This window comes from Chryseobacterium sp. 2987 (genome assembly GCF_031456375.1).
In the GTDB taxonomy this organism is placed as follows: domain Bacteria; phylum Bacteroidota; class Bacteroidia; order Flavobacteriales; family Weeksellaceae; genus Chryseobacterium; species Chryseobacterium vaccae.
Genome location: NZ_JAVDUN010000001.1, coordinates 865074 through 922744 on the forward strand (window position 1 = coordinate 865074; position 57671 = coordinate 922744).

Consider the following 57671-nt stretch of genomic DNA (forward strand, 5'->3'; position numbering starts at 1 on the left):
GGTTTCCAACTTTTTGCCCTTGGGTGTCAATGAGTATTCCACGGTGGGCGGAACCGTTGCAAAGGCTTGGCGGATGACAATACCATTTTCTTCCATATTCTTCAGTTCCTTTACCAGCATCCTGGTACTTATTCCGGGTATCATCCTCTCCAATTCCTTAAAACGCCTTTTATCAAAAATCAGTGCATAAATGATCGACATCGACCATTTTCCTCCAATAATATCCAAGATCTTTTGAAGTTCACATTTATTTTCAGGTTTTTTAATTTTTTCTTTTTCCATAAATATCTGGTTTGCAATAAAAGTTACATTCAGGTTATTAATATACATTAGTGTAACTACTTGCAAAAGTAAAGTAATGGAAATAGATTTGCAACTTAATTTTAAAATATAATACACTATGTATGATTCATTAAAAGGAAAAGTCGCCTTAGTAACAGGCGGTACAAAAGGAATAGGTAAATCTATTGCTGATAAATTGAGTGCAAGCGGAGCGATCGTTGTTACAACAGCACGTGCTGAGGGAAAAGAAAATTCCAACAACCATCATTTTATTGCTGCTGATCTTACACATGCAGATAGTGCAGAAATCATCGCAAAAGAGATTCTGGAAAAGTATGGTAAAATAGATATTATCGTTAATAATGCCGGTGCTAATTTAAGCCCGGGAGGAGGCTTTAATACATTGGAAGATGAACATTGGCTTAAGGACTGGGAACTTAATTTTATGTCAGTGGTTCGTATTAATAAAGCCTTATTGCCTGCTATGCTTGAACAAAAAGAAGGTACCATTATCAATATTTCTACAGGAGCTGCTAAACAGCCGATCTGGGAAATGACCATGTCCTATTCATCAGCTAAGGCCGCTTTAAATGCTTACAGTAAAGCATTGGCAAATGAAGTTGGATCCAAAGGGATCAGGGTTAATATTGTTTCTCCGGGTATTGTAAAAACACCATTAATGAATGAATTCGTTGAAAACATTGCCCAGCAATCAGACATAAGCTTTGACGAGGCCTTTCAAAATATTATCAATGCTGTAGGTGTACCAATAGGAAAAATGGCAGAACCCGAAGAAATAGCTAATACGGTAGCTTTTCTTGTATCATCAGAAGCTCGATATATCACAGGAGCCAACATTTCTGTAGATGGCGGAGCATCACCAACGGTTTAATTGGTTGATGTAAATTATCAGTAATAAAATATAAGATTTATTATCTTAAACTGCGAAAGCATTGATTTGACAATTGAGTTGGATCAATGCTTTTTTCATGAATGAACCTTGCCGTTTTTTCCAAAATTTAAAAATCTTTTCGGTACTACGAAAAAGTAGTGATTTTATCCCATTCTGAATACTCAACTTTACCCCAATAAAGCTGATCAGCTGTTCACTTCATTTTAACATCAAAAATCACGGTTATGAATATCGAGAGAACAGAATTTATGGCATGGATGGAAAGAATTATGGAACGATTCGACATCCTCAAGGAACACATCGTAACAAAACAGTCCAGATTTATAGAAATCGACGGCGAGCAGCTGCTCGACAACCAAGATGTATTGCAGCTCCTGAAAATCAGTTCAAGATCATTGCAGCGCTACCGCACTGATAAAAAGCTTCCGTATTATACCATAAGCGGCAAGCTTTACTACAAGCTGTCCGATGTCCATCAGATAATAAGGAACAGCCTGAATTCAAAGAACGCATAAAGACAATCACGGCCAAATCGTTCGGAAAGATTTCCAATTTAATATTCCAGGTAGGTTCCTCCTATTTTTCCTCCATAAAATTTTAAAATGTGAAACGATGGAAGATAACCAACACAATAATACCAATGAAATCAAACCAGCAGCAGATACCCTTTTGGTTTTAAACATCCATAACAATAGGATTGAGATGGTGAAGGGAATTGATAAAGAAGGCAACCTGCAAAAAGTACCTCCGGAAAACAAGAAAGAAAATGAACAGCTTATCAGGGTCGATAAGCACGGGGATGTCTTCTCCAACTTCTTCTCCAACTTTTACCGGCAGCTTAAAAACCCGACGCTTTTCAATTTTTTTAAAGTTTCGGAATATGATGCAGTAGATACCGCTAAGGATCTTCAGCAGTATGTCAACCAGGCATCGCCTGAAGAAAAAGAACAACTCAAGGAATATGAAATTTTACCTAAAAATACCAACCCATTAAAAAATCAGAAAACAATGGAAAACAACACAGATCATCAGGAATACCGTTTCCAACCGGAGCAGATCGACTGGAAAACAATGGAAAAATTCGGGCTAACGCAGGAAAAGCTTGAAAAGATGAATGCTATGGATCCTCTGCTCAGAGGCTACAAGACCAATACTTTGATCCCTATCACCATTAACCTCGGTGCTGCCGTCAGCAAGATGGAGGTCAGATTATCCTTACAAGAAGGCGATACAGGCGATATCGGTATCAAGCTTCACGGCATCCGCAGGGAACCCAATCTTAATCTCAAGTTCTTAGGCCACGAGTTCAGCGAAGAAGACAAAAAGAACCTGCTGGAAAACGGCAATATGGGAAGAGTAGTGGATCTGGTCAACCCCAAGACCGATGAGATCATTCCTTCCATCATCAGCCGTGACCGCCTGACCAATGAACTGGTGGCTTATAGAGCTGAGTATATGAAAATCCCTGACGAAATCAAAGGAATCAGATTAGACGAGCATCAGAAACAAACCCTTTTGGAAGGCAAGCCTCTTTATTTGGAAGGGATGACTTCTACCAAAGGAACTTCCTTCGATGCTACCGTCCAATTCAATGCGGATAAGCGCTATGTTGAATTCATATTTGACAACAGTCAAAAGAATCAGCAAAGCCAGTCTCAAAAAGATAGCGATCAGCAAAACCAAAACCATAATCAAAACCAAAATAAAAATACTGAGGCTCCGAGAGTTTTCAGGGACAAAGAACTGGATGACAAGCAGTATGAGAAATTCAAGGCAGGGGAGACCGTCTATGTCAGCGGTCTTGTTGACAGCAAAGGAAAAGAATATCAGGGCTATATTACCTTCAACAAGGAAACATCCAAGACCGACTTCTCATTTACCAATCCTAATAAGCTCAGGGAAAAAGCCCAGCCCTCAGAATCCCATAAAACCCAAACGGCGGTGAACACGGATGGTAAAACCAACGAAGCAACAAAGAACATCAAAGAACCGCTTCAATCCAAACAGCAGGAACCTGCCAATAAGCAGCAACAGGAACAGCAGAAAAAAACTGCCAGATCAAGAGGAAGAAAAATGTAACAGAAAACCCATTCAATTCAGAATCTTCAATCTATCAAGCATAAATCTTCAATAACAAGAACCATAAAATACAAAATCTATGAAAACCATCATTGCAGAAAAACCGAGTGTTGCCAGAGAAATTGCCCAAATACTCAATGCCAACAACAGAAAAGACGGCTACTTTGAAGGAAACGGCTACTGCGTGACCTGGGCATTAGGTCATTTAGTATCATTGGGAATGCCGGAAGATTATGGCATAAGAGGCTTTGACAAAGCCTCTCTGCCTATCTTTCCCAATCCTTTCATCCTCACTCCAAGAAAGACAAAAACAGCCAAATCAAAAAACTATCAGGCAGACCCATCCGTCTTAAAGCAGCTTAAGATCATTAGAAATGTTTTCAGTCAATGCACAAGTATTATCGCTGCGACCGATGCAGGAAGAGAAGGCGAGCTGATCTTCCGCTATATCTATGACTACCTCCAATGTAATAAACCATTTGAAAGACTCTGGATAAGCTCACTGACTGAAAAGGCCATACAGGAAGGCTTTAAAAACCTTAAACACGGCTCAGATTTCGATGGACTTTATGAAGCTGCAAAAGCCCGAAGCGAAGCTGACTGGCTGGTCGGCATCAATGCTACTCAGGCATTAAGCATAGCAGCAAACAACGATGTCTATAGCCTGGGAAGAGTTCAGACTCCAACTTTATCCCTGATCTGCAAAAGATTCCAGGAAAACAAGAATTTCCAGCAGAAGAAATATTGGCAGATCCAGTTACAGCACCGTAAGGATTACTTAAATTTCACCAGTCTTTCCAGCCAGCAATGGGAAGACAAAAAACAGGCAGCGCAGGTTTTAAAAGCCTTAGAACGAGAGGGGAGAGCCACTGTAGAAGATGTCTCCATCAATACTGTAAAAGAACAGTCTCCATTACTGTTTGATTTGACAGAACTTCAAAAAGAAGCCAACCGAAAGCTGGGATTATCAGCAGATGAAGTCTTACAGACCGCACAAAGCCTTTATGAAAAAAAGTTCATTACCTATCCAAGAACCGGAAGTAAATACATTCCCCAAGACCTTTGGCCAGAAATCCCCGAACTCGTTAGAATACTGAACCAAACCGATTCTTTCAAACCAGCCATATCAACTCTAAAATTCGGCAATTTTAATAAACGCATTGTGAATGACCTGAAGGTAACAGACCATCACGGTCTTTTACCGACGACTAAAATTCCATCTGCTTTAACCGCTAGTGAAAAAGCAATCTATGAGATGATTGCCTACCGCCTTCTCGAATCATTATCAGAACATTGTACCAAGGAAGTCAGTCACATCACCATCAAAGTCCATCATTATGAATTCATTATCAAAGGTTTTAAAATACTTCACAAAGGATGGCGAGCCATCAAAGGTCTATTGTCTGATGAAACGACCCAAAACCAAGATAATAACAGCAAGAACAACAGCAATAATAATGAGACACAAGAACCAAATCTTATTGAACTTCCAGAATTCAAAAAAGGCGATGAGCTTAAGATTTCAACAGCCGAACTCCAGGAAAAACTGACCAGTCCTCCCAAACTCTACACAGAAGCAGACCTTCTTTCTGCTATGGAAAATGCAGGAAGACAAATCGAAGATAAAGACCAGCAGAAAGCTTTAGCCAGCATCGGTATCGGTACACCAGCTACCAGAGCCTCTATTATTGAAACCTTACTCACGAGAAACTACATCACAAGAAAAAGCAAAACATTAATTCCAACCGATAAAGGCGAAAAGGTCTATGATCTCATCAAAGACCAAAAGATTGCCAATGTCCAGATGACCGCAGAGTGGGAGATGGTACTCCATCAGATTGAAACAAGAGAACTCAATTCACATCAGTTTCTCAGCAACATCAAAAACTACACTAAGGAAATAACCCAAGAACTATTATCACTCAACATTCCTCAAGAAAACATCCCTGAACTCAAATGCCCCAAATGTCGGAAGCATAACCTTATCATTAAAGAAAAGATTGTTAAATGCCCAGATGAACATTGCCAATGGATTTTATTCCGAATAATATGCGGCGTACAGCTCAGCATCAATCATATCACTTCTCTCATAACAACAGAAAAAACGCCACTCATCAAAAATATGAAGAGTAAAAACGGGAAAAAGTTTGATGCCTTTTTAGTTCTCACAGATCAGTGCGAAACAATCTTTGAATTTCCGCAAAATAAGTAAAATTAAATACTATAAAATCTATGATAAGCTCTATCATAAAAAAGTCCGAAGAATAAATGATTCTTCGGACTTTTTTAATCAGTTTTTAACAAGCCCTCGGTTGGCGCTTTCCCAAATTTTTTCTTAAAAGAATAAGAAAAATGAGACAGGCTTTCAAATCCAAGGTCAAGGTAGAAAGAAGAAGGTTTTCTATTTTTACTTTCAATAAGATGCTTTGCCTCAATCAGTCTTTTATCTTGCAGCCATTTTCGTGGCGGCATTCCGAATGTCTTCTGAAAATCTCTTTTAAATCCTGATAAGCTTCTTCCGGTCAATTGAGCAAGCTTCTCAACCGGTACATTAAAATGAAAGTTACTTAACATAAATTTTTCAAGATCTATCTTATGATGCTCTGAAAAATCGAACAGAAAATTTCGAAGCTCAGGAACGGCAAGCAACATTAACTTGATGCCTTCCTTAACTTTTAACAGTCCCAATTCGTCGGTCATTTCAGCACCGGAGCTTCTGGCATACGGAACAATCGACTGAAAATAACCTTGAAGAAAATCATTATTCGGAAGGGTAAGATTCGGCATTCCGGTATATTTACCATCAGCTTCAAGTTTTCCTTCCAATGCGATCTGGCGCATCAGATCCTCTTGCAGGGAGATGACAATGGTCTCATAATGACCATTTGGTCCCGGTGTTTTAGTTAATGTTCCCAGCTGGTTCTTATGAATCAATAATACATTGCCCGCAGAGATACTAATATTCTGCTCCGAAGTCTCCAGAATCATCTGACCTGAGACCTGCAATACCAGCGTATGGTGATTCCAGACACAGGCCTTTTCCTTCCGTTCCGAAGAAAGGTAGGAATAAAATATAACACCCGGAAGAATTTCTGCTGGACTTTCCATTTATCTTTGTAGGTAAGTACCGCCTTTCATGGCACCTATTGCAAATGTACTGTTTAATAAGTTCATTTCTTCAGGCGAAAATACAATTTCCATTGCAGCAATGTTTTCAGGCAGTCTTGATCTACGACTCATACTTACCAACGGCATAATATGGTCGCCTTGCTCTTTGACCCAGGCAATGGCAAGCTGTGTCGGGGTAACATTTTTAACTCGCGCCATTTCTTTTAACACTTCAACTTTTTCAAGATTGTGGACCAGATTTTCACCTTGAAAACGGGAAAAGTGATTTCGGTGGTCATCCGCAGCGATAGGCGCTTTTAGATTACCCGTCAAAAGACCTTCCGCTGTATTGGCAAATGCTACGACACCAATCCCCAATTCTTTGGCAGTAGGCAACAGCTCATTTTCGATCTGACGGTCTGCAAGAGAGTAACCGATCTCCAATGCGCTGATTGGATAAACGCTATTGGCTTTCCGAAGCTGACCAGCAGTAATTTCCGATACACCAATATGGCGTACTTTTCCTTCCTCTACCAAGCCTGCGATGGTTCCGATAATGTCTTCTATAGGAACACTGCCGTCCATCCTGCTGGGCTGGTACAGGTCGATGGTCTCGATGCCCAGGCGGGTCAATGAGTAATTAATAAAATTCTTGATTGCTACAGGACGTAGATCAAGACCAATCCATTGACCATTGTGGAAGATTGCTCCGAACTTCACACTGATAAAGGCATCATCCCGTCTTCCTTTGATCGCTTTTCCAATTAGCATTTCGTTATGACCGGCACCATAAAAATCGCCTGTATTAAGGAAGTTGACGCCGCTATCCAAAGCCTGATGAATGGTTGCAATGCTTTCTGTTTCATCTGGTGTCGGTCCGCCCCAGATCGAAGACATCCGCATACATCCAAGACCCAGCTTAGATACCAAAGGCCCATTTTGACCCAATTGAATTTTTGTAATTTCTGACATGTGATTGATTTAATGTAATAAGACAAAGATCACCATTTATCAACCAATTAACTTTCCTGTACGGTTCAATTTATTTACCTGTACGGTTCAAAGTAAGAATAAAGAAAAAGACGTTTTATGATAATTCTTCTGAAACCTTCTATTAAGTCGTAAGTTTCACTTCTTAGCAAGAATATATTATTGTGGGCTATCTTGGTTTAATATATATTTCCTTTCAAGTTAAGTATATATTTTTGAACTGTCATAAAAAAAAGCAGCCCTAAAGCTGCTAGTTCCATCCATCCTATTTAATCACCTTTCTCATGTTCATGAGGTTTCAGTTTTGGATGTTTAGGTTGATTAGGAGGAGTGACTCTCCTTCTTTTGTCGGGCTCACCATCTGGTTTTTTAGGTTTAGGTCCCGGCTTGATTGCTTCAATTGTGCTCATAGCAAAAAGAATTGGTTAATACTTATTTCTGATATCAAAACAGATTAATATCAAGTTCAAAAGTAAATTACCATTTTATAAATTCATTACGGAAAACCGTACTATCATTTCTTATATAATATAGTAAGAAACTTTCTGGGATATGAGCATTTATATAACATTACCTTCTTCTCGGAGCACTTCTTGTATGTGGACGAACATACGTACCATCCTTTCGGGTATAACCTTTAACACTTACCGAGCCTCCCGAACTTGATCCTGAATTATAGCTGGAACCTGAACTAAATGCTGGAGAAGTATATGATGATGTCTTAGTATAATTACTGTATGTTGAATGCTGAGGATTATTTGCCCATCCATAATAATTTCCCCATTTGATCTTTCTGTAATTTTTCCTGTTGGGTTTTGATGATAAATAAACCTCTGTACCTTTAGGAATAACTGTGGTAGAAGTTTCGTTATTGCTACTTGAGTAGAGTGGTGTATCTTCCTGTAGCAGGACAGTATAATAATTTGTACACGAAATTACTGAGAGTAGTAATACAAGATAGAGTAATGATTTTTTCATTGTAGTTAATTTTATTTATTTACAAATCTAAAACTACTTTACACCGAGTCATTACGGTTTTCCGTAGTCTCAAAAATTTCATGTTATTATTGTTTAAAACCTTAATAATTGCTACCTTACATTATCTCTTAAAAACTAAACTAATGGCAATTGAAAAATCTACAGGTTATACTGAGACAGAAAGGATATTAGCAAAACTATGTGATGCTACTTTCTTAAAACTATGGTCTTATCCTAATCCTTACAAAGAAGATACAAAGGAATTGTGCGATTTAATGGCAGTTTTTGACAATAAGATTTTTTTATTTTTTGATCGTGAAAGTAGGAAATTCGATAATTTAGAAGGTGATATTGATGTACAATGGAAGCGCTGGCACAAAAATGTAATTGAGAATCAAATAAGAACAGCGGAAGGGGCAAGACGATATGTGCTTGAAAATCCCGATAAAATATATTTGGACAGCAAAAAAACAACACCTTTTCCTATTCTTATACCTCAAGAAAATATAATTATATATAGTATTATTATTGCTCATGGAGCGGCGGAAGCTTGTTTGCGACATTCACCGGAAAATATTAACGGAAGTCTTGCAGTAACTTACAGTAAAAGAGAAAAATTAGGGCTTGATATGCCTTTTCTTGTAGAGCTAGATAGTAATAAACCTATTCATATTTTTGATACCTTTAATTTAGAAATCATTCTCAAAGAATTAGATACTGTATACGATTTTTCTGAATATCTTTCAGAGAAAGAGAAGGCTTTAAAACATTATGACAGTATTACTTATTGCGGAGAAGAAGACCTGTTAACTAATTATTTTCAAAACTTTGATTCGGCAAAGCAAAAATATTTTGTTGGAATAAAAGATGAAAAAGCAACCAGTATTATGATTTCCGAAGGTGCATGGAACACCTTTGAAAATTCAGCTTTGTATAAAAGAAGAAAAGAAGCAAATAAAACATCTGAGCTGTGGGATAATTTACTTCAATACACTACTCAAAATGCCCTAGACCAAACTCTTAAAGGAAATAGTAACATCTTTAAAGGTGAAAGCGCTATTTGTGAAATGGCCAAAGAACCTAGGTTTTTTAGACGAACGTTGTCTGATTTTATGATACGAGCTATAGAAGGATTTCCTGGAGATGGGACAACGCTTATGCGTAATTTATCTATTATGCCGTCCTTTTATAAAAGCACAGTTTATGTCTTTTTACAATTACATGATCCCAGAAGTAAGGATTATGATAATGAGTATAGACCTAAAAGACAAGCACTGCTTGAAATTGCTTGTGGTGTTACCAAAAACAAATTTCCTGAATACGAGAAAATAATAGGTATTGGTATTGATGCTCCAAAATTTACCCAAACCAATTCTGAAGATTTTTTACTACTTAATGCAAAGGACTGGTCGGAAGACGATATTTTGTATTATTCAGACTTAAATAAAAATATTAATTTCTTAGAAACTAAAAAAATGGTTAAGAAAATAGTCAATATTCGAGATTTTCCGATTAAAACTAGTTTGAATAGCCGTAAAAGAATTGGTAGAAATGAGCAATGTCCTTGTGGCTCTGGAAAAAAATATAAGAAATGTTGTATTGGTCTCAAGAATTAATATCGTTGGCTTATAATCATTGATAAAGAAATGGCTATGAATATTAAGAAATCAAAAATCTACAGTATAATTGGAACAATCATAAACAGTACATTTATCAATATTTCTTTACAAAACACCACAAAAGTTACCATTTCTGTAAATGAGGTAAAATAGAAGAAAACGGAATTGCAACAATAAGCGGAAGAATTAATAGCGTAATTTCACCCCTGCACATCACAAATATGAAAAGTAAAAATGGTAAAAATTTGATGCGTATATATTACTAAATGATAATTTGAAAAATTCTTTTGAATTTCTGTGCTGATTAATTTGGTAGGAAAATTCTAAATTGAAAAGTAATTTCTAATAAAAATAATTCAAATTATAAGTATTTACTTTCATCATAAAATAAATTTACACAGCTTAAATCATCTTTATAGATAAAACATTCGCTCCTGAAGTCTGCGCCATAAGGGCATTTTTCTACTTTTAAAGATTTAACAGTATAAAATTCGATGTTATTTACAATTTCATCATTCTCTAAATCATAATTTTCTATGTCTTTAATAAAATCAAAATTTAAAATATTTACATTTAATTTTGAACTACCCGTGTAGAATAGGGATATAACATAAATTTTTTTTGCATTTTTAAAAAAATCATTCTGACGTTTTCCGATGAGCTTTCTAATTGTTCTACCATCATTTACAACGTCTGTAACTATAAGAATATTTTCGTAACTTTTATCATTGTTTTCAAAGTTCAAAAATGTCTCAAATTCGTGATGCTCATGATGTCTATATGAATAGGGTAGAAAAGAGTAGGGCTTATTATATTTAATAGCAGCCTTAGTAGATAAAATGTTTCCCTCATACCCCAATCCAATTATCAGGTCTAAATTTTCTGATCCAATGCTTTTCTCAACAACATCTACAATAGCATTTTTTAAGAAATTTAAGTTCTCTTTATTTTCAATCAGCCTTGAAACATCAATCCAGTTATGTGCTCTAGAGGTTTCACTCCAATGAAAATGTCCAGAATAAAATATTTTTAATTCTTTCACTTTATCATATAAAGCATCTGTAAATTTTGAATTGTAATAGTTTTCTTTTTGATGATCAATAATTCTTTCTTCAGGTTTATCAACCATTTCAGGTTGACTTTCTGTGGAAGGAACAAGTTCTATTATTTCTGTATCTAGTATTTGATGATCATTTGAAGAAATTTTTAATTCTCTATCTTGTTTGGCTCTAACATTATCTCTAACATCCCAATGATATGGATTTTCAAAATCTCCAGACTTTTGTAGAGCATAAATTTTATTTATTAGTAAAATATTTGTATTAATTTGAACTTCATAAATTTTAAAGGCACTATCATATTTTTTTGATGATAATGCGCCAGAATCTGAAACCAATATTTCGTCATTTTGTGCCTTTTTTAAACTACTAGTATGTTCATTTCCTGACAAAATAAAGTTTATGTTATTTTCTTCCAACTTGGATATAAATCTACTACGATTTGAAGGCTCCCATTGTCCAGTTTTTTTGTTTTCATGTGACGAAGTAATATTATGGTGACAGGTAAGAATCTTTTTTAAATGTTTTGGTGTTGCTAATGACAAAATTTCTTTTTGAAACTGTTCAATATGTATTGCTCCTAAAGTTTGTTCCAAATCAATTTTGTGAGATGAATTAATTCCAATAATTTGAATTACATCATCAATTATTAGATTGTCGACAATGACATTATTAGGATTAAATGTACGACCAAGAAAGTCATAATAAAAATCTGCGAAATTTTGAAATTTTGCATCGTTTTTTTCTTCAAAAGTGCTGTCAACCTTCGAAGCTATTTGGGTTTCTAAACTTCTCCTATTTAGGTCATGATCTCCAGGAATTAATAGAATATTATCTTTAATAATATTTAATTCTGAAATGATCTTTTCTAAATATAATTTTGCATAAGAAAATTCTGTTTTTTCTCCCCAATCAGTTATATCACCAGTAATTAATAAATATATAATTGAATTTCCAATTATATCCTTTGCAAATTTTGTAAAACGTTCTATGTATAATAGATTATTTTCATCATCGGTTGCAGACAAATAAGAATCGTGATCTTTTATAGTGCCATCATACTTTGTATCTAATGATACATGTAAGTCAGAAATATGTAAAATTATGCTACTCATTTAATGGTGTTAGGTTTGTATAAATGTAATAGTTTAAAGATTTGTTATTTTCATTAGTTACAGAAAAGATAGAAATTGTCATATCTATATTATCTGGATTTAAATCTTCTCGAGCTAAAGTCTCTATTTTGATCAATGACACATTTCCCAAATAACGACCTCCAGAAAATTCTATTAAACTTTTTGTAATTTTGACTTCAGTGCCGAGGCACACTAAGTCTGAAACAACAATATATTTTCTTTTGTCAAAATTATGCTTCTCTAATTTATTATATAATTTAGTTATTGGGCCAACTTTATCGAAGACTAAAATATCTAAATCTAAAAACTTTGCGAGGATAGATACTATGAAAGTGCTGGTAAGACTTTGACAAACTAAAATGGGATTACTTTCAATTTCCTTCTTCCACTTAAAATAGATTTTCATCGCTAATTTATATAAAGCGAAATATATAAATGGACTTTCCGCACTTATAAATTTTTTTATATCAATAAATGAACTTAAGTAAATAAAAGATGACGAATGTTTTTGTTTGTAAGGTGTTATATAATTTTTGATTAAATGTTCAAATTCATTATTGAAAATTTTCTTTGCATCTAATTCTACATTATAAATTGATTCACTACTGCTTGTAAAAAAGTAAAATTTTTCATATCCTTCATTACTATTTATAATGTTGAATTGGTTTTGTATTAAATCTAATGATAAAGGAGCAGTTAGATTTTTTATTACATTAGTGAAAACTATTTTAAAACCTAAATCTCTGATTGCAATTATCTTCTGCAATAAATTGGGCTGTATATGTTTTATATATTTAAGATCAAATATTATTTAGTTATAATTTGAAAAGTCATTACTTGAAACAAATTCGAAAATCCTCTGGACAGTTTCATACTGAAGACTAGAAACTTTAATCCCTTCAGTACCATCCTTCTCATAATTGGATGTGAAAACTTCTTCAGCGTGCAAACTAAAATATAAATAGTCCGCTTTTTTTATTAAAGATACTATCATATTTTATTACTAGGAATTTCAACTTCTATATGTACACCTCTAAATTTAACATTGAAGAATCGCAAAGAAGAATATCTATAATCATCATTATATCTATTGCTAATATTTTCATAAAGTAAGATGAAATTCTCTCTTAATTTTTCACTTAATGACGACATTATTTTAATTTCTTCATCGGTTACTTCATTTTTTATTAGCTTCTTCCGGTGATATTTAAACAACTCATCTCTGATATCTTTTAATTTCAATAGTTCTTTTGACATTCTATTTGAAATTATAATTTGAGTGTTTTCAGAATGCAGCCTAAAATATCCATTTGAATTTATAACAACAGAAATCATTAAATCGAATAAACCTTTTCGATCTTTAAGAGAAGAAAAATATAATGTTTCAATTATATAGCTGAGATTTTCTAAAACTTTAAAATTTACGTTGAGTAATTTTTTACTATTTAAAATCTCTTTTAGTCTAAAAGGTTTATAAAGAAAATCTTCTTTCTTCGATTTCAACGATTCAGAAAATCCTATTCCATTATCTGATATAGAAAATTTTGTTGCAAATCTATTTACAAACATTAGTGCGAAAGTATTTGATTTAGAGTGTAATACTCCGTTGGTAATCAATTCAGATAATATTTCAATATATAGATCAAGTTGTTCATTAGTGTTAATGTTATCGATTAACAAGTCCTTGAAGTGATCTCTTACGGTATAGATATATTGTGAAATCAAAAAGTCTCTTTTCTGATCCTCATTATCAAACTTGCAAAGTTTCTGATCTAAGTCATTATCAATAATTGAGTAGCAACGTACTTTATGTTCGCTTCTTGGATTTCTACTGATGAAGTCTCCTAAATATTCCTCTTTGAATTTTAAAATATTTCTTCCAATTGGAAAATATGGATTTCTGTTATTTCCAGCAACATAAAAGAAATCACTTTTGTACAAAAAATTTAAAACATTTTTTGTTGCTAAATTGTTGTATAGTGCCAGATTTATAGGTTGCTTGTAAAATTTACTTAATTGCTCTACAAGACTAAGTAATAACGGAATTGTTATAGGGTCAATATTATAGTTAGATTCATATATGAAACTATCACCATTTTCAGCCAACTTAAATTCAACTTGACCAGATTCTTGTATATATTTTGCAACATCATAGAGGAATCTGGAGTAAAATACATAAGGTGTTAATTTTTCATTATTGTTGAGTATATTTACCATTGATTAAAGGCTGTATTTTAAATTTTAATTAAATATATAATAATAAAATATTTTAGTCGGTGATAATTTTTATAATTAAAAAAACCTTTGAGAGTTACCATTTTTGTAAGTTTTAAAAACATCTTAAAATTATATTCTTACATATTTTTCTCTTATAACTTTTCCTAATCTTAGTCTTTCAAAGTCATCATCCGTTCTAAAACTCATTGAAATGAAATGCTCCCGGACTAAAGTTGTATTTGGAAGTTCCTTAGCATATCTGTCTTGAATCTCTTTAATTTTATCTAGTAATTCAAAACCTCTTTTAGTTAAAGGTGCAATGAATGTCGGAACTAATTCTCTTTCATTCCAATCAATCAAATAATCTGAATAATCTATAAATGCTAAATTTTGGGTAATTAGAAATTTACAGTAACTATTTAAAAATTCGTATTCATTATATCCTAAAGATAAACCGTATTCACTTTCATTATTAAATTCAGCAATTTCAGTTGCTAAATCCATACTAAAATAAAGGTGTCTGCATATATTTGTTAAACCTTGGCAAAATAAGTCTAAATAACTAATATTGAAAGTTATATTTTTACAAACGGTGCTGATCATCGTATCAAAAATCTGTTCCATTTCAAAATATTCTCCATCAAAACCACCAGCGGTCTCAAAAATCTTTGAATGGTTTGAAATATTCAAATAATTTTCTTTTTTCAGGATTACGTAATCTTGTTTTCTATTTGGAATGTTAAGTTGATATCGCACATCAGTAAAGTAAATTTTATCATTATTCGGACTATAGACAAATAGTATAACAGGAAGTGGAAATAAACTCCAATAATTTTTGTGGTTAACAGTTGGATAAAAAGCAAAATGGTCTCCCTTATCAGTTAGATAAGAGTCTCCAGATTTGATTTGAGCTGCGACAATTTTTCCGATTACTCTTCCAGTGGAATTTGCCATTTCAATTTGCCCGTCTATTCCAATATCACCATTGGAAGTTTCTCTGAAAATATATCCATAATTATTAAGCTCTAATGCTACCTTTAAAACTCCAGCCCTTTCTTTGTAGTAATTTTCACTAACAATAGGTGTATTCATGAGAAATTTTTTAATTATTAAGTAAACTGTTGAACTTCAAATTCAATATTGTAAAATGTTGATAATATTATTTTTATTTTATCTCTTTCCAAAGAACAAATTTTGGTTGCTCTCAAAAGTTATTTTTCTAATTCTTTCAACCTCTTGTTTGTTGTCCTCATTTGAACCAAAATAAATGAACTCTTTAAAATCTTGATCTAAATATTCTACGATTTCAGCTTTAATAGATGGAGACAAAAATATTTTTGTCAGATAGTGGTTAATATACTGAATTTCCTCTATTGGTTTATTTATTTCATCAGAAGTAGAAATAATGAAACTTCCATTTTGTCTAAATCTCCTAATTTCTCCGGCATAATTTTCAAAATCATCAGGAAATTGAGAATGGTGTTTAACCATGTAAGCTTTACCTAGTTCAAAAGGATTTTTGTCAAAATATGAGAAGTCTTCAGGTCTTTGAAAATTAATCAACTGATCCCCATAATAAGGGCATTGATATAGATATATTACCCCATCATTGTCAATAAATTTTTTTTGTTCATCGTCAGTTGCAAAAAACATTGCATTGTTAAAGTCCTGACTCCAGTCGGTTAGCCTTGTATAAAAACCCAAGTGCTGGGCTTGAAATAAATTGTGCCAATCTTGAGCATACTTAGTAGTATCTTTATCAAAATGATCTAATACCTTAACTCCTAATGTTTCTTCATTATATTTTTTGAAAAATTTTTTTTCTTTTTCAAGAATTTCAATATTAGTAAGGTGAGCATTTCGGGTAATATTCGGTTTTATTGGCCAATCATTAATTTGACCTCTGAAAAATGCTAGATAAGGTGAGAGACCATCTCTTCTAACTGATTGGTTAAAAGATAATAACTCTTGTAAATTATTGGGACGATATATTTTCATGGTAAAAGTTTGGACATAAAAATACAAAACCATTAATTATCATTTGCTATTTAAATTCGATTTCTTTTTAATATTGAAAAATCATAATGCTAAAAAATTTTTAAATACTTAATTTTTTATCCAAAATAGTAATTTAGATTAATCAATCCTTTAGCATACTCTTTTGTTTCAAGTGAAAAATTTTTAAGATCTAAAATGCAAGAAGTAGAACAATCGAAATTAATAATTCGCTAATAAAGAAATATCAATTTAAATATATAACATCATTTCAAATCTGTTTTATAGCTATTTTTTGCCAATCTAAATATTTAGAATAGAGGCAACTTCTCCAAAAGTATAATATTGACACAATAGTAAACAGGTATGATACCCACTCTAAAATTATTTCGAAAAATTTTATAAGTACAGATTTCTCATAACTTGAAAAGCCTTCAAGGCCAGAGCTATTTCTCCTATAAAATTTTCTTCGGTAAATCCAGTACTGAATAAAAAGTGCAGTTACTAAACTGATGCTTGCGATAGTAATAATCTATTCATATGTATTGTAATTTTTTGGTATTATAAATGTAAGTATATATAAACATTAATTTTACATATATAACATACTTGCTTAGAAATGTACTGGATAATTCCACAATTATAGTAATTTATTACTCCTTTTTGTTATGATAAAAGGAAAGAATCTGAGAAATAAAAGAATTAAAATAAACAGAAGAAGTTCTTGATTAATGTTCAGATCGCTACTATAAAGAAATTAACAAATGAAAATCCTAACTAATTAGTTAGGATTTCTTTTATTCGTCAATCTTATATTTATTAATATCGAAATCAAAGTCAAAAAGTTCTTTGGGGGTAATACCAAAAGCTGATGACATTTTCAACATCGTTTCTATAGTTGGATTGCCCTTTCCATTTTCAAATTTATTGTAATTGCTTGAATCGAAATTTGAATTCTGTGCAACCTCATCCATTGAGTTATATTTTGTAGCTCGAATCTTCTTCAAATTTTCTGAAAACTCAAGCATAAATAATCTTAAGACTTCTTTGCTATCCATAAATAATGTATTTACGGGCAATTTTGGATTTTTGATTTAAAAATTCGTGGTAATATATTACCATATAATAAATAAAATTACTATATTTGTAAAATAAGTTACAGAATATGTAACTTTGCGATACTTCAAAGAATAATAGAAGCTATTGCTTAGAATCTCAATTCGAAAACTGGTAATTTTAGTATACGAGACGATAAGCAGAAAGCTCACGACCTAGGCGTGGGCTCTCTTATCTGTATACAAGGTATACCAGTACCCCGAATTGGATAATGTAGAGTCCCACGCCGTCTTTTTCCAATGCAGTTCGCTTTTTCTACTTTCTAAGCCCGCTTCCTAAAAATAGTATCAGACACGATACAATAGGAGGGTACAACCTATTGCGGCTTTAAAAAGCTTACACGGGACACAGATTCATTCATATTAAATTCTTTCCGGTGCCTTGCGGTCACTGTTTACAGAACCTCACCAGTCCTTTTTCATACCAAAGGGCATCAGGAAAGTTTTACTAAAAAAGAATCAAAAAACTACTTAACTTAAATTCAGAAGAAAGAAAAAAGCCCCTTCCTGTAAGTCGCCTAAAACATCAGGAAAGAGCGTAGTTCAGTAATTAATCTTTAGAAAATTAAAAACCTTTACAAATCTATGAAAAATTCCTATTACCATATAGGAGGTATTTTCTTTGGCCTTATGCTGACCTCTGTCAGCACTCAATCAAAAGCCCAAACACGCACAATTTCCGGTACCATAACCTCATCTAACAAACCACTTTCGGGAGTCATCATCTCCCAAGAGGGCAGTGATCAGGTAACGATGACCACTAATAACGGAACCTACACCATAAAGGTTTCAGCAGAAAATCCCATCCTATTGTTCAGACATCCTGATTATGCAGAAGAAAAAGTCACACTCGCTAATCAGACCGTCGTCAATATCAGCTTAGAACAGAAAGTAAAGGGAATCGAAGAAGTTATTCTCAACGCCGGCTACTACAAGGTTAAAGACAAAGAAAGAACCGGTAGTATCGCCAAAGTTTCAGCAAAAGACATAGAAAACCAGCCTGTAACAAATGTCCTTTCCGCAGCACAGGGTAGAATGGCGGGTGTAAACATTATTCAGAGTACAGGTGTTGCAGGTGGAGGTTATGATGTTCAGATCAGAGGTCGGAACAGTCTTAGAACATTGACAAACAGTGCTGTCGATGGAAATCAGCCTCTGTATGTATTAGATGGTGTGCCTATGGCATCCGGCGTGACATCCACCCATTCAGCGCAGATCTTACCATTCCGAAATATCAACCCTTTAAACAGCATTAACCCCAATGATATTGAGAGTTTTGAAATTTTGAAGGATGCAGATGCCACGGCTATTTATGGAAGCAGGGGAGCGAACGGTGTTATTCTGATTACCACAAAGAAAGGAAGCAGCAATAAATCCAATATCACCATCAACTCAAGCCTTGCCTTCAGCAATGTAGCATCAAGATTGAAAATGATGAAAACAGAACAATACATTGCTATGCGTAAATCAGCATTTGTCAATGATAATATCTCAGCATATCCTTCAACAGCCTACGATGTCAACGGAGCTTGGGAAGATTCCCGCTACACCGACTGGCAGAAAGCACTGACTGGTAAAACTGCGACAGCTTCCAATACGAGTCTGGGTTTATCTGGAGGTTCAGATGGATGGACGTACCGTATCAATCTGACTCACAGCGAGCAGACAACAGTGTATCCTGCGGATTATCAATATAAGAGTAATAACCTGTCAATGGGCTTTACGCACCGTTCTAAGGATAAAAAGCTAAACATTGCCATGGTGAACATTTTTTCGCAGCAATTCAATAATGTTATTAATGAGGATCTGACAAATATCGGTCTGTTTTTAAGTCCTAATGCTCCTGAACTTTACAAAAGTGATGGATCATTAAATTGGCAGAACAACACATTTACCAATCCAATGGCAGCAACAGTGGCAACTTATCAGAATGATACCAAGCAGATCAACAATAGCATCAATGTGTCCTACCAGATTCTTCCAAACATCAGTTTCAATATCAACTCAGGATTCAATTATCAAAATTTTGAAGAGTTCAATTTGAGGCCTCACACCAGGTATAATCCTGCTTTTAATTTTACGAGTTCAACTGGTTCAAGTACACTGACAAGCTCCTTTTCATCCTTTTCATACAATTTGGAACCTCAGTTGACTGCTGATTACATATTTGGAAGAAATAAGCTTAATGTTTTAGTGGGAGCAACCATTAATTCACTGGAATCAAAACAATCATCCATTCAGGGTTCCGGATTTGAAAACAATGCTTTAATGATGAATATTAATGCTGCCAAGACAAAAATATTTTCTGACATTATATCTACAGACTATAAGTACATTGCTGCCTTTGGAAGAATCAATTACCAGTTTGACGGCAAATACATTGTCAATCTAACTGCGAGAAGAGACGGCTCCAGCAGGTTCGGGCCAGACAACCGGTTTGCCAGCTTCGGAGCATTGGGGGCAGCATGGCTGTTTTCAAAGGAAAGCTTTTTATCAGGCAGAAAATGGTTAAGTTTTGGAAAAATAAGAGGAAGTTACGGTATCGCTGGGAGCGATAATATTGGCGATGCACAATTTCGGGATACGTATTCTGTTGCTTCTGCAAGTATTTACAATGGCGTTGTAGGATTAGTTCCTACAAGATTATTCAATGGCAGCTTTAGCTGGGAGAAGACGAAAAAGCTTGAATTTGCAGTTGAAACTTCATTTTTTAAAGATGTAGTAGGCTTAAATATTTCATGGTTCCGAAACAGATCCGATAATCAACTTGTAGGCCTTCCTTTGCCTTCAACTACTGGTTTCAGTTCCGTACAGGCAAATCTGGCTGCGACCGTGGAAAATAAAGGCTGGGAATTTGAATTCAGAACCACTCCTATAAAAACCAATAGTTTTTCATTAGAGTCTAATTTTAATTTAACCATACCCCGAAATCGTCTTCTCGAGTTTCCCAATCTTGAAGGCTCCACGTATGCCAATCAATTTGTGGTAGGGTATAGTACCTCTATTGTAAAGTTGTTCAATTATACCGGAATTAATCCAAGTACAGGATCATATTCTTTTACAGATGTCAATGGAGACGGTAAAATTTCATCACCCGATGACAATAAAAGCATCGAAGATCTTTCGGTTAAATTTTATGGGGGATGGTCAAACAGATTACGATATAAAAACTGGGACTTGTCCTTTTTATTCCAGTTTACAAAACAGAAAAACTATAATTATCACAGATATATGCCTGTAGCTGGAACTATGAATAACCAACCGCAGTTTGTATCTGATGTGTGGTCGGAAGATAATCCCAATGGCTACTACATGCCTTTCACAACCGGTGTGAATGCATCAAAAAATGCTGCACATACTAATTTTACCCGTAGCACGGCCTCAGTCAGTGACGCTTCATTCATCAGATTGAAAAATATTCAGGTCAATTACAGGCTGCCGTTAAAGAATTCATTCATTTCAGCGGTTACAATTTATGCTCAGGGGCAAAACGTTTTGACATGGACAAAATATTTAGGTCTGGATCCGGAGTTTGTTACCACCGGTTATTTGCCACCACTAAGAACATGGTCAATTGGAACGCAGATTAACTTTTAAAAATCTAAAAATGAAAAATAATATAATCAAAAAAATAAAATTTATTTTCTTTGGTATTCTACTTTTTGGTTCAGGGTCTTGTGAAAATTTTATCGATACTGATCTACCTTATAACCAGATCGGAACCCAAGAGGTTTTTGCAGATGTATCCTCTGCGAACGCAGCATTGGCAGGAATGTATGCGGAACTGTGGAGTAACTCAATATTGTCCGGGGACAGTTCAGGAGCCGGAGCCATTCTGGGAACCTATACCGACGATCTCAACTGTTATTCACCTTATGTTCAGAATGGTCTTGTAGATATCTATAACAATGTTCAGATTCCGAGCAATTCAATTGTTTACAGTTTTTGGTCAAGAGCATATAAGCATATCTATTATGCCAATTCCATTATAAAAGGAGTGGGGGAGTCGAAATCTATTCCAGAGGCTGATAAAAACAGACTGATTGGAGAAGCGACTGTTATACGTTCTATATTGTTCTATAACTTATCACAAATTTTTGATGATATACCATATACTAATACAACAGATTATACTCTTAACAGTTACTTAGCTAAGGTATCAAAGGTTCAGCTGATGTCATTGCTTGAAAATGATCTAAAAACGGTAATGACCGGTTTAAGCGATCAGTATGCCAATCAAGAAAGAATTTATGTCAACAAAAAAGTAGCGGAGCTTTTACTGGCAAAAGTGTATCTGATTGCTGAGAAATGGAGCGAGGCTGAGCTACTGCTTTCTCAGATCGTTCAATCGCCACTATATATTTGGGAACCAGACTTAAATAAAGTATTTACAAAAAGTGGTAAGCATATTTTATGGCAATTGAAACCTGCCAATTCCACCGATGCAACAAAAGAGTATCTGCTTTACAATTTTACGACCAGTTTGCCGACATCATTTTCATTATCCGAGGCCTTGGTAAATTCTTTCGAGGCGGGTGACCAAAGAAAACAGGTATGGATATTACCGACAGTAATCAGTCAGACCACCTATTTCCGCCCAATGAAGTATAAAAACCCTGCCAATGCGAATGCTACTGAAAATTCGATTGTATTCAGATTAGAAGAAGTCTACTTGATGCTTGCAGAAAGTCTGGCCAATCAAAATATGATAGCTCAGGCTAAAACAGCAGTTGACAAAATCCGGCAAAGAGCAGGGTTAGCTGCATTACCGGCAGGACTTTCAAAAGATGAAATGATCAATAAGATAATGGAAGAGTCTAGACATGAGTTTTTTGCAGAAACAGGTCATCGTTTTTTTGATTTGAAAAGGACGAACAGACTGGGCGTTGTTGGAGCATCAAAACCTAACTGGAAAAGCTTTCACAAGGCATTCCCAATTCCGGAGAAAGAATTGGTCATTAATCCAAATTTGAATCCTCAAAATAGTGGCTACTAATGAAAACGATTCTTACAGTACTGCTGACAAATATTTTTATGTTTGTTTTTCCACAGCATCAACCGCAGAAGATAGAAGGTAACTGCAAGGCCTACGAAATTAATATAAAAGATGCTTCTCCGGATGGTAAGTGGTTGGCGGTTTATAAGATTTATGATAATAAAAGTGATACACTCATGATCATAAATAGAGAGAACCCAAAAAGAATCTATCAGAAAATCAAGGTGCTAGACTACAAATGGACTTTAAATAAACTGATTTTCAGATTCGAGAACAGAACTGAGATTTTCGATTATAATAACAACAAATCTGAAGTATTACATGCCTGTGAAAGTTTTGGAATTAATCAAAAGGAAAACTCATTGCTACTTCATGGTTCTGAGAAGATAACAGTGTACAATCTTAAAAACAGTAAGTTAACTGACAGCATCAGCGCTGTGAAAAAAGTATTTTACACCGGAGATCATATCTTAGCGTTGGTAAAAAAAGAAAATACGTACAAACTAACTGATTTGACAGGAAATGCTCCATCTACTTTGTATGAAACCAGTAAATTAATAACAAATGTAGTAGAACTTAAAAATCGATCGTTCCTGATTTTTGAAACAGAAGAAAATAGAGTTAAAGACATCGTTTACTGTATTCCACAATTGAAGACAGTATTTCATTTTTCAGATGATCATTATGTTGACTATAGTTTTGCAATCGGCTACCAACGCAGTGATGGAGGTATTGTTCTTACAACTGAAAAGTTAAGGGGAAACACAGCCGCTGATTCACCTGAAATTTGGCACAGTTCTGAAAGTAATTTTAGAGAAAAATTTAACAAATCGGCCTCAAGTCAATTTCTGTGGTTACCTGAGCAAAAAGATGTTATAAAATTGGGAGTTCAAAAAATGGACAGGGTCGTAGATGTTGACAATAAAAAGTATTTCCTAAGTTATCGTTTTTCGGAAATGCAAGATTATACAAATTCCGATGCTTCTTTAAAGCTATACAGATATGATTTCAAAAACGATTTGTATGATTATATTGATATCGTTACAGCTGGCGCAAGCTATTCTCCTGATGGAAACTATATAATTTATAAGCAAAATAACTATTGGAAATTAGTTGAGATAAATTCATTAAAAGCAGTTAAGATCGAAGATCATAATTTCTTTCAACCCTATTTTTCGGATCAAAAATATATATATTTCGATGGTTCAGAGGGGTTGTGGGCTTACAGCATAAACACTGATCAACTTAGTTTGAATTACAATGAAGAAAAAGGAAATTATAAAATTCTTAATTCTAAGTATTCGACTAATTTTATGAGCAATCTCTTTGAGTTGGCTTTTAGTTGCAAAACCGTCACTGCAAAACATTTTATTTTTGAGATCAATGACAAGTCTGATTTGAGCACATCAATCTATGAGAAATCTGGAAACCGTTACTATCAAATGCTTGCTAGTACGGACTCAAAATTAGTATTTAAGTCATTGACATCGAAAAACGGGTATCTGTTTATGGAACAAAATTACAATCAGCCTAATCAGTTAATCAGCCTGAGTCGATCGAAAGATAAAAAAATTATCTACCAATCCAATAAGTCAGATAAAGCACAGTTTAACATTCGGATGGAGACCATTTCTTTTAAGAATAAGGAAGGTTTAAGCCTTAAAGGCATTTTGTACTATCCATTGGATTATGATCCTGAAAAACGATATCCGATGATTGTGCATGTTTATCAGCTGCAAAGTCCTAAAAGAAATATTTATCCTTTGTTTTTGGAGCATAAAGTTAATGCAGGGTTTAATATCAGGGACTTTATAGATAGAGGGTATTTTGTTTTTTTACCTGATATTGTGAACAGTGATAAAGGCATAGGGTTAGCAGCATTGGACTGTGTTCATAATTCCTTAGACGCGTTAAGAGAAAATCCGTCAATAGATTTTCAAAAAGTAGCTTTAATAGGTCACTCTTTTGGTGGTTATGTAACTAACTTTATAGCTACTCATTCTGATCGTTTTGCAACATATGTATCGGGAGCAAGTGTAAGCGACATTGTAAAGTCATATTTTTCAATGAGCTTTCATATTATCGCTCCCCTCTATTGGCAATATGAGAGTGGGCAGTTTAGTTTTGGTAAATCTTATTCGGCTGCTAAAGATTTATATGCTTTAAATAATCCGATTAGTTTTGTCGAGAATGTTACCCAGCCGATAATGCTGTGGACGGGAAAAAAAGATTTAAATGTAGAATGGGGGCAGACGATGGAATTTTATCTTGGTCTTAAAAGAGCAAAGAAACCAGTTACAATGCTTGTATATCCTCAAGAAGGTCATTTCCTAGCTGCAAAAGATAATGCAAAAGACTTGTTGAAAAAAGTGAATGAATGGTTCGGATATTATTTGAAAGGTACAGAAAAACCCGATTGGATAGAATAAAAATTAAAAGGATGCCTTTCGGCATCCTTCCTTTTTAATTTCTATACAAGTTTTGTCCGCATTCTGTTGCGCTGATTCTTTCGTACATCACTTTTGATGTTCCACCTACCAGTTCAGTACATACATCACCGAAAGACGTATTACAGTCTACTTGACCGAAAGGTATACATTTTTCATCTGGTGCCGAAGCATCAAAATGGTAAGCTTGTATAAGAGCTTTTTTTTCTGTTTTTGCTTTGTTGGTTGCAAAAGCACTTCCGACACCAAATACTAAAATGGCTACGGGAATCATGATTGTTTTAAAATTTTTCATAATAATTGTATTAAGATGTGCCTACGGTTAAAACAGGTCTTCGGCATTACCTGTGAAACTGTTCAATTATCGGTTGCGCAAAATGATACTTGACTATTTCATTTCCAATAAGGATATATAAGTATTCACCTGCAATTAGCATATCCTTTACTTTTTCGCCTTGGCGATTTGGTACCATAAAACTTCCAGAGTAATATTGCTGATCAATCTTATAAAAATCAATAATGCTTGCCTTATTCCACTGCATGGTTCCATCATGTATTGCTTTGGAATTTGAGTTAACAAATAATAGATTGTTTGAGGCAAATGCATTCTTAACGCTCTGCTGTAATGGATTTTTAACTTTAAAAGATCCATCAGGGAGCTTCACTTTTTCTGTCTTTTGACCATCATTATAACTAATAAGTTTTAATGTATTATTTTTTGCATTTAAATGGTTAATCACGACAAATTTGTTTTGGTAATTATATACATAAACCGACTTGTTTATTTTTTCGTCAAATAATAATACTCCATCATTCTCAATATATCCGGTTTTTTGAGTTCCCAGGATATCATATTTAAGGTTTACATGGCCGTCACTCAACTCTCCAATTACAAAATTTTTAAATTTTGTCCCTTGCGACCTAAAGAGAAAGCTATTATCTGAAACAACGCTCAACTGATCGAAATACATATCCCTAAAACTTTCAATGGTTAATGATTCTTTATTTTCTATTTTTCCCTTATAAATTATGGGAACAGTGCCATCGTATATGTAATAATTTGGAGTCTTCCATGTTACTTTCAAACTCTTAAACTGATATAATTTTGTGTCTAAGGGGATTCTGTACTTTGAAAAGCTCGATAAATCTTTTTTTACGATGGTAATATTTAGTGGTGCAGTTGAATTCCCGAGATAAATATTTGCAGAATCCTGTCCAATGAAGTAGAATGAGTTATAGTTGATATCTAACTTAACTTCATTTTCTAAGGCATGAGGCATATATCTTCTTGTAAAATTATTGTTTTTTCGGAGGTCTTTTTCTGACTTTAAATAAATAACTACAACACTCAGTGAACTTACAATTGTTATTATTGAGATTAAAGAAATATATTTAAAGGGATTTCCTTTCATTTTTATTTCATAGATAATTATTGCCAAAGCGCATATAAAAACGCAAATTATATTGAAGAACAGATGCTGTCTCCAGCCCATATTTTCTAATATACCACCACATGAACATGGAACAAACTCACTGTATTCAAGAATCAAATAGATGTAAATTGTAAAAGCCGACATTAATCCTAAGGAAGAATATAATCCAAAAATTCTGCTTTTATCAAATAGTAAAATTGCAACAATTATTAGTTCTATAATAATAACAACATATGATACTAGTCCGGCATAAGCACTGAGTAAAGGTGACTGCGCAATCTGTACCTGGAAATTCTCAAAATCCAACAGCTTACTCACGCTCGCATAAATAAACAACAGGATAAAAAAATAAGAAACAGCTTTGATAAAAATAGACTTAAAAGATGTCATGGCTTTCTTTGTATTTAGATTAACAGACCTGAATCAGTCTCCATTTGATTTTCATTCCGCAATATTCAGGCATTGGTTCACCTTTAAACAAGGTTACTGTTGTTCTGAAATTCCCCATACTTTCCCAGATGCCGCTTTCCGGACATGGTAAGCCTGTGACAGCTGATATGGATGTATGAGGAATCATAGGTCATAGAATTGATTAATTATTTCATTTAATCCGCCAGTTATCACCATCTCTTACCGGAGGGTCGGGATCTATAATTTCTTCCGAGGATTTTGCAGAATCTTTTTTCATGATGGACATTTTAACTTCATCAAATGAGTTGTCGTCTTGTATTAAATCTTCATCTCGGTTTGCACAGTTTTGTAAACTCATTGCAGCTATTGCTATACTTAAAATTGGGATAAACTTTTTCATTGTAATTTGTTTTGATTTGGTTATCCCGACGTCGAACTGATTTAGAATTCTGAAGCCAAAGTTATCTGCCTTGAAGACGGAAAAAAACTGTCGTGTGGGGCAATTTTAAAATAGATACGTCTCAATTTTAAAATTGTACCATCATAAAAATGCGCTTAAAGGCTTATTTATCAATGGTAACAGCATATTATGTATTGAATGGTCTCCGATGGCTGCTAAAGGCATTATTTAAAATCAAAATGCGTATTTTTGAGATGGTGAGGTTCTAATAATCAGTATATGAAAAAGTTAAATTACTTTCTCGTCCTGCTTTCTGCCTATTCACAATTATTATTTTCACAGCAAAAAGAGCTCAGGACTTTCAGAGAAATCAGAGACCATTACGAAAAAATGACCATCGATGATGGACGTGCCATGCCTTTTGTGAAAGCATATATTCAAAAAGCAAAATCGGAAAACAATATCCCGAAATTAATTCAGGGCTACAGGGATGGTAGGCAGTTCGATTACCATAACAAGATGAGTTATGCTGACAGTGCTTTGGCTGTCAGTATAAAACAGGGGACTAAAGACGATATCAGCAAAGACTATTTAAGCAAAGGCATTATATATTATTTCTACCAGAAAAACTATAAACTGGCTTTAAACCAATATATGAAAGCTTATGACTACTCAAAAGGTTCAAAGGATAAATACCAGCATTACAAAGTGATTTACCATTTAGGTATCGTCAAGGAACATCTGGGATATTATGATGAAGCCCTTGAGCATTTTCAGGACTGTGCTGAATTCTACGATCCGTCGAAGCATCAGACCATTCATGAAAATCTTCAGTTTAACTATAAAAAGGCCTACCTGAATTCGCTCCATCAGATGACCGTCATCAACCGGTATCTTAAAAATTTAACAAAAAGTGACAGCCTGAGCCAGCTGGGATATCAACTTACTGCCGGAGATCAGGATTTTACGCTGGAGAACAGTTATTTTCTTAAGTGTATCGGGATTTCAAAATTCCTAAAAAAGGATTACACAGGCGCAGAATCTGATCTCGAAAAAGCATTACCGAATATTTTGAAGCGCAACGATTTTGCCTGGGTATCGGTTATATATTATTATCTGGGAAAGATTGCAGAGGCGCAAAAAGAAGAAAAAGATGCCCTTCGTTATTACAGTGAAATCGATTCCATATTTGTCAAAGAAGAATTTATCCTTCCGGAAGTTTACAGAAGTTATAATTACCTGATCGACTATTACAAAGATAAAGACCTCAATAATCAGCTGTACTATACCAATCAGCTTCTTAAAGCCGATAGCCTGATTACCAAAGATTATCCCTATCTATCGGGTAAACTCCATAAAGATTATGACCGACGTACACTCATTGAACAAAAGGATGATATCGAAAAAGCAAGCAGAAGAAAAATGCGGATCGCACAAGTACTGATTCTCTCAAGCAGTCTGACACTTACGTTTTTTATCATCCGTTACGGCAAAGACCGGAAAATAAAAAAACAATATGATCTTCTTCAAAAGAAGATTTCAGAAGGAACTTATAATGTCAATGATCTAATCAATGAAGAACCTGAAGAATATTCCTTGAGAAAAACATTCCTGACTCCTGAGGTGACTTTAGAAATTGCAGAGAAGCTGGATAAATTCGAGAAGGAACTGCAGTTTACCAAGAAAGGGATCACTCAAAACAGCATAGCCGGTAAGCTCAATACCAATGCCCATTATCTGTCTGTTTATATCAATGAAAACAAACGAATGAATTTTAACAGGTATATTGCAGAGCTTCGAATCAAGTACATTACCAACCTTCTCAACAGCAATACCAAATATCTCCATTACACCATAGAAGCACTGGCAGAAGAATGCGGTATTGCCGCCCGTCAGAATTTTTCCAATCTCTTTTTTGATATTAACGGAATCCGTCCTGTCGACTATATCAAAAAGCGAAAAAAAGAATTGAGAATCAGCTGAATGAGCCGTCACTAAACGTTTTTTTGTAAATTTCTAAAAAAAGGACATGGTAACAAAAACTATTTTTAGAAAAATTGCAAAACTGCATGAAGAATTAGAACTCAAGATCAATGAGGTCTACGATGAAGGCGACATGATTAAGGTCGCAGAGAAATCATTGTTGCTGATCGATGAATCTATCAGGGCGTTAAAGGTTTTGGTCTCTGCTCATCATTTTGAGAATAAAGGCGAAGAAATTCATTTCTTCAAAAAGCTGAAACCACAATTCATTTCCAAGTTCATTTACTATTCTACAGTTTTAGATGTAGAGTCCCATAAGCCCAATGTAGGAAATAAAGCATTGAAGAAATACTATGAAGCAGAGCAGAGAAAGCTCGAAAATTTTTATGCAGAACAATCTGATTTTTACAGCTATTACAGGCGGGAGGCGACCTATCTGGATCATAAAATTTTTGTCAGGGATTCCTATGATCTTAAAATGAAACTCTCACTGGGATTTTATAACTTCGACACCAGCTTTACGACCTCTCACGATCATCTTGTTGCCAAATTTAGGGCCAATGAAAGATTTGATCAGTATTTAAAAAAGAGGATTGATGGTTTATCAGACAGAGATAGCAGCAAATCTATATCTACATTAGTATGGTCGGCATCCAAAGTAGGACTTATCGAACTGGTTTACGCCTTATACCATATGCGGTGCTTCAACGGCGGAAATGTTGAACTTAGCGAAGTGATCAAGTTTGTTGAAAAATCATTAGATACCGACCTTGGAAACTTCCACAAAACAATCTTTGAAATTCGAAACCGAAAACAGGGACCGACCAAGTTTTTGAACATGGTCAGCGATAATCTTACCCAGCATTTTCAACAAACAGAGGGGGAGTGATGCACATTATATAAACCATAAACATTTTTAAGTTTATGGTTTATATATATCTATTGATGAGATGCTGCAAATCAGGGTTTTTAGAAATCCTATACCACATTATTTTTTATCTTAAGCTTCTATTTACCTTGTCTTACATTAAAATTTAATTATCAAGAGTTTTAATAAGGAATTGTACCTTTTCTTAACCTCAAAACAACATGTTGAATGTGTGGTAGGAGCAGCAAAACAACAATTACGAAAATCACTCCCGATAGCATCAAATCATAATAATCTCTTGTAGCACGAGCCAATATTTGATGACTTACCATTTGATTGAAATAGCCTGTTGATACTGCTTTTGAGGTATAGATATCGCTACCTGCATTCATGTATTGATTTTGAATATCCAGTAAGGAAGCTGGTAATTGAGGGTTGGTTTCTGTGAGTGATTCACGGATCTTTTCTCGAACTCCTGATTTTGCAAATATTTGAAGTTCGTTATTCAATGCCAGGCTAGCTGTAAACCCTGTAAACCTAGCCAAGATACCAACAAGTGATGCATTAATTGCAATTGCTGGCGGTGCTGATGAAGCTGTAAATGAAACAATAGGAACAAATAAAACACCAGTTGCTACACCATAAATAAACATTGGTAGAATGAAATCGATTGTTTCGCCCTGCACAGAAACAAATAGTATCATATAAGCATAATAAATCGCCATGAGTCCAAAGCCAACAATAATCATCCTTATCAGGTTATAACCCATCAAGACAAATCTGGAAGTAACGAACATACTCATTGTAGTTCCAAAAATTACAGCCGTCCATATAGGAACGGTGCTCAATGGGTCATTTCCTAAAATTACTTCAAGATAGCCGTAGGCAAGTCCTGTACTTCCTTTAAAAATATAAAATGTAAAAAGTAGTAATAGACCAATGACAAAATTCTTTGTCTTGAAAATCTGTAAGTTGATTAATGGTCGTTTAAGCTTCAATTCTCTAATGATGAAAAGTGAAAGAATAATTAGATTGACTACACTAAGCGTAGTGATTAATGAATTACCGAACCATCCCAATTGTCGCCCGTAAACAAGGATGTATCCCAATATTAAGATAAAAGACACGTAAAACAAATAACCTATCCAATCCACCTGATACAGTGGTATCTTTTTGGTAAATCTGGCTTTACTGTTCATTGTCAGCAATACAGTAATTGTTAGAATCATGAGTATGACAATAAATCCGTAGAATAGCCAGTTAAAATCAAAGAAATGAATAACCACGCTGGTAAAAATAGAATAAAAAGGAACGGCAATCTGTATGCTGCCATATAGTATGCTAAAAGCAATCACACGTGCACGTACGGACTGTAATCTTGGGAAAATAAGTTGTAAGACGATGCCTGACATCAATGCACAGGTAATTCCTTGAAAAAACTGGCAAATAACAAATAATGTCCAATCTTTGAAATGAAAACAGATCACAGAACATATTGCATTTACAGCAATAGCAATCAGTAAATATTTCCTTGGTGCAAAATATTTTACGATCCGAAAATCAAGTGCCAGGAAAGCTACGGTAGAGCCATAGATAACGACCATACCATATTGTACATCTGTAGGCTGTATCCCATAGAAACCCATTGCTGCAACCGGACTACCATAAAAAGCGAAACTAAACAGACAGGTCATCAGGATAGCAAATATGACGGATCTCGCCACCCATTCAGATACCCAGGATTTGAAAATCGGTATTTTATGTGCTTGCATCATTAATCTTTTAAAACATAAACATTGGCATTCATTCCCGCAGAGAGTTTTCCTAACTTTTCAGGCGCATCGGTCAATTTAATCCGAACAGGAATACGTTGGATGATTTTGACAAAATTACCTGTAGCATTATCTGGTGGAAGTAATGAATAACGGGAACCAGTGGTTGGCGAAAGTGATTCGATAGTGCCATTGAATTTTTCATTCGGAAAGGCATCAACTTCTATGGATACCGCCTGCCCGATTTTAAAGTTGCCAATCTGTGTTTCTTTAAAATTTGCCATCACCCATTTTTGTTCCGCTTTGTTCACCAAGAATGCCAGTGTTTGTCCAGCCTGTATCAGCTGACCTTCCTGAATGGTCTTTTTACCAACTTGTCCATCAAAAGGTGCAGTGATAACCGTATATCGAATGTCCAATTCCTGTCTTTGAACAAGTGTTTCTTTAATTTTTATCTCTGCAATTATAGCATTATGTTGCGCTCTGAAATCATTAAGTTTAGATTCTGCTACTTGTAAAGAAGCTTTAGCCTGATCATAATCTGACTGTGCAATGGATAAAGAAGCACTGATGTTGTCGAATTTTTGTTGTGTGGTAGATTCATCCGCCAGTAGATTTTTATAACGGTTAAATTCTTTTTGTTGTTGGTTCAATCTCGCTTTCGCTCCTGCCAATTGTGCTTTTATGACCTCAATACTTTTAAGTTGCGTTTCTTCGTTTGCCGTCAATATGGGTAATTTGGCGCGTGAACTCATGAGTTCTGCTGATGCGGCATCTTTTTTCAGTCCATACTCGTCCAATTCAATGACAACAAGTGTATCACCTCTTTTAACCACCTGGTTGTCCTTGAAATATATTTTGCTGATATAGCCACCCACTTTTGCGTTTATTGGTGATAGATAAGCATCTACCTGTGCATCATTAGTTTGTTCATAGCGATATCCTTTAAAGAAATAGGTAGCTCCCCAAATAATGATCCCTACGAATAATGCTATACCAAACCATTTGGTTAAGCTTACAATAATTTTATCTGTTTTATTTTTGTTCATAATATTTGTATTAAAGAATTCCTATAATTGCTAATAGTCTGATATGGGTTACTTTTACGTTTGTTTGTGCTGTTGTCAGATTGAATTTTGCTTCCAATAAAGCATTTTCTGCTTCCAAAAGATCGGTTAGTAGTGATTCCTGATTTAGATAGCTACTTCTGATAACACGAACGGTTTCGGTAGTTTTAATAATATTTTGTTCTGCCGTTTCCACGCTCTCCAAAGCCTGCTGTTGCTGTAAATAAGCTTCTTTTACCTGAAGGGAGATTTCGTCCTTTTTCATTTCTGCTTTTTCTTTCGCCTGATTGTTGACAATTTGGGCACGAGCAATGGTATGTTTGCTTTTGTACAAATTATCAATCGAATATTGTACTTTAACTCCTGTCTGGCCAAATCCCCATAAGTCATTTGAATATGGATAAAAGGAAATCTGTGGATAGTTGTAATTATAGTTAGCGTACAAAGAAACTTTGGGCAATAGCGTGGCTTTCACTTGTTTTACGTTCAGTTCGCTCCATTTGATGTCACTATTTACTATTTTGTACTCTGGAGATTTGTTGAAAGCAATGTCTACATAGTCATTGTAGTCACCATTAGCGATAGCGTTTAATTCAATTGTATCTTCGTATTTGATTGCTGGCCCCATATCATTTTCACGTCCCATCAGAATATTGAGCCGTTGTTTGGCGATTTCAATCTTTTTCGTAACATCGGAAAGATTAAGTTCCAGTTGAGACAATTTCACGGAGGTTCTCAGTACATCACTCTTTAGTACGGTACCGTTTTTATGCAAACTTTCTATCAATCTCAATTGCTTTTTTTCTGTTTCAATCTCTGCATGAAGAAAATCATAGAAATGCAAAAACTTATACAAATCAAAATAAGCAACTGCGACATTATATTTTACACTATGCTTTTGCAGATCCACTTCATATAGTTTTCGTGTATTCTCTTCCTTTTTCATGGCAATGTTTCTTTTGTCTTTACCACCATTGTAAAGATTAAAGTTCAAGTTGTAGCCTACTCCGTATCCATAGCCTTTTACAGGCACATCCTGTGGAGAAGAGAATAATCCATTGTCATAAATCAGAAATTTTGAATTGAGTTTTACGTCTCCACCTACTGAAAGTTCGGGCAACAAACGATCTTTGGCTTCCAATATTTCTATTTTACTCTGCTGAAGATTTAGGTCGGATAGTTTTAGTTGTCGATTACTCGTTTCAGCCATTTTCCATATTTCTTCTAAACTTAATAATTGTTTATTTTCTGTATGCTGGGCGTAAATAGAAGATGCAAATAGCACCAACAGTATGCCCAAAATCGGAACTGTTTTATATTGTTTCATTAGTTTTGTTTTTATAAATGATTGGTTTCTTTCTACTTTCTAACCATTGTTTTAGCATCTTTTTCAATTCATCAAAAGCAAAGCTTAAATCGACCATTGGCATAAAAGGACTGGAGTAAGCACAAGCCCACCAGTAGATATAAGCTTTATCAATTTCTTCATCTGCAAGAGATAATTTATATTCAGATTTTTCGGCTTGTATTTCAAGTTCAAAATCTTTGTTGGGTTTTATGATTTTATGTTTCATAATAATTCTACTATTAGTAACACAGCAAAATTATTCAACACACCAAACCTTTATTTTGTATAATTAGCCTAAAGTTTGCTATATTTGGCCATATGGAAATTCTTAGCCAATTAATAACTATTGTGGATCAAAATCCTGATTCCATCCTTGTGATGCGACAGCAAACTGAGCAGCGTTTGCCCGCTCATCAGCACGATAAGGCTCAGTTATTATTGGTTTATGGAGGAATTGCTTATTTACAAACAGACGCAAAAGATTTCTATATTCCGTCTAATCATTATATCTGGATACCGAAAAATTATCCTCACAATTTGATGTTTAATACACAGGATTTATATATTATCAATATTTATTTTCCCGATGAAAAATCAGATAGTTTTTACGATGAATTGGGTATTTATCCTGTTAGTAAGCTTTTGGCAGAAATGCTCTCATTCAGCGAGAAATGGCAAGGTGATTATTTTAAAGGTTCATGGGAATTTGAGTTTTTAACTACACTTAAAAGCGTATTATCAAAGGAAAACCTCAAAAAATTCTCCATTCAACTTCCAACAACATACGATCAAAGACTCAATGCCATAATCGACAGCTTTAGAAATAGGTTAAATGAAAATCTAAGTTTAGATAGTATTGCTCAGCAATCGGGAATCAGTGTGAGAAGTTTAACCAGATTATTTCAAACAAAATTGCATATCACTTTTGTTCAATACTTAAAGATGCTCCGTATCATCAGAGCGATGGAATTGATTAATGATACAGATTTGAACATGACGGAGATAGCTTATGAAATAGGCTATTCGAATATATCTGGGTTTAGTAATAATTTTCAGCAACTGACCAACATGAGACCTACTGAATTTAAGACCAAATAAGAAGTACGGCTATAGATTTATTAGCTATAATTTTCCCCTAAAAAGTTAATAGATCACTTAATTTAAATGATCTATTGGTGGTTGGCAAGCTATGCAATATTATCCTTAAATGGACTAACACTTATTTCTATCATCAACTTTTCAAAAAAGAAATAGAAACCAAACGTGTTCCTAATTTTCTTAGGTTCATTTTCAAATAGTACGTCAGCTTCAGGTTTTAACTTTTCATAAATATCCCAAACTTCTTGTTCATCCTTTTGATAAAATCCGATGTGGAAATTTTCCGGATATTCAGGCGTATTTTCTTTGTGGTTCAGTTCCTGTCCCCAAATAACTAAGACGAAATTATTGCCGTTTTCCAGAACTGCCATTTTGCTGTTTCTATTCACAATTAAACTAAAACCCAGGTGTTTTGTAAATAAATTTACAGCTTTATCTACGTCTTGCACAACAATGTTAATGTGATTTAAATTCATTTTATTCTTATTTTGATTACAGAACAAAATTACTTTTCCGGCATCAGGCTAAATTGGATAAATCGGTCGTTTTCATTTTTTTTTAAAATAATTGGTTTTACTCCTGTAAATTTTTTCACTTCCCTTATAAAATGTGATTGGTCTGCATAATCGAGTTGGGGGTAGAAATCTCCATTTTTTAGTTGTTTTAATGAGTTGGAGAAACGGATGATATTGAGATAGGATTTGAGCGTTACGCCCAACCATTTATGGAAATAACGGTTCATTTGTCTGCTACTCCAAAAAATATTTTCTTCGAGTTCTTTTACTGTAATTTCTCCTTTAGAAGCATAAATGAGTTTAAATAACTTCTTTTTTCGGTCGTCTATTTCTTTGGATAATAACTAAGAAATAACCTTTGTAGTTTTATGGTAAAATTGATTAAAATCATTCAGATCATCTCTTGAAAATCCCCAGTACCCTGTCTGAAGTGTTTTCTTGATGTTATTTAAATCTGCAAAAGATTGGTCGAAAATATATTCGGCAGCGATGGGATAAAAGCTGATTGCAAACATTGTAGATTTTGGAAATGGAGGTTTGGTGATTGGAGCAGAACATATTCCGGAAATGAAAATTTCAAAATTTCCATTTTCATGTGCTGACAGAAATAAATCTATTTTTCCATCGGGAACTATAATCCCTTCTTTTTCTTCATCAGAATCGTTTTTTACCATCCAAATGCTTTCCACTATATCTATTAGTGGCTCATCGGGTTTGAGACAGATATATTCTAATTTATTTCTTCGCAAATTCATCTATAATTGTTTGAGTACAAAACTATGAATTTATAAACCTACCTTATATTAGTTAAGATGAAATGCCAATAAGGCGAAGAATATCCAAAAAATATCATTATAACCTGATATTTATTACGTAGTATCTAAATGTTATCAATATTATTTTTAAGAGAACCTTTTTAAACAAATTTCCTAATACTCATGATGTATCCCAAATGCAGATCCTCATGATAATTATTGTACGCAAAAACATTTTGTATAGAAATTAGATGAAAGCCAATACCAGTGATGCTTTTGTTGTAGCAGATAAAGCTGCCGTTTTCGAAATCATTAATTGTGCGCTCAATTTTTGAAGTCAAAAGTGATTTAAGTTCATCTGCTTCTTGTCGAGAAACTGATCCTGTTGGTTTTGTTCTCGACTGGTATTTTTTAAACAACTGATCTGAAATATATCCTTGTAGGAGGGAACCTCTGTAAATCAGTTTTTGTTGTGTTACAATGATGTATCCGATGTTCCAAATAATGTTGTTGTTAAAACCGACTGGAATCCTATTGAGTTGGTATAATGAATATTTATAAAAAAATCTAGATATAACTTTCAGCTTGTTTTTCAGGTTTAAAAAAGATTTCCATTTTTCTTTTTTGAATTTGCAAATATTCTCTTTAGCATTAAGAATAGAAATGCTTGTAAAAAGTCCTAACAAAAGTACAAATTATGATTAATGCTATAGTTTTGAAAATTGGACTGTAAACAATGATTATCATTATAACACAGAAACGATGAATCTATCTTTTATGATGTAAGACCAACTTAATTTAGATAAATGTCAGGGCTTCGCTATTGAGTTAATTTACAAATTACTGCAATAAATGCTGCAAATCAGGATCATTAGCAATTCTTTCCATTTCACTCTTTATGATCTGAAGAATATCAGTTTTAATACTTCTGTAATTTTTTTCAATTTCATGTCTCATATAGTCATTACCGTCCTCATCTACGAAAGAACGAATTTCCGGTATCTTTTGATAATGTTTTTCCTCTGCTGAAAGTTTTGCAGTATCAACGACAATTTCAGAATGAAAAATCTTTTGTTCAATTCTTTCATCAAAATTATCCGAAACAGCACCTACAAAAAATCCCTGTGTTAAAGTGGATATTTTGGAAGCAGGAATTAGGCTGTCTAACTGTGTGGAGATGGATGTGGAAGTATCATTTCTGTTAAAGGATATGCTTTGTCTTTTCTGTAAAACCTTACCAAACCTCTCCGATAAAGCCTTGGCTGTTTCACCTACTACTTGTCCGCTGAAAATGTTTCCAACGGTATTTTGGATGACCTTACTTTCTTTATCACCATAATCTCTGGTCAGCTGGGAAAAATCCTGAAATCCCAGGCAAACAGAAACTTTGTTGCTCCTGGCGGTCGCAATAAGATTATCAAGACCTCTAAAATAAATGGTAGGCAGCTCATCAATAATGACTGAGCTTTTCAGCTGTCCTTTTTTATTGATCAGTTTTACAATTCTGGAATTGTAAAGCCCCAGTGCCGCAGAATAGATATTCTGTCGGTCAGGATTATTACCAACGCAAAGTATTTTGGGTTCTTCCGGGTTGTTAATATCCAGTGAAAAATCATCTCCAGTCATTACCCAATACAGTTGAGGGGATATCATTCTTGATAATGGGATCTTCGCTGATGCAATCTGTCCCTGTAACTGATCCTGCGCACCGCCCTGCCAGGCATCCATAAAAGGAGAGAGGTAGTTTTCCAATTCAGAGTAGGACGTCAGGATGGTGAATACGTCTTCATATTTCTTATTCAGCAGTTCAATTGCGTGTGGAAAAGTGCAATACTTTCCATCATCATAGATTTTCAAAAACCAGATAATAGCAGCTAAAAGAATAATTGGGGATTCTACAAAAAAGTCACCCTGTTTTTGTATCCAGCTTCTATTCAAATTTAACATGATGGTGTAAGCCGCTTCGTAAGCATCCGAAATATCGGTCATAAAATAAGGATTTAAAGGATTGCATCGGTGGCTTTTTCTTGGGTTGTCAAAATTGATGATATAAAACTTCGGCTTTACCTTATAAGCATCTGAATAATTTAAAAGATGATTATAGGCTATGGTTGAAAGGTCATCAAATTTAAAGTCATAGATGTACATTGAAAAGCCTTTTTCAATATGCTGTCTGATATAGTTATTGACTACAGCATAAGATTTTCCGGAGCCCGGTGTGCCTAACACAATGGTTGCACGGAATGGATTGACGACGTTGATCCATCCCTTATGCCAGTGTCCCTGATAGTAAAACTTCGTGGGAAGGTTAACAGAATATTCATTGTAAAGCAATTTAGTTTCCTGCTGAAAGCTTTCATTTTCATTGTTGAAAACATCGTCCATCAAATTGTTTTTCAATAGGCGGCTCATCCAGACTCCAGCCTGCATTAATAAAATATACCCCAGTCCAGTCGACAAAAAATAGAGATGTATTGCAAGATGAATATCAACTTTCAGCAACCAACCGTTCAGGAAAAATAGCAGAAACCCCGTTACGAAAGCGAGGTTGATTTTATGCCAGGTTATCTTTTCATTTTTTACACCCTTTGTTCCAACACAGCTCAGGCTTAATAGTAGGACTGCAAAGATTTTAGTATATAAAGAATGAGAGAATAAGCCGGCTGTCCGATTAAAATTATGCAGTATCTTTGCAACGATGTCTATTGTCCAGTGACGCTCATCAAAAAATCCATAACAAAACCAATAAAGGTGCATCATCACAATGATAATGCTCACTGCCCTCATAAATGCCATAATTTTGGCTAATCCCCTCAAGTCGTCTTCTCCCTGCATTTTCCTATAATAAATGTTAAGGCTGGAATTTATTTAGTAAGTTGAGACGCAAAGTGATTTGGAAACTTTTGTGGTGATATGGCAGTATTAGGCAATATAACTTGCGCATGAATAAACTAATAATTCAATTACTGTAAAATGAAACTCTATATAATCACCGGCGGTCCCGGTGCCGGCAAAACAACTTTAATTAATACACTTCAGAAGAGAGGGTTTAAAACAGTCCCAGAAGATGCAAGAGATATCATCAGAGAACAGATGGTTACAGATGGTGATGGATTACCATGGAAGAATAAAATACTTTATGCCCAAATGATGGCTGAAGCTTCTATACATAGCTATTTGAATGTTATGAGTGAACCTTCAGAAAACACCATTTTTTTCGACAGAGGTTTACCCGATACAATCTGCTATATGAAAATGGAAAAGCTGCCAATCTCTAAAGACCTTATACAGTTGGCAGACATCATTGCATATCACAGAAAAGTATTTATACTTCCGCCTTGGAAAGAAATCTATATTAATGATGCGGAACGCAAACAAAACTGGGAAGAAGCCGTAGAAACTTATGAACAAATGAGACTTACTTATGCGGAATTAGGGTATGAACTTATTGTAGTTCCTAAAGATTCTACTGAAAAACGCTGTCAGTTTATATCAGACCTTATCTAGTTATTTCTTTTTTCTCATTTTTCTTTTCTTCATTCTGCTGGCAAACTCAATTTCTTCATCATCATTTTCATTACTTACAGGCAGAATTCCACCAAAGGATTCGAAAAAAGAATCTCCGCTACTTTCAACTGCATTGAAAAGATGATAACTGTGTTGAGTAGGTTTTAGATGAAGAGTATGTTGATCTTCCATTTCCTCCTCTACCATCTTGCTTGGATTATTCCATTTATCATTAAAAACATTCGCTGAACATTCTTTTCCAAAACGTGATCCATTCCAGACCGTTTTTGACTGATGATCAATAAATGTCATTCCGTAAATTCTTCCCTGAGCATTTTTGCGGATCACTGTATCGATGCTTTCTTTTTGTAATTTTTTAATAAATGATTTTTCATCTTTTGAAGATTGTAATGACAAGATGATTTTTTCTTGTAGCTTTTCTCTCTTAGGAAGATTTTTAATTTTTACCTTATTAGATTCAAAGTGTTTCTCCAAAGAATCAAGACCAGCCTTTTTTCCAAACAGCGATGCTTTAAAAGGATTTCCTATCTTTTTACCTTTACGGTCTGTCGGAAAGTAGAGTAAACCTCTTTGCAAATGACCGTGCAGTTCTCCTTCCACTTTTTCCGCAGTAATATTGAAAAGAGTGAGCAGGGCATTATATTCACCCAAGGACTGAAATTGATATTGAGAACTGATATGCCTTACTACTGAGGCAATCTGACTTTTTATATCGCCTCTCTTATAATCGACCGCCTTAAAAATCGGGCTGTTCAATTGAGTTTCTTTTTCAAGTGCTGAAATCAATCCGAATTTCTTTTCCAGTTTCCGGCATACTCTCATCGAACGAACCTTTTCGAATTTGTCAGAAATCTTTTTACCCTTCTCATCGACACAGACAGAAACAATATGAATATGACTTCGGTCTATATCAGTATGTTTAAATACAACAAACGGCTGTTCGCCATAGCCCATTTCCTCCATATATTGCTGAGCCATTTGTCTGTATTTCTCATCAGAAACATTGTCTTTAGGATCTGGATTTAAAGAAATATGCAAAGTATGTTTTTCTGTATTTCGATTGGCAAACAGATAAGGTTCAAAAGATTTTGCTAGCTGACTTAACGTGTACTTGCCATCTGCTGTTTCAATCATTTTATTAGTCAGCAGAATTTCTCCTTTCTCCTTTTCTATTTTCAGATTATTGTAGGACAATGTACCGAACAACTTGCTGCTTCTTCCGATTTTAGCAATCATATTATCATTTCTTTTTTGATATGTTTTTGATTAAACTCTTCAGTCAATTGAACTACTTTTTTGAATAGTTCTACCATTTCTATAGTCTGTTTTTCCAATTTAAAAAGTAAAGCCGCCGCTTTTTTCTCAGAAAAATGAGTGTAAAGCAGTCTAACAATTTGATTATAATTGACACCGACCGCACGAAACTGGCTGTGAAATGAGGTCAGTCTCATATAAAAATCTATCGTGCCTTTATCCAATTTGACCATCTTAACCGTTTTCTCAAAAATACAGGAAGTTATAAAATGAGCTTTGACATTCATTCCTGACTGGTCGAAAAGTTCAAGAAAACGGGCGTGTTCGACCTCATTAAAAGAGATTGTGTAACGAATTTTTGCAGGGTCAACCTTTGGTCGACGACCTGTTTTTTTCTGTTTATTATTCTGATTATTCATAATCCATCCATTTAATTTTATAAAACATCGACTTCGGAGAGTGTTTTCAGCCCCCTGCAAGGGCAAGTTGTTTTCAGCATCCGAAAATGTTTCGAGATGCTCAAAACACAACTTGCCCCTTTCGGGTGAAAGGATATGTCTTTAATAAAATAGATTTAAAAGCTCCAACCAATTCAGACAATCCTATTTCAAAATATCCTCAGCCTTTTGAAGCAAAGTAAGCCACTATCAATAAAAAAAACAGTACAGTAGACAAAGCCAAAAAAGGACGTAGACTTCCAAAGCCGACCATAACCAAAGCACTGATATACAAATGTTTTTCATTTGCTTCAGATTGAGAGCAGGGCTTCAAAAATGCTGACTTGATAGAAATCTTGAGCCTTTTAGATCTTGAATTCCTGTCATCAGGATTTCCAGACGTCAAGAGATTATTGTTGATAGATAGAACTCAGAAATGCTATCTGTCAGGATTGTAAAACGGATGGCATAAAGTAATGAATATTGGAAGACTTTCTAGTTAGCAGGAATCTTAGCCAACTATAGTGATGGCAAAATTGACTTCTTGAAATCAGTGCTGCCTTAAGACTTGCTGTCAGCCATTCTTTAAATAAGATTTAATTAAAATTTTAAAAAAAAATGAAAACAAAGAAACAACCAACAGTTATTGCATTTTCCACTCAAAAGGGAGGGGTTGGTAAAAGCACATTTACAACATTGATAGCGAGTATTCTTCATTATAGGATGGGCTATCAGGTTGCTGTTTTTGACTGTGATTTTCCGCAATACAGTTTATTGCAGATGAGAGAGCGGGATTTAAAAATGGTTATGCAGAATGAGGTTTTAAAAAAGATTGCTCACAGACAATTTACGACTATCAATAAAAAAGCTTATCCTATTTTCCAGAGTAAAACCGATAAGGTTTTAGAGGAGATGGAGATGTATGTCTATAACACGGAGATTACCCCTGATATCATCTTCTTAGATTTGCCGGGAACCGTTAATACTGCGGGTATTCTAAAAACTCTAACGAATGTTAATTATATTTTTTCTCCGATAACTGCCGATCGGCTTGTATTGGAAAGTACTCTAAGTTTCACTGATGTACTAACCAATATCTTGATGAAAGAAAATCAAACGGAGATTCGAGGCATCCATTTATTCTGGAATCAGGTAGATGGAAGAGAGAGAACAATGTTATACAAAAATTATAGTAAAGTGATTTTAGATTTAGGACTGCAGTTGATGGAGACCACAATTACTGACAGTAAAAGATTTAGGAAAGAAGGGGAGACTATTGCAAAAACGGTCTTTCGTTCAACATTACTACCTGCAGATCCTAAGTTGTTAGGCCAATGCCGGCTTGATCAATTTGTAGATGAATTTTTAAGAATTATCAAATTATAGCAATATGGATAACGAAAAGAAAAATAACAATGCGGAGAGCGGTATAGATGAACAATATCTGATGTCCATAATGGCTGGAAGCTCCAAAAAGGAAGTGCCTGCAGAAAAGAGTAATATCCCAAAGGAGAAAGATGTGACGAAAAATAAGTTGAAGAGTAGAAAGTCATCAGATCTAAATTATGTGGAGCATTTTCTGACCCATCATACAATGACAAAGCGGGGTGATAAAAGTATCTATATCCGTCCGGAGTATCACGAACGTCTTTCCCGAATAATTCAAATCATTGCTGATGATCAGATACCGTTATATGCTTATTTGGATAATATATTGGCTTATCATTTCGAAATGTTTGAAAAGGAAATTACTGAAGATTTTAATAACAAATACCGTCCAATCTTTTAACCCTAAATATTATGGAACAAATTATAATCATCGCTTTAATCATTGTTATCGTTATGATTCTCTTAAACAGAAAGTTTTCAATTACTATTAGAGAAAAAGATAATGGAGCTAAAACTACAAACCTGCCGTCGATTATGGGAGGTACTAAGCAAAGAGAAAGACATTCATTGCCAATCGATTCCAATGAGGGACAAAATGATATACCATTTACAGAAGAAAATAATTTTGAATCAGAAACTGAAGGAGAGGAATTTGAAAATGTTTATACGGCTAAAAATCTTGATGAAATCTTAGTCAAAAATGAAAATTGGCACGAGGATGAAGATTGGAAGTATCAACACTCTAATATTGAAAGCGGGTTTGCTACAGGGGTTACCTTTCAGGAATTGAGTACTGCTGGTCAGCTGCTTCAGCAGAAAATGCTGGAGCCTGATTTGGAACAACAAGCAGTAGATATCATCCAAAAAATTCAGGGAACTGAGCTTTTTGATCTATTAGAGAGTTCATTAGGAGATGCTTCAAAAAGAATTGGCAGCTTGTTAAAGGAGAGTATTTCGAATGAAGATGAGATTTTTTCATCAAAGCGAAGTAATTCTACAGACAGTTTCGACATTGGGGAGTTTGTTTAAACAAACTCCTTTATTTTATGTATTTATACAATAGAGTAACTGTATTCATAATCGATTAGATGGGATGTTGGAAGTTTCCCATCAGGAGCATGATAGCTATGGACGCTCCTTTTTCTCTCGGAGATGAGGTGCAGATTTTTTCTTGCCCTTGATGCTAGAACATATAATAATTTTTTTGAATTTACTATGCCATTGCGATCATTGAAATGTGGAACAAAACCATCTACAAGACCAAATCCAATTACCGTATCATATTCTTCTCCCTTTGTGCTATGAATTGTTGATACTGTGATTCCATCTCTCTGTCTGAAAACTTTTTTGAAATTTTCTATATCCCCAATATATGGATTTCCCTCTTCAATTAATCTCTCAATACGTGCTTCAGAACTAGAAAAAAAAGAATTATAGTGTTCTTCTAATGTTGGGAAATTTTTTAAAGTTATTTTAAATTTTATACAAATATTATCAAAAAATACCTTTAAGAATTTGAGACCATCTGTTTCAAAAACTTTATAAGAGTTGCAAGTTTTTAGAAAATCTTTAGAACTGGAATTAGATATATCAACTCCAGCCGAATCCAATATGTCTAAAATTTCTTTGCTCCATCTAAGTCGTCTTACGTACATAAACGGTGAAGGTTCTGTCAGTGCAATTCTAGAAATTTTAAACCAGAAGTTGTCAATGTCCCTTGAAAAGGGAGCCATACCTGGCCCATCAAAGCTATAATCAGGTAATCTTACAATAAGTCTTCTTGTAATGCTTGCAATATGAATCCATTGGGGTGCAGTAATACATATTTCATTGGGATTTATTCCCTTATCTTCGACATTGTATATAATTAGCCTTGCAATTTCTTCTACTAGGTCATCAACTGAAACAGTATAATTAAAAGTAATTGTACTAGGATAATCTTTATTTTTGCCATACGCTATGATAGGAGTTTCAAACGTTTTATAATAGTCAAAATAGCTAATTACTGCTGTGGACGATCTGTAGTTTTTATCTAGGGTCAGAGGTTTTAACTCAAAGCCCAATAATTTTTCTAATTCATCCTGCGGCATTGGATATCCGCCTAATGAATCATAAATTGATTGATTAGGATCTCCAACAATTAATGTTTTTGTAGCGCCTTTATTGGCACTAAGGATCTTTGAAATAATATGATATTGTATCTCTTTTGTATCTTGATACTCATCAATGAGAATAAATGGAAATAATTTGCTTAGGATTTTTTCAATAACAGGTTTTTTAAGCAATAATTGATATGAAAAAAACAAAATTTGTTCAAAATCAATTTGATGATTTTTTTCCAGTATTTTAAAATAACTACTCAAGATCTTTTTTAGTATTTCATGCTTATTAGTATCCAGACAAGTCAAATAAAACTTGTCTGTTTTAGCTAAGATTCCACAGTCATAATGAGTAATCTTCTGTTTCTTATATGGTTCACACAATTCAATTAATATCTTTTCAGCATCAAATGAATTAATAACGTTGAATCCATCTTTTAATCTCTCAGAATAGAGATGATAGGGCTTTAGAATCCATTCCATGCAGAATGAATGAATAGTACCTATCCAAAGTTGGGTAGTATCCACACCTAATAATTCAACCCTTTCCTTGATTTCCTCGGAGGCACTGTTGGTATATGTTATGGCTATAACAAATTCTTTATTTGATTTTAACCTGCTCAACTCGTAAGCAATTTTAAAAGTTAGCGTTCTGGTTTTTCCACTGCCAGGACATGCTACAAGAAAAACACTTTCTTCTTCAAGAATTGCTTTTTCTTGTTCTTCGTTAATACTACCTTTTTCCCAAAGAAACATAATTTACTTAAGTTTATTGATTAAGTTAATAATTTGATCAGATGGAATAACCAGATTAAGATCATCAATCAAATCCTCTAATAATCCATTTTCATTTTTGTACTTTAAAAGCTTAGCATAGCAGCTTGTGAAATCTAAAGTTTTGTCGTCTAAAATATTTTTTTCAATACGATATGCTATTATATCCGAAATGATTTGCGCTGAGTAGGTCTCTTTTGCAAATAATATTGCATCTAGTATATATTCTGGCATTATCGTTAAATGCGTTATATGTTTTCCCAACATAATGGCAAACCACCCTTTACCTTCTTGCTTTGCCATAGTAAGTACACGCTTTCCATATTTCGACACATCATCACTTTCAAGATCATCTTCTGCAATATTTTTTGTCTCTTCATCTTTATATACCTTAGCAATAATATTAACCACTTCCGGAGCATTACCAGCTGTAATGAAATCCACCTCAAAGGTATGATTGGCGTAAAATGTTTTTAAAAATGTATTTCCTTTTTCGAAATCGTCAAGAATGGCTTTTCTTTCCAAGCCTTTTTGTCTAGAAGTTTCAACTCTTTTTTTATATTTTTTTAATTTATCGCTATCATCCTCAAAAATCTCTGTATCACAAATTGCATCATCCAAATCAGTAATAATTGCACATTTTCTTTGAATCCTATCAGTGTGGAAGAGCTGTGCCACATTTATAAATCCAGTACTTCTAATATTTATTAAGCTAATTCCAAGTTCATCCAAACTTACTCCAAAAATTTTTTTAACCATAATTGGAATTAGTATTTCTTCTGCATCTCCTTCAACTAAAATTACCCCTTTAGCAAACAGCAGATTTGTTCTAACAGAATCAAGATATCTTTGTATTTGATCGATATTATTAGGTCTCAACCCATTTGCAGGATGATAGACTTCCGCATAGTTAAGTTTTTTTGCAAGTATATTAATATTTTCAACATTGCTAACTTCAGATATTTGAGTAGAATGAGTAGAGTAGATGATTTGTGTATCGCTGTAATCTAATTTATCGAATAGTGTTTTTTGGATATGGTTATGTATATGGGCTTCTGGTTCTTCAATAATTAAGAAATTGGCAAATGTATCTTTTGATTTACGGTATCTAAATTCTAACAATTTTAAGGTTAAGAAAATTAGATTTGCACCACCCAAACTTAATTCGTGAATACCTCCTTCATATGTTTCGCCAGGCTCACCAATAAACAATTTGAGTGATTGGAGTAGTTTTTCCGCTTCGTCAGGAACGCTAGATTTGATAGATAAAGACGAAGGGGAATAGGTTAATCCAACTGCATCCTGAATGGTGGATTTAATGTCAGTTCTAATACTTTGAACATCTGACAGAGCCTCAATTTTTTCATTAAGATCATTTACCATATCACTGATGGGCTTATAATCTTCTTCCTGAATCTCTCCACTTTTATTCTTTAAAAGTGTTAAGAGTGGATTAGTTCTGTTGTTATGAAAATCACTGACAACATCCCTTAAAGCTTGAATGAACGTAAACGAAACTTCTTTAGAAATTGATAGCTGATGGGGTATTTTAGATCCAAATTTAGAGGTGTCAATTGTGGAAGGAAATTTAACATTTTCAAAATCTCCTACAAGTTCTGCGTAGATTTTAGAATCTGTAAAGTCAACAGTACTTTTTCCTGTGAAGAATGTTTCGTAGTCATCCTGAACCGTAATATCCTTCAGAAGTTTTTGAAGTCCATCTGTATCACCCTCTGTCAGCTCTGACAGTTTCTGTCTCACGTCAGCTTTAGGACGAAAGAAAAGATTATAGGAAGCTTTTTTCACAAAATCTTCTTCCACAATTCCAGATCCGTGAATGAATAATGATTGAATTGCTTCTTCATCATTCAACTCATCAAATTCGATACTAATAATAATCCAATGTCCCTTCCATAACCCCTTATCTAATTTTCTGTTAAAATCACCTTCATTAAGCTTGTAAGCATATTGCATAGACGCATCTTCTAATAAAAGACGGATAGCTCTAAATAAATTTGTTTTTCCTGATCCGTTTTCGCCTATAATGGTGTTAATCCCTTTATTAAAATTAAAATTGGCGTTAACAAAGTTTCTATAATTAATCAAGCTGACCTTAGATATATACATGGACTATTAAGTTTTTTACTACTAATATATAGTAATTCTTCGATTCAAATGACATTGGATGCCAAATAGTTCTTCACATTACTACATCTTTAAAAACATCCTTACACCAAAACATCTTTGTCTTGGACTCTGTAGAGAGCAGGGTTTTCATAACAAAAAAATGTTTACAAAATGGAAAAACAGAGAAAAAAACTGATGTGTGCATTACTGGCAATCTTGATTGCTCAGTATGCTTTTTCACAGGGTAATGGCACTGCTGGAATCAACGAGGCAACCCAGATGGTTACCTCTTATTTTGAACCCGCTACTCAGCTTATTTACGCCATCGGTGCTGTCGTCGGATTGATCGGAGGCGTAAAGGTTTACAACAAATTTAGCAGCGGTGATCCCGACACCAGTAAAACCGCTGCGAGTTGGTTTGGTGCCTGTATCTTCCTGATTGTTGCGGCTACAATCCTTCGTTCATTCTTCCTTTAAAATGATAGTTATGAATACCTATCACATCAATAAAGGAATAGGAAGGACAGTAGAGTTCAAGGGACTGAAAGCACAATACCTGTTCATCTTTGCAGGAGGACTCTTAGGGTTACTGATCAGTGTCATGATTATGTACATGGCTGGCGTCAATACGTACATCTGTCTTATTCTTGGAGGATTCAGTAGTGGATTGCTGATTTGGCAGACCTTCGCATTGAACCGAAAATACGGAGAACATGGCCTCATGAAAATGGGCGCTCGCAAGAAGCACCCTAGGTATATCATCAGCCGTAAGAGTATCTATCGCTATCTGAAAACAAACCGTAAAAAATCCACTTTATGAGAAATTCTTCCAAAGTAGCCACCTTGGAAAGTAAATTTCCATTGCTGGCTATTGAAAATGACTGTATCATTTCAAAAGACGCAGATGTTACGGTGTGCTTTAAGGTTAGACTTCCTGAGTTGTTTACCGTTGCTTCTGCTGAGTATGAGGCCATGCATTCTGCCTGGTTCAAAGCAATCAAGACGCTGCCAGATTTTACCGTTGTCCATAAGCAAGACTGGTTTATCAAGGAGAACTACAATCCTGACCTATCAAGAGAAGACCAAAGTTTTTTGTCCAAATCTTTTGAAAGACATTTCAATGAAAGACCATTTCTAAATCACTATTGCTATCTATTCATTACAAAAACCAGTAAGGAGAGGATGAGGATGCAAAGCAATTTTTCATCTCTATGTAAAGGTAAGCTGATTCCAAAAGAAATTAAGGACAAGGAAGTTATCAGTCGTTTTCTTGAATCTGTCGATCAATTCGAAAGGATTATGAATGACAGCGGCTACATTCATTTGGAAAGGATGACTGAAGATGAAATCTCAGGAACTTCCGAAACGTCAGGATTATTGGAACAATATCTCACCTTATCCCGTGAAATCAATCCGTCTTTGCAGGACATCAAGTTAGGGTCGGAGGAAATGCGGATTGGCAACAATCGTATCAGTATGCATACGCTGTCGGATACTGATGATTTGCCGGGTACCGTTTCATCTCACAGTCGTTATGAGAAGCTAAGCACAGACCGCAGTGACTGTCTTCTGTCATTTGCATCACCGGTGGGGCTTTTGCTAAGCTGTAATCATCTTTACAATCAGTATCTGTTCATTGACAACAGTGATGAGAACCTTCGCCAGTTTGAAAAATCTGCAAGGAATATGCATTCATTGGCGAGATACAGCAGAGCCAATCAAATCAACAAGGAATGGATCGAGAAATATCTGAATGAAGCACATTCTTACGGTATGCAATCCATACGTGCGCATTTCAATGTGATGTCCTGGTCTGATAATCCTGGTGAATTAAAGCAGTTGAAGAATGATACAGGAAGCGCCTTAGCACTGATGGAATGTAAGCCACGTCATAATACCACGGATACAGCCACGCTATACTGGGCAGGAATCCCGGGCAACTCCGGGGATTTTCCAAGTGAAGAAAGCTTCTACACATTCATAGAACCGGCATTGTGTTTTTTCACTGAAGAAACGAACTATCAGGATTCACCGTCACCATTCGGAATCAAGATGGCTGACCGTCTGACCGGAAAACCCATTCATCTCGATATATCAGATTTGCCGATGAAACAGGGAATTATTACGAATAGAAATAAATTTATCCTCGGACCTTCAGGAAGCGGTAAATCTTTCTTTACCAATCATATGGTAAGACAGTATTATGAGCAGGGCGCTCATGTACTCTTAGTCGATACCGGAAATTCCTATCAGGGATTGTGTGAACTGATCAAGGGGAAGACGAAAGGAGAGGATGGGGTGTATTTTACCTACACTGAGGATAATCCGATTGCATTCAATCCATTTTATACTGATGACGGAATCTTTGACATTGAAAAGCGGGAGAGTATCAAAACCCTGATTCTGACGCTTTGGAAAAGAGATGACGAACCACCCACCCGTTCAGAGGAGGTAGCATTGTCCAATGCCGTCAGCGGATACATTGAGAAGATCAGATCCAATGACGAGCATCCTTCTTTCAATGGTTTCTATGATTATGTGAAAGATGATTATCAGAAAGTATTGGAGCAAAAGAAAGTCAGAGAAAAGGACTTTGATATTGCCAATTTCCTTAATGTGCTGGAACCTTACTACAGAGGCGGGGAGTATGACTATCTGCTCAATTCAGAAAAGCAGCTGGACTTGTTATCCAAACGATTCATCGTTTTTGAAATAGATGCCATTAAAGATCATAAGATTCTGTTCCCTATTGTAACTATAATCATTATGGAAGTCTTCATCAATAAGATGCGAAGACTCAAAGGAATCAGAAAGCTGATCCTCATTGAAGAGGCCTGGAAAGCCATTGCCAAGGAGGGTATGGCAGAGTACATTAAATATCTTTTTAAGACGGTAAGAAAATTCTTTGGGGAAGCAATTGTGGTAACTCAGGAAGTCGATGATATCATCCAGTCACCAATTGTGAAGGAAAGTATTATTAACAATTCCGACTGTAAGATTCTTCTTGACCAGCGAAAGTATATGAACAAGTTCGATGACATTCAGGCGATGTTAGGATTAACGGACAAAGAAAAATCTCAGGTATTGTCCATTAATATGAACAACGATCCGAGAAGATTGTATAAAGAAGTCTGGATTGGTTTGGGTGGAACTCATTCAGCAGTCTATGCGACCGAAGTTTCTACCGAAGAATATTTGGCTTATACCACTGAAGAAACGGAAAAGATGGAAGTGATAAATCTTGCATCAGAACTTGACGGCAATGTAGAACATGCCATCAAGCGGATTTCTCTCAAGAGAATCAAATCGAATACAAAAGACAATTAAATCATTTAAAATTTTACAAACAATGAAACAATTAATCATCAAAACAATGATGGCAGCATCATTTGCAGCCGTAACATTTGCTAAAGCACAATTTGTAGTGACCGATCCAGCCAACCTGGCTTCAGGGATATTAAACTCTGCCAATGAAATTGTGCAGACCTCATCTACGGTATCGAACGTCGTTAAGAACTTCAATGAAGTTAAGAAAGTGTATGAGCAGGGAAAGGAATATTATGACCAGTTGAAAGCCATCAACAATCTGGTTAAGGATGCCAGAAAGGTACAACAGACTGTCCTATTGGTAGGCGATGTTTCTGAAATGTATGTCAACAATTTCGGAAAGATGCTGAATGATCCCAACTTCAATGCTCAGGAATTAGCTTCCATTGCCAATGGTTACTCTGCACTTCTTACCGAAAGTACCGAGCTTTTAAAAGAACTCAAAGAGATCATTACCTCCAACGGTCTTTCTCTCAATGATAAAGAAAGGATGGATGTTGTTGACCGGGTTTATAAGGAGGTCAAAGCGTATCATAATTTGGTACGGTACTATACCAATAAGAATATTTCGGTCAGCTATCTGAGAGCTAAAAAACAGAACAACACGCAAAGAGTATTGAATCTTTACGGAACCTCCAATCAAAAATACTGGTAAGATGGAACCGAATAACTTACACGAAGTCCTGCGTTCCGTTTACGAAGAAATGATGCCGATGTGCGCCGATATGGCTGCGGTAGCAAAAGGAGTAGCCGGACTAGGCGCCTTGTTTTATGTGGCATTAAAAGTATGGCAGTCGTTGAGTCGAGCGGAACCTCTTGACTTGTTTCCTATGCTGAGACCTTTTGCCATAGGAATCTGCATTATGTTTTTCTCAACATTGGTTTTAGGCAGTCTGAATGGTGTAATGAGTCCGATTGTTCAGGGCAGTCACTCTATGCTGGAAAATCAGGTATTAGATATGAATGATTTACAACAAAAAAAGGATCTTTTGGAACGTGAAGCGATGCTCAGAAATCCTGAGATGGCTTATCTCATTTCAAATGAAGAATTTGACAAAAAGCTGGAGGAACTTGGCTGGTCGCCATCGGATCTGGTCACGATGTCAGGAATGTATATTGAGAGAGAAATGTATGCTATCAAGAAAGATATAAGGGATGGTTTCCGTGAGTTTCTTGAAATCCTCTTTCAATCAGCTGCATTGGTTATCGATACCATCAGAACCTTTTTTCTGATAGTGCTTTCAATTTTAGGACCTATCGCATTTGCAATATCAGTATGGGATGGTTTTCAGACCACTTTGAGCCAATGGCTGACAAGATACATCAGTGTTTATCTATGGCTTCCGGTTGCAGATATATTCAGCGCCATTCTTGCCAAAATACAGACTTTGATCTTAGAACGGGACATCGAGATGCTCGCTGATCCCGCGTTCATCCCTGATACTTCCAATACAGTTTACATCATTTATATGGTGATTGGCATCATAGGCTACTTTACGGTACCAACGGTGACGGGGTGGGTCATTCAGGCAGGAGGCGCAGGTAATTTCATGCGCAACGTGAACCAGACTGCTACCAAGACAGGCAATGTTGCTGGAGCTGCAGTTGGCTCAGCATCAGGAAATATTTCGGGAAGATTATTAAAATAAAAATACAGTTCAATGGAATTTAAAACTTTAAGAAATATTGAGAGCAGCTTCAAGCAGATCCGACTGTTTACGTTTGTTTTTGCAGTCCTGTGCTTTGGAGTGGTTGGGGTGGTTGTCTTCAAATCCTATCAGTTCGCCGAAGAACAGCGCCAGAAAATCTATGTTCTGGATAATGGTAAATCTTTAATGGTCGCGCTATCGCAGGATATGTCAATTAACAGACCCGTTGAAGCAAGAGAACATGTGAGACGATTTCACGAATTGTTTTTCACGATAGCACCCGATAAGAATGCCATTGAAAGCAATGTAAAAAGAGCCTTTAATCTGGCAGACCAATCTGCATTCAATTACTACAAGGATCTTCAGGAGAAAGGCTATTACAACAGGATCATTTCCGGTAATATTCAGCAGAGGATTGAGGTCGACAGTGTCGTTGCCAATTTCAACAGCTATCCCTATGGCGTAAAGACTTATGCCAGACAATTTATTATCCGATCAAGTAATCTCACCATCAGGAATTTAGTGACAGACTGTTCCCTGGTTAATTCAGTAAGGTCTGACAGTAATCCGCAGGGATTCACGATTGAAAAATTCAATGTGATTGAAAATAGAGATGTCGAAACCGTTGAACGCTAAAAAGACCACAATGAAAAATCTAAGAGATAAAATTGAACGCTATGTTTTAACGACAGAGCATCATTGGAAAGCGCTTTCTGTAGAAAAGCAAAGATTGCTGACTAAGGTTTTCTTTGGTGGCTATGTTTTGATTACAGTCCTAGTCATCATCAATGTATTTATTTCTACAAATAAAAGGAGTAATACAATGTCGATCAATCACATAGAAGGCATATACAAGATGCCTGAGGAAAAAGAATCTGGACTTGATACAAAAAGAAAATCACCCATTAAAAAATAGCTTATGAAAGATTCAGAGAAAATTAAATTGACAGAAAATGATCTCTCTCATAATTCTAATGACATGAGTTATAATTCTAAGGCTCAATGGGAGAAACTGAAAAAACCGATTATATACTTCTTGATGACAGCTGTTTGCGTAGGTTGCTTTTATCTGATCTTTAGACCAAAATCAGATAATAAAGTTGTTGAAGATGCTGGTTTTAATGCTGCTATTCCACAGGCAAAGGACGGTCAGTTACAATCAGATAAACAAAAAGCTTATGAGCAGCAGCTGTTGGAGCAAAAGAATGAAGAGAAAAGGAATGCAATGACCACCTTGTCCGACTATTGGAATGACCAAAACGGTTCAAATTCAAAAACTAATACATCAAGTCCAACTGTGGGTATTGGTGGGCTTCACCAGTCCGATCAGAATGCTGTGAACAGTTATCGTAATTCACAGCAGACCTTGACTTCGTTTTACGGTCGGGATGATCAGGAAGTCAATAATCTTAGGAAAGAAATTTCAAGATTAAAGAATGAAGCGATGCAGAATAATGCTGCTCCCGCAGGTCTTGGAATGAACGACCAGCTAGAACTGATGGAAAAATCATATCAGATGGCAGCTAAATACCTTCCAACGACTACAAAACAGGAAGAGCCAGCAGGAAAAGAAGAGCAAGAAAAACCTACTGAAAGGAAAGTGAAGCTGACACCCGCAAAACCAGCATTTAACAGAATTGTTTCTTCATTATACAGAGAGCCCTCTGACAGTGCTTTTATAGCAGGTTTGAATCAGAACAGATTTTATGAGACACAAAATGATTCAAATCATTCAGTTCAATCTAAAAATGCAATAAAGGGTGTAGTTTATGAGACCAAAACCGTAATTAATGAAAGCACATTATCCATCAGACTTTCAGAAGGAATGAAGCTGGGGCGTATAGAAATTCCTTCGGGAAGTTTACTGACTGCTATATGTAAATTTCAGGGAGGGAGGCTTCAGTTAAAGATTTCTTCCATTCAATTCAGAGGAAATGTTTATCCTGTAGAAATTAATGTTCACGACAATGACGGTCAATCCGGTTTATATGTTCCTTACTCACCAGAACAAACTGCCGTAAGCGATATTGTAGCTAATATGGGTCAGACTTCGGGAACCAATATTATGATGACCCAGTCTGCAGGACAGCAGGTTGCCGCAGATTTAAGTCGAGGGGTAGTACAGGGATTATCAGGCTATTTTCAAAAGAGAGTCAGACAATTGAAAGTCACTGTAAAGGCCGGGCAACAGGTCTTACTTGTACCGAAAAATAATTAACTAAAATTTAAAAAAATGAATGTATATAAGATTTACAGCAATGTGATAATTTTACTCCTGCTCTTTGCAGGACGGGCTTTTGCTCAGGATTATGATTCCATTAGAACCCATGTTTCCTTGGAAGAAGCGAAGCTGAATCCTTTCAGGATGCAGGTCACTTACAGCAAAACCAGTCATTTAATTTTCCCTTCACCTATTCGTTATGTCGATTTGGGAAGCGAATTATTGGTTGCGAATAAGGTGGAGCCTATTGGCAACGTTCTTAGAGTCAAATCTGCAGTCAGAGATTTCGAGGAAGAAACTAATTTTTCGGTCATTACGGAAGATGGTAAGTTTTACAGTTTTGATGTTTTTTACAGCTCCTTTCCTGATGTTCTCAGCTATGATCTTTTAAAGATGCAAAGAAGCAGTGAACGGCAGTACTCAACCGATGTGCTTTTTGAAGATCTCAAAGGAAGTTCTTCATCTCTGACAGAATTGATTATGGAAAATCTGTACAGAAAAAGTCGCAAAACCGTAAAGCATATAGCCTCGAAAAGTTTTGGGATTCAGTTTTCAGTCAGAGCATTACACGTCAATGACAGTAAATTCTATTTTACCATCGAAGTTAATAATAGCAGCAATGTCGCTTGCGACATTGAATTGATCAACTTCAAAATTGTAGATAAGAAGAACTTAAAAAGAACAGTAGTTCAGGATAAGCTGCTAGAGCCGATTAGAGTTTATTTTCCGGTGATGACCGCAATTCATCATTCTAATATAAAGGGTGTTTACTTATTGGAGCAATTTACCTTGTTAAAAGACCAGGTCTTAGAAATCGAGCTTCTGGAAAAGAATGGGGGACGAAATCAAAAAGTTCAGCTTGAGAATACCGAGCTAGTCAATGCGAAACTAATCAATAGCTTAAATTTCAAAACCGACTAAGATGAACAGATTATTGATAACAATGCTTTTCATTTTAACAATGAATGTACAATCATTTGCACAGCAGATGATTCCAAAGCAAAAAGGATTTGAAATATCCTATTCCGTATTTCCAAATTCTCCTGAAAAACAGAATTATGTGTTAGCGGTTGGTATGATTTCTTACAGCAAAAATGGTAAATATGTTTTTGGACGGGCTGAATATAGCCGGAAATATTTTGAGTACAAAGACTACGATATACCGATTGATACCTTCCTATTAAATGCTGGTTACAGTTTCTATTTGATAGGTGATTCAATGCGAAATGTGAATTTGAATTTTGGGCTCGGTGCTCTTGCTGGCTATGAAGTGGTTAACAGAAATAAACCACTAATTTACGACGGTTCCTTATTGAACACTACAGAAAGCTTTGTATATGGAGTTTCAGGTAAGTTATCTTTAGAAAGTTATCTGACTGAACACATAGTATTTGTTGTTGATGGCCAGTTGCGGTTTTTGCAGAACAGTCAGCTTGGAACTTTACATTCTTTGATTGGAGTAGGATTACGGTATAATTTTTAAAATATCTAATATGAAAAATGCAACTAAAATACTAAATCTTTTAAAGTATTCATTTATCCTGGTTTTAATGGGTATCGTTTTTAATTCATGTCAGGACAATGATTGGGAAATAAAACAAAACTTTCCATTCGAGGTCAAAGTGATGCCAGTTCCAAGCAAGATAAAAGAAAATGAGACGGTTGAAATAAGAATGTCTTTGGAAACAGCTGCTACCTTTAGCGAGACAAAATACACTATTCGATATTTTCAATATGAAGGAAGCGGCAAACTTCAACATTATGATGATATACCATATCTTCCAAATGATGAATATCTATTACCTCAAAAACAGTTCAGGCTGTATTATACTTCTGAATCACAAGAATCTCACAAATTCAGTATTTGGATTAAGGATAGTTTTAGTAATGAGAAACGAATAGATTTTGAATTCGATAACACTCAATAACTTTCAATCGATCAACTGTTTTGAAATGTTAAGTATTAAGCAAGGCACTTCAAATGAGTTGATTTCCAATAAGAAGCGAAAAGACGTTTCCGACCATCGGAAGGAATTGTTTTTTCGCACAAATTTTAAAAAACGGCAAATTTAATTGTCGTTTTGTTTTTTTCAAGAATTTAATTGGATAAATAACCCTCATCTGCAAATGAGCAGTGGTGACTTGCTGTTAAGATACAGTGATCCAATAATCTGATGTTGAGAAATTCTGATGCTTTCTTTATATTTTGTGTTATCTTGAGGTCTTCTCCTGAAGGTTTCAGGTTTCCGGAGGGGTGGTTGTGTGCTATAATGATTGCGGTAG

Annotated in this window: 55 protein-coding genes (2 of these 55 cut by a window edge); 26 read left to right on the forward strand and 29 right to left on the reverse strand. The window is 35.0% G+C overall.

The genetic code is table 11. The annotated features are described in order from the left end of the window. A protein-coding gene (locus J2Y40_RS03945) for a helix-turn-helix domain-containing protein (RefSeq protein WP_309997181.1) crosses the window boundary here: on the reverse strand, positions 1 to 282 show its 5' portion. 63 nt of this gene lie to the left of the window's left edge; 282 of the gene's 345 nt are visible here — the first part of the coding sequence; it begins with the start codon at positions 280 to 282; its stop codon lies beyond the left edge, outside the window. Between the two features lie 118 nt (positions 283 to 400). Here J2Y40_RS03945 and J2Y40_RS03950 point away from each other — a divergent pair, with 118 nt between their 5' ends. The 4 genes from J2Y40_RS03950 (at position 401) to J2Y40_RS03965 (ending at position 5486) form a co-directional block, all read left to right on the forward strand. Beyond that, the gene (locus J2Y40_RS03950; RefSeq protein ID WP_309997183.1) at positions 401 to 1174 is read left to right on the forward strand and encodes an SDR family oxidoreductase; all 774 of its coding nucleotides are present in this window, start codon (positions 401 to 403) and stop codon (positions 1172 to 1174) included. Positions 1175 to 1419: 245 nt separating this feature from the next. After that, on the forward strand, positions 1420 to 1710 hold the full coding sequence (locus tag J2Y40_RS03955; RefSeq protein WP_309997185.1) for a helix-turn-helix domain-containing protein: 291 nt from the start codon (positions 1420 to 1422) through the stop codon (positions 1708 to 1710). 97 nt (positions 1711 to 1807) lie between these two features. Then, positions 1808 to 3274: a DUF3945 domain-containing protein gene (locus J2Y40_RS03960; protein WP_309997187.1), complete on the forward strand. Its 1467-nt coding sequence runs from the start codon at positions 1808 to 1810 to the stop codon at positions 3272 to 3274. A 79-nt stretch (positions 3275 to 3353) separates the two neighbouring features. Then, positions 3354 to 5486, forward strand: coding sequence for a DNA topoisomerase 3 (locus J2Y40_RS03965; RefSeq protein ID WP_309997189.1), 2133 nt, complete (start codon positions 3354 to 3356; stop codon positions 5484 to 5486). Between the two features lie 74 nt (positions 5487 to 5560). Here the strand turns inward: J2Y40_RS03965 and J2Y40_RS03970 are convergent, their stop codons facing one another. From J2Y40_RS03970 to J2Y40_RS03985, 4 genes are all read right to left on the reverse strand, one after another. Next, a complete protein-coding gene (locus J2Y40_RS03970; RefSeq protein WP_309997191.1) occupies positions 5561 to 6382 on the reverse strand; it encodes an AraC family transcriptional regulator in 822 nt (273 codons plus the stop codon). Continuing rightward, complete coding sequence (locus J2Y40_RS03975) at positions 6383 to 7354, reverse strand: aldo/keto reductase (RefSeq protein WP_309997194.1); 972 nt, start codon at positions 7352 to 7354, stop codon at positions 6383 to 6385. Positions 7355 to 7641: 287 nt separating this feature from the next. Then, the gene (locus tag J2Y40_RS03980) at positions 7642 to 7782 is read right to left on the reverse strand and encodes a hypothetical protein (protein WP_309997196.1); all 141 of its coding nucleotides are present in this window, start codon (positions 7780 to 7782) and stop codon (positions 7642 to 7644) included. A 160-nt stretch (positions 7783 to 7942) separates the two neighbouring features. Then, positions 7943 to 8350: a hypothetical protein gene (locus tag J2Y40_RS03985; protein WP_309997198.1), complete on the reverse strand. Its 408-nt coding sequence runs from the start codon at positions 8348 to 8350 to the stop codon at positions 7943 to 7945. A 143-nt stretch (positions 8351 to 8493) separates the two neighbouring features. Between J2Y40_RS03985 and J2Y40_RS03990 the strand changes: the two genes are divergently transcribed. Continuing rightward, entirely contained in the window at positions 8494 to 9966 is a 1473-nt protein-coding gene (locus J2Y40_RS03990; protein ID WP_309997201.1) for an SEC-C metal-binding domain-containing protein, read from the forward strand. Positions 9967 to 10330: 364 nt separating this feature from the next. Here the strand turns inward: J2Y40_RS03990 and J2Y40_RS03995 are convergent, their stop codons facing one another. From J2Y40_RS03995 to J2Y40_RS04020, 6 genes are all read right to left on the reverse strand, one after another. Next, positions 10331 to 12142 (reverse strand): metallophosphoesterase, encoded by a 1812-nt coding sequence (locus tag J2Y40_RS03995; protein ID WP_309997203.1) that lies wholly within the window; start codon positions 12140 to 12142, stop codon positions 10331 to 10333. Beyond that, positions 12135 to 12929 (reverse strand): hypothetical protein, encoded by a 795-nt coding sequence (locus J2Y40_RS04000; RefSeq protein ID WP_309997205.1) that lies wholly within the window; start codon positions 12927 to 12929, stop codon positions 12135 to 12137. Before J2Y40_RS04000 ends, J2Y40_RS03995 begins: the two co-directional genes overlap by 8 nt. 224 nt (positions 12930 to 13153) lie before the next feature. Then, entirely contained in the window at positions 13154 to 14380 is a 1227-nt protein-coding gene (locus tag J2Y40_RS04005) for a hypothetical protein (protein ID WP_309997207.1), read from the reverse strand. A 129-nt stretch (positions 14381 to 14509) separates the two neighbouring features. Beyond that, positions 14510 to 15472: a DUF4365 domain-containing protein gene (locus J2Y40_RS04010; protein WP_309997209.1), complete on the reverse strand. Its 963-nt coding sequence runs from the start codon at positions 15470 to 15472 to the stop codon at positions 14510 to 14512. Between the two features lie 78 nt (positions 15473 to 15550). Further along, positions 15551 to 16378, reverse strand: a complete 828-nt coding sequence (locus J2Y40_RS04015; RefSeq protein WP_309997211.1) for an FRG domain-containing protein — start codon at positions 16376 to 16378, stop codon at positions 15551 to 15553. Between the two features lie 794 nt (positions 16379 to 17172). After that, the gene (locus tag J2Y40_RS04020) at positions 17173 to 17433 is read right to left on the reverse strand and encodes a helix-turn-helix domain-containing protein (protein ID WP_002977335.1); all 261 of its coding nucleotides are present in this window, start codon (positions 17431 to 17433) and stop codon (positions 17173 to 17175) included. A 642-nt stretch (positions 17434 to 18075) separates the two neighbouring features. Between J2Y40_RS04020 and J2Y40_RS04025 the strand changes: the two genes are divergently transcribed. The 3 genes from J2Y40_RS04025 to J2Y40_RS04035 are packed head-to-tail and all read left to right on the forward strand — an operon-like array spanning position 18076 to position 24915. Beyond that, positions 18076 to 21087 carry a SusC/RagA family TonB-linked outer membrane protein gene (locus tag J2Y40_RS04025; protein WP_309997215.1) on the forward strand — a complete coding sequence of 1004 codons (3012 nt, stop codon included), beginning with the start codon at positions 18076 to 18078 and terminating at the stop codon, positions 21085 to 21087. 10 nt (positions 21088 to 21097) lie between these two features. Continuing rightward, positions 21098 to 22486, forward strand: a complete 1389-nt coding sequence (locus J2Y40_RS04030) for a RagB/SusD family nutrient uptake outer membrane protein (protein WP_309997217.1) — start codon at positions 21098 to 21100, stop codon at positions 22484 to 22486. Continuing rightward, positions 22486 to 24915 carry a prolyl oligopeptidase family serine peptidase gene (locus tag J2Y40_RS04035; RefSeq protein WP_309997218.1) on the forward strand — a complete coding sequence of 810 codons (2430 nt, stop codon included), beginning with the start codon at positions 22486 to 22488 and terminating at the stop codon, positions 24913 to 24915. Before J2Y40_RS04030 ends, J2Y40_RS04035 begins: the two co-directional genes overlap by 1 nt. A gap of 34 nt (positions 24916 to 24949) precedes the next feature. Here J2Y40_RS04035 and J2Y40_RS04040 read toward each other — a convergent pair whose 3' ends face one another. The 4 genes from J2Y40_RS04040 to J2Y40_RS04055 are packed head-to-tail and all read right to left on the reverse strand — an operon-like array spanning position 24950 to position 27177. After that, on the reverse strand, positions 24950 to 25228 hold the full coding sequence (locus J2Y40_RS04040) for a DUF6520 family protein (RefSeq protein WP_309997221.1): 279 nt from the start codon (positions 25226 to 25228) through the stop codon (positions 24950 to 24952). A gap of 46 nt (positions 25229 to 25274) precedes the next feature. Further along, positions 25275 to 26756, reverse strand: coding sequence for a MauE/DoxX family redox-associated membrane protein (locus tag J2Y40_RS04045; RefSeq protein ID WP_409017657.1), 1482 nt, complete (start codon positions 26754 to 26756; stop codon positions 25275 to 25277). A gap of 19 nt (positions 26757 to 26775) precedes the next feature. After that, positions 26776 to 26943 carry a hypothetical protein gene (locus J2Y40_RS04050; protein ID WP_309997225.1) on the reverse strand — a complete coding sequence of 56 codons (168 nt, stop codon included), beginning with the start codon at positions 26941 to 26943 and terminating at the stop codon, positions 26776 to 26778. 24 nt (positions 26944 to 26967) lie between these two features. Further along, on the reverse strand, positions 26968 to 27177 hold the full coding sequence (locus tag J2Y40_RS04055) for a hypothetical protein (protein WP_309997226.1): 210 nt from the start codon (positions 27175 to 27177) through the stop codon (positions 26968 to 26970). A 279-nt stretch (positions 27178 to 27456) separates the two neighbouring features. On the opposite strand from J2Y40_RS04055, the gene J2Y40_RS04060 reads away from it, so the two are divergent. Continuing rightward, the gene (locus tag J2Y40_RS04060) at positions 27457 to 29160 is read left to right on the forward strand and encodes an AraC family transcriptional regulator (protein WP_309997228.1); all 1704 of its coding nucleotides are present in this window, start codon (positions 27457 to 27459) and stop codon (positions 29158 to 29160) included. Positions 29161 to 29206: 46 nt separating this feature from the next. Beyond that, entirely contained in the window at positions 29207 to 30049 is an 843-nt protein-coding gene (locus J2Y40_RS04065) for an RteC domain-containing protein (RefSeq protein ID WP_309997230.1), read from the forward strand. 161 nt (positions 30050 to 30210) lie between these two features. Here J2Y40_RS04065 and J2Y40_RS04070 read toward each other — a convergent pair whose 3' ends face one another. From J2Y40_RS04070 to J2Y40_RS04085, 4 genes are read right to left on the reverse strand one after another with little or no spacing between them, the layout of a single operon-like run. Beyond that, positions 30211 to 31800 carry an MFS transporter gene (locus J2Y40_RS04070; protein ID WP_309997232.1) on the reverse strand — a complete coding sequence of 530 codons (1590 nt, stop codon included), beginning with the start codon at positions 31798 to 31800 and terminating at the stop codon, positions 30211 to 30213. 2 nt (positions 31801 to 31802) lie between these two features. Next, a complete protein-coding gene (locus J2Y40_RS04075) occupies positions 31803 to 32849 on the reverse strand; it encodes an HlyD family secretion protein (RefSeq protein WP_309997234.1) in 1047 nt (348 codons plus the stop codon). Between the two features lie 10 nt (positions 32850 to 32859). Continuing rightward, positions 32860 to 34194 (reverse strand): TolC family protein, encoded by a 1335-nt coding sequence (locus J2Y40_RS04080; protein ID WP_309997236.1) that lies wholly within the window; start codon positions 34192 to 34194, stop codon positions 32860 to 32862. Then, positions 34181 to 34441, reverse strand: a complete 261-nt coding sequence (locus tag J2Y40_RS04085) for a hypothetical protein (RefSeq protein WP_309997238.1) — start codon at positions 34439 to 34441, stop codon at positions 34181 to 34183. Before J2Y40_RS04085 ends, J2Y40_RS04080 begins: the two co-directional genes overlap by 14 nt. Before the next feature lie 92 nt (positions 34442 to 34533). Between J2Y40_RS04085 and J2Y40_RS04090 the strand changes: the two genes are divergently transcribed. Then, on the forward strand, positions 34534 to 35313 hold the full coding sequence (locus J2Y40_RS04090) for an AraC family transcriptional regulator (RefSeq protein ID WP_309997240.1): 780 nt from the start codon (positions 34534 to 34536) through the stop codon (positions 35311 to 35313). Between the two features lie 89 nt (positions 35314 to 35402). On the opposite strand, the gene J2Y40_RS04095 is transcribed toward J2Y40_RS04090, so the two are convergent. The 5 genes from J2Y40_RS04095 to mobC all read right to left on the reverse strand — a co-directional run bounded on the left by J2Y40_RS04095 (position 35403) and on the right by mobC (position 39418). Continuing rightward, a complete protein-coding gene (locus J2Y40_RS04095; protein ID WP_309997241.1) occupies positions 35403 to 35789 on the reverse strand; it encodes a VOC family protein in 387 nt (128 codons plus the stop codon). Between the two features lie 29 nt (positions 35790 to 35818). Further along, positions 35819 to 36055: a helix-turn-helix domain-containing protein gene (locus J2Y40_RS23965; RefSeq protein ID WP_409017658.1), complete on the reverse strand. Its 237-nt coding sequence runs from the start codon at positions 36053 to 36055 to the stop codon at positions 35819 to 35821. A gap of 117 nt (positions 36056 to 36172) precedes the next feature. Next, the gene (locus tag J2Y40_RS04100; protein ID WP_309997243.1) at positions 36173 to 36583 is read right to left on the reverse strand and encodes a DUF6597 domain-containing transcriptional factor; all 411 of its coding nucleotides are present in this window, start codon (positions 36581 to 36583) and stop codon (positions 36173 to 36175) included. Between the two features lie 161 nt (positions 36584 to 36744). Beyond that, positions 36745 to 37269: a DinB family protein gene (locus J2Y40_RS04105; RefSeq protein ID WP_309997245.1), complete on the reverse strand. Its 525-nt coding sequence runs from the start codon at positions 37267 to 37269 to the stop codon at positions 36745 to 36747. 154 nt (positions 37270 to 37423) lie between these two features. Continuing rightward, positions 37424 to 39418 carry a conjugal transfer protein MobC gene (gene mobC / locus J2Y40_RS04110; protein ID WP_309997247.1) on the reverse strand — a complete coding sequence of 665 codons (1995 nt, stop codon included), beginning with the start codon at positions 39416 to 39418 and terminating at the stop codon, positions 37424 to 37426. A 138-nt stretch (positions 39419 to 39556) separates the two neighbouring features. Between mobC and J2Y40_RS04115 the strand changes: the two genes are divergently transcribed. Next, the gene (locus J2Y40_RS04115) at positions 39557 to 40090 is read left to right on the forward strand and encodes an AAA family ATPase (RefSeq protein ID WP_309997249.1); all 534 of its coding nucleotides are present in this window, start codon (positions 39557 to 39559) and stop codon (positions 40088 to 40090) included. Here the strand turns inward: J2Y40_RS04115 and mobB are convergent, their stop codons facing one another. Next, a complete protein-coding gene (gene mobB / locus J2Y40_RS04120) occupies positions 40091 to 41347 on the reverse strand; it encodes a conjugal transfer protein MobB (protein WP_309997251.1) in 1257 nt (418 codons plus the stop codon). It abuts the gene before it with no gap. Further along, positions 41344 to 41784, reverse strand: coding sequence for a conjugal transfer protein MobA (gene mobA, locus J2Y40_RS04125; protein ID WP_309997254.1), 441 nt, complete (start codon positions 41782 to 41784; stop codon positions 41344 to 41346). The genes mobB and mobA overlap by 4 nt, the downstream gene beginning before the upstream one ends. Before the next feature lie 636 nt (positions 41785 to 42420). Between mobA and J2Y40_RS04130 the strand changes: the two genes are divergently transcribed. The 3 genes from J2Y40_RS04130 to J2Y40_RS04140 are packed head-to-tail and all read left to right on the forward strand — an operon-like array spanning position 42421 to position 44220. Then, positions 42421 to 43188, forward strand: coding sequence for a ParA family protein (locus tag J2Y40_RS04130; protein ID WP_309997256.1), 768 nt, complete (start codon positions 42421 to 42423; stop codon positions 43186 to 43188). 4 nt (positions 43189 to 43192) lie between these two features. Continuing rightward, complete coding sequence (locus tag J2Y40_RS04135; protein ID WP_309997259.1) at positions 43193 to 43591, forward strand: DUF3408 domain-containing protein; 399 nt, start codon at positions 43193 to 43195, stop codon at positions 43589 to 43591. 11 nt (positions 43592 to 43602) lie between these two features. Further along, on the forward strand, positions 43603 to 44220 hold the full coding sequence (locus J2Y40_RS04140) for a hypothetical protein (protein WP_309997261.1): 618 nt from the start codon (positions 43603 to 43605) through the stop codon (positions 44218 to 44220). Between the two features lie 23 nt (positions 44221 to 44243). On the opposite strand, the gene J2Y40_RS04145 is transcribed toward J2Y40_RS04140, so the two are convergent. Beyond that, entirely contained in the window at positions 44244 to 46046 is a 1803-nt protein-coding gene (locus J2Y40_RS04145; protein ID WP_309997263.1) for an ATP-dependent helicase, read from the reverse strand. Positions 46047 to 46049: 3 nt separating this feature from the next. After that, the gene (locus J2Y40_RS04150; protein ID WP_309997265.1) at positions 46050 to 48191 is read right to left on the reverse strand and encodes an AAA family ATPase; all 2142 of its coding nucleotides are present in this window, start codon (positions 48189 to 48191) and stop codon (positions 46050 to 46052) included. A gap of 171 nt (positions 48192 to 48362) precedes the next feature. Here J2Y40_RS04150 and J2Y40_RS04155 point away from each other — a divergent pair, with 171 nt between their 5' ends. The 11 genes from J2Y40_RS04155 to J2Y40_RS04205 are packed head-to-tail and all read left to right on the forward strand — an operon-like array spanning position 48363 to position 57316. Then, on the forward strand, positions 48363 to 48668 hold the full coding sequence (locus tag J2Y40_RS04155; RefSeq protein WP_309997267.1) for a DUF4134 domain-containing protein: 306 nt from the start codon (positions 48363 to 48365) through the stop codon (positions 48666 to 48668). Between the two features lie 10 nt (positions 48669 to 48678). Next, entirely contained in the window at positions 48679 to 49011 is a 333-nt protein-coding gene (locus J2Y40_RS04160) for a DUF4133 domain-containing protein (RefSeq protein ID WP_309997269.1), read from the forward strand. Beyond that, entirely contained in the window at positions 49008 to 51518 is a 2511-nt protein-coding gene (locus J2Y40_RS04165; protein ID WP_309997271.1) for a TraG family conjugative transposon ATPase, read from the forward strand. Before J2Y40_RS04160 ends, J2Y40_RS04165 begins: the two co-directional genes overlap by 4 nt. 46 nt (positions 51519 to 51564) lie before the next feature. Next, positions 51565 to 52173 carry a DUF4141 domain-containing protein gene (locus J2Y40_RS04170; protein WP_409017666.1) on the forward strand — a complete coding sequence of 203 codons (609 nt, stop codon included), beginning with the start codon at positions 51565 to 51567 and terminating at the stop codon, positions 52171 to 52173. A 1-nt stretch (position 52174) separates the two neighbouring features. After that, a complete protein-coding gene (gene traJ, locus J2Y40_RS04175; protein ID WP_309997275.1) occupies positions 52175 to 53167 on the forward strand; it encodes a conjugative transposon protein TraJ in 993 nt (330 codons plus the stop codon). Positions 53168 to 53179: 12 nt separating this feature from the next. After that, on the forward strand, positions 53180 to 53803 hold the full coding sequence (gene traK, locus J2Y40_RS04180) for a conjugative transposon protein TraK (protein WP_309997278.1): 624 nt from the start codon (positions 53180 to 53182) through the stop codon (positions 53801 to 53803). A gap of 10 nt (positions 53804 to 53813) precedes the next feature. After that, the gene (locus tag J2Y40_RS04185) at positions 53814 to 54083 is read left to right on the forward strand and encodes a hypothetical protein (protein WP_309997280.1); all 270 of its coding nucleotides are present in this window, start codon (positions 53814 to 53816) and stop codon (positions 54081 to 54083) included. Positions 54084 to 54086: 3 nt separating this feature from the next. After that, on the forward strand, positions 54087 to 55385 hold the full coding sequence (traM, locus tag J2Y40_RS04190; protein ID WP_309997282.1) for a conjugative transposon protein TraM: 1299 nt from the start codon (positions 54087 to 54089) through the stop codon (positions 55383 to 55385). A 15-nt stretch (positions 55386 to 55400) separates the two neighbouring features. Then, complete coding sequence (traN, locus tag J2Y40_RS04195) at positions 55401 to 56309, forward strand: conjugative transposon protein TraN (protein ID WP_309997284.1); 909 nt, start codon at positions 55401 to 55403, stop codon at positions 56307 to 56309. A gap of 1 nt (position 56310) precedes the next feature. Beyond that, on the forward strand, positions 56311 to 56871 hold the full coding sequence (locus J2Y40_RS04200; RefSeq protein ID WP_309997286.1) for a conjugal transfer protein TraO: 561 nt from the start codon (positions 56311 to 56313) through the stop codon (positions 56869 to 56871). A gap of 10 nt (positions 56872 to 56881) precedes the next feature. Then, entirely contained in the window at positions 56882 to 57316 is a 435-nt protein-coding gene (locus J2Y40_RS04205; RefSeq protein ID WP_309997289.1) for a TraQ conjugal transfer family protein, read from the forward strand. Positions 57317 to 57486: 170 nt separating this feature from the next. Here J2Y40_RS04205 and J2Y40_RS04210 read toward each other — a convergent pair whose 3' ends face one another. Then, on the reverse strand, positions 57487 to 57671 hold the 3' end of the coding sequence (locus tag J2Y40_RS04210) for a JAB domain-containing protein (protein ID WP_309997290.1). It continues 265 nt past the right edge of the window; 185 of the gene's 450 nt are visible here — the last part of the coding sequence; its start codon lies off the right edge, out of view — the gene reads right to left on this strand; the stop codon is at positions 57487 to 57489.

Excerpts from the sequence above, each read along its gene's own strand:
- J2Y40_RS03950 (WP_309997183.1), top strand. The coding sequence starts at position 401 with ATGTATGATTCATTAAAAGGAAAAGTCGCCTTAGTAACAGGCGGTACA.
- J2Y40_RS03955 (WP_309997185.1), top strand. The coding sequence starts at position 1,420 with ATGAATATCGAGAGAACAGAATTTATGGCATGGATGGAAAGAATTATG.
- J2Y40_RS03960 (WP_309997187.1), top strand. The coding sequence starts at position 1,808 with ATGGAAGATAACCAACACAATAATACCAATGAAATCAAACCAGCAGCA.
- J2Y40_RS03965 (WP_309997189.1), top strand. The coding sequence starts at position 3,354 with ATGAAAACCATCATTGCAGAAAAACCGAGTGTTGCCAGAGAAATTGCC.
- J2Y40_RS03970 (WP_309997191.1), bottom strand. The coding sequence starts at position 6,382 with ATGGAAAGTCCAGCAGAAATTCTTCCGGGTGTTATATTTTATTCCTAC.
- J2Y40_RS03975 (WP_309997194.1), bottom strand. The coding sequence starts at position 7,354 with ATGTCAGAAATTACAAAAATTCAATTGGGTCAAAATGGGCCTTTGGTA.
- J2Y40_RS03980 (WP_309997196.1), bottom strand. The coding sequence starts at position 7,782 with ATGAGCACAATTGAAGCAATCAAGCCGGGACCTAAACCTAAAAAACCA.
- J2Y40_RS03985 (WP_309997198.1), bottom strand. The coding sequence starts at position 8,350 with ATGAAAAAATCATTACTCTATCTTGTATTACTACTCTCAGTAATTTCG.
- J2Y40_RS03990 (WP_309997201.1), top strand. The coding sequence starts at position 8,494 with ATGGCAATTGAAAAATCTACAGGTTATACTGAGACAGAAAGGATATTA.
- J2Y40_RS03995 (WP_309997203.1), bottom strand. The coding sequence starts at position 12,142 with ATGAGTAGCATAATTTTACATATTTCTGACTTACATGTATCATTAGAT.
- J2Y40_RS04005 (WP_309997207.1), bottom strand. The coding sequence starts at position 14,380 with ATGGTAAATATACTCAACAATAATGAAAAATTAACACCTTATGTATTT.
- J2Y40_RS04010 (WP_309997209.1), bottom strand. The coding sequence starts at position 15,472 with ATGAATACACCTATTGTTAGTGAAAATTACTACAAAGAAAGGGCTGGA.
- J2Y40_RS04015 (WP_309997211.1), bottom strand. The coding sequence starts at position 16,378 with ATGAAAATATATCGTCCCAATAATTTACAAGAGTTATTATCTTTTAAC.
- J2Y40_RS04020 (WP_002977335.1), bottom strand. The coding sequence starts at position 17,433 with ATGGATAGCAAAGAAGTCTTAAGATTATTTATGCTTGAGTTTTCAGAA.
- J2Y40_RS04025 (WP_309997215.1), top strand. The coding sequence starts at position 18,076 with ATGAAAAATTCCTATTACCATATAGGAGGTATTTTCTTTGGCCTTATG.
- J2Y40_RS04030 (WP_309997217.1), top strand. The coding sequence starts at position 21,098 with ATGAAAAATAATATAATCAAAAAAATAAAATTTATTTTCTTTGGTATT.
- J2Y40_RS04035 (WP_309997218.1), top strand. The coding sequence starts at position 22,486 with ATGAAAACGATTCTTACAGTACTGCTGACAAATATTTTTATGTTTGTT.
- J2Y40_RS04040 (WP_309997221.1), bottom strand. The coding sequence starts at position 25,228 with ATGAAAAATTTTAAAACAATCATGATTCCCGTAGCCATTTTAGTATTT.
- J2Y40_RS04045 (WP_409017657.1), bottom strand. The coding sequence starts at position 26,756 with ATGACATCTTTTAAGTCTATTTTTATCAAAGCTGTTTCTTATTTTTTT.
- J2Y40_RS04050 (WP_309997225.1), bottom strand. The coding sequence starts at position 26,943 with ATGATTCCTCATACATCCATATCAGCTGTCACAGGCTTACCATGTCCG.
- J2Y40_RS04055 (WP_309997226.1), bottom strand. The coding sequence starts at position 27,177 with ATGAAAAAGTTTATCCCAATTTTAAGTATAGCAATAGCTGCAATGAGT.
- J2Y40_RS04060 (WP_309997228.1), top strand. The coding sequence starts at position 27,457 with ATGAAAAAGTTAAATTACTTTCTCGTCCTGCTTTCTGCCTATTCACAA.
- J2Y40_RS04065 (WP_309997230.1), top strand. The coding sequence starts at position 29,207 with ATGGTAACAAAAACTATTTTTAGAAAAATTGCAAAACTGCATGAAGAA.
- J2Y40_RS04070 (WP_309997232.1), bottom strand. The coding sequence starts at position 31,800 with ATGCAAGCACATAAAATACCGATTTTCAAATCCTGGGTATCTGAATGG.
- J2Y40_RS04075 (WP_309997234.1), bottom strand. The coding sequence starts at position 32,849 with ATGAACAAAAATAAAACAGATAAAATTATTGTAAGCTTAACCAAATGG.
- J2Y40_RS04080 (WP_309997236.1), bottom strand. The coding sequence starts at position 34,194 with ATGAAACAATATAAAACAGTTCCGATTTTGGGCATACTGTTGGTGCTA.
- J2Y40_RS04085 (WP_309997238.1), bottom strand. The coding sequence starts at position 34,441 with ATGAAACATAAAATCATAAAACCCAACAAAGATTTTGAACTTGAAATA.
- J2Y40_RS04090 (WP_309997240.1), top strand. The coding sequence starts at position 34,534 with ATGGAAATTCTTAGCCAATTAATAACTATTGTGGATCAAAATCCTGAT.
- J2Y40_RS04095 (WP_309997241.1), bottom strand. The coding sequence starts at position 35,789 with ATGAATTTAAATCACATTAACATTGTTGTGCAAGACGTAGATAAAGCT.
- J2Y40_RS23965 (WP_409017658.1), bottom strand. The coding sequence starts at position 36,055 with ATGAACCGTTATTTCCATAAATGGTTGGGCGTAACGCTCAAATCCTAT.
- J2Y40_RS04100 (WP_309997243.1), bottom strand. The coding sequence starts at position 36,583 with ATGAATTTGCGAAGAAATAAATTAGAATATATCTGTCTCAAACCCGAT.
- mobC (WP_309997247.1), bottom strand. The coding sequence starts at position 39,418 with ATGCAGGGAGAAGACGACTTGAGGGGATTAGCCAAAATTATGGCATTT.
- J2Y40_RS04115 (WP_309997249.1), top strand. The coding sequence starts at position 39,557 with ATGAAACTCTATATAATCACCGGCGGTCCCGGTGCCGGCAAAACAACT.
- mobB (WP_309997251.1), bottom strand. The coding sequence starts at position 41,347 with ATGATTGCTAAAATCGGAAGAAGCAGCAAGTTGTTCGGTACATTGTCC.
- mobA (WP_309997254.1), bottom strand. The coding sequence starts at position 41,784 with ATGAATAATCAGAATAATAAACAGAAAAAAACAGGTCGTCGACCAAAG.
- J2Y40_RS04130 (WP_309997256.1), top strand. The coding sequence starts at position 42,421 with ATGAAAACAAAGAAACAACCAACAGTTATTGCATTTTCCACTCAAAAG.
- J2Y40_RS04135 (WP_309997259.1), top strand. The coding sequence starts at position 43,193 with ATGGATAACGAAAAGAAAAATAACAATGCGGAGAGCGGTATAGATGAA.
- J2Y40_RS04140 (WP_309997261.1), top strand. The coding sequence starts at position 43,603 with ATGGAACAAATTATAATCATCGCTTTAATCATTGTTATCGTTATGATT.
- J2Y40_RS04145 (WP_309997263.1), bottom strand. The coding sequence starts at position 46,046 with ATGTTTCTTTGGGAAAAAGGTAGTATTAACGAAGAACAAGAAAAAGCA.
- J2Y40_RS04150 (WP_309997265.1), bottom strand. The coding sequence starts at position 48,191 with ATGTATATATCTAAGGTCAGCTTGATTAATTATAGAAACTTTGTTAAC.
- J2Y40_RS04155 (WP_309997267.1), top strand. The coding sequence starts at position 48,363 with ATGGAAAAACAGAGAAAAAAACTGATGTGTGCATTACTGGCAATCTTG.
- J2Y40_RS04160 (WP_309997269.1), top strand. The coding sequence starts at position 48,679 with ATGAATACCTATCACATCAATAAAGGAATAGGAAGGACAGTAGAGTTC.
- J2Y40_RS04165 (WP_309997271.1), top strand. The coding sequence starts at position 49,008 with ATGAGAAATTCTTCCAAAGTAGCCACCTTGGAAAGTAAATTTCCATTG.
- J2Y40_RS04170 (WP_409017666.1), top strand. The coding sequence starts at position 51,565 with ATGATGGCAGCATCATTTGCAGCCGTAACATTTGCTAAAGCACAATTT.
- traJ (WP_309997275.1), top strand. The coding sequence starts at position 52,175 with ATGGAACCGAATAACTTACACGAAGTCCTGCGTTCCGTTTACGAAGAA.
- traK (WP_309997278.1), top strand. The coding sequence starts at position 53,180 with ATGGAATTTAAAACTTTAAGAAATATTGAGAGCAGCTTCAAGCAGATC.
- J2Y40_RS04185 (WP_309997280.1), top strand. The coding sequence starts at position 53,814 with ATGAAAAATCTAAGAGATAAAATTGAACGCTATGTTTTAACGACAGAG.
- traM (WP_309997282.1), top strand. The coding sequence starts at position 54,087 with ATGAAAGATTCAGAGAAAATTAAATTGACAGAAAATGATCTCTCTCAT.
- traN (WP_309997284.1), top strand. The coding sequence starts at position 55,401 with ATGAATGTATATAAGATTTACAGCAATGTGATAATTTTACTCCTGCTC.
- J2Y40_RS04200 (WP_309997286.1), top strand. The coding sequence starts at position 56,311 with ATGAACAGATTATTGATAACAATGCTTTTCATTTTAACAATGAATGTA.
- J2Y40_RS04205 (WP_309997289.1), top strand. The coding sequence starts at position 56,882 with ATGAAAAATGCAACTAAAATACTAAATCTTTTAAAGTATTCATTTATC.